This window comes from Bacillus cereus group sp. BfR-BA-01524 (genome assembly GCF_022662595.1).
In the GTDB taxonomy this organism is placed as follows: domain Bacteria; phylum Bacillota; class Bacilli; order Bacillales; family Bacillaceae_G; genus Bacillus_A; species Bacillus_A thuringiensis_S.
Genome location: NZ_JAKUDW010000024.1, coordinates 1 through 57,035, shown reverse-complemented (window position 1 = coordinate 57,035; position 57,035 = coordinate 1). Strand labels below are relative to the sequence as shown.

The window sequence follows — 57,035 nt, the reverse complement described above, 5'->3', positions numbered from 1 at the left end:
CTACGATAAATGGATTTAAACCATCTGCAAATTTATTTGCACCAATTGCTAATATACCAAATACTAAAACGAATGTTCCAATCATTTCACTTAAAAGGTTTGCAAATGTGTTCGGAATTGCTGGACCTGTTGCAAATACGCCTAACTTTGTTCCTGGATCTTCTGTTTCTTTCCAGTGTGGTAAGTAATGTAAATATACGATAACTGCCCCAATAATTGCCCCAATCATTTGTGCTACGATATAACCTGGTACGTCACTCCATGGGAACGCTCCCTTAAATGCTAGTCCTATCGTTAAAGCTGGATTCAAATGTGCCCCACTAATTGATCCAACCGCATACGCTGCAACCGCTACTGCTAAGCCCCAGCCCATTGTAATAACAATCCAACCTGAATCTTTCGCAAACGATTTCTTTAAACTTACACCAGCACAAACGCCGCCACCAAGTACAATTAACAACGCAGTCCCTATTAACTCTCCTAAAAATGCTGACATAGTATCCCTCCACAATCAATTTAAACGCTTCCAAATGTGATAGAGGTAAAATGAATGGCCATTCGTTTTTGTCAAAAGAAAAAGACCCACAGCTTTGCACGCTTCTATATAAATTTATATAGAAACAATGAAATGTGGATCTCTTCTTTTCTCCGTCACGTTTATTAACTTGTCTATAATGTTAACCTCTTATGAAAGCGGTGTCAACAGAATTTTTTCACATTTTCGTCACTTTTTTTGGTAATGTTTCCATAGTTCGCGTTTTGACGTCGTAATCGCTGTCGCACCAGCGTTTAAAGCTCTTTCCACATCTTCTACAGTACGAATAAAACCACCTGCTAAAATCGGTACACCAGTACGCTCTTTCACTTCAGCGATAATATCCGTCATTGCTCCTGGAAGCACCTCAATATAATCCGGTTTCGTCTTATCTAAAAGATTGCAACTCTTCTCCATCGCACTCGAATCGATTAAAAAGATGCGTTGTATTGCCACAACACCTTTTTGCTTCGCCTTCATAATTACGCCGGCCTTTGTCGAAAGTAACCCGTACGGTCTAAACTCCTGACATAAATATTCCGTCGCATGCCCATCACTCTGCAAGCCATGAATTAAATCCACATGTAAAAACACCTTTTTACAATATTGCTTCGCAAGTGATATAACACTCTTCAATTGGCCGACATGAATATCTAAAATAACGATATATTCATACGAACTATGTAATAGCTTTTCCAAATCTTTAATTTGCCTCACTGCCGGCAAAATTTTCTGTTCATGAAATTCCATTCTAAATGTCCCCTTCTTTATGTCATCCTATCCTTTATAGTACACAATTTAAGTGAAAAGAACAGCCAGTGTTGGGGATTTCTTTCAAATCTTTCCTCTATTTATATATTTTCTTCAACTTATCGGAACCTATACCACCTATAATCATGAATACAAGGGGCAAAAGATTCATTACATATGGCGCATCTGCTACAATTGTAATACTTGCTCCAGCAAACTTATTTAGCATCCATACAACGATTTTTGCAATAAACAAAAATACTCCTATCATAAATAGACTATCAAAAAACACCTTCCATTTTGGATACGCCAATTGCTTACTATCTTCAATTATTTTCTGCGTCAATTCTTCATCACTCCTTAGCAGTTCATCAATTGTAATACCGAACAGATCACTTAAATGAATAATAATTTCAATGCTCAGATAGTTCTTTCCCGTCTCCCATTTCGAAACAGATTGCCTGCTCACATGAAGTTTTTCAGCCAAATCATTTTGCGACCAATTTCTTTTTTCCCTTTCTTCTTTTAAACGCTCACTAAAAATCATACTGTGTTTATCACCTCTCTATGCCCATTATGTTCAAATAAATGATGAAGAGTAAAGCGAGTTATTGTTGCATTTCCTGCACAACTTATACGTTACAGCTTATAATGGCGCTCTTTTATATGTATCTTCCCTATACTATGCTCCAATAATAATTTCCCGAACAATAATACAAGGGACGGATACTAATAAAGTGAAACTTTAATCAGCCCTCACTAATCGGGCTTTTACGGACAGCCCGCGCCCCACCTAACTTCTTTGATTCCGCTGAATTTTGAGGTGGGTCTTACTGCCCGGCAAATAGCGGGATAAAGACTAGATTAGGCATAAAAAATACGCCATCCCTTCTTATCAGTCTCCAGAAAGAATAACGCAAATTTTCATTTTTACTCATCATTTTTCGGACTATATGAAAAACCCGGATATTTCACAACAGGCCACTTTTCCTTACGCAGGGAATCCATTACTTGCGGGCCAACATGTATATTACTTTCCACTATTTCTTTAGGAGTCAGTGCCATCCATTGATTTAACGATACGTCTTCAAAACGATTGCTTCTGAACATCTCTAAAAACCATAATGTTTCGGTACCTATATTTTGAATATAATGCCCCGTCGCAAACGGTACATATCCGACATCACCAGCTCTATAATCAAATGTACGAGCGGTACCATTTCCAAGAAACACAGTCATTCTCGCTTCTCCTGTCAAATAATATTGCCATTCATCATTATTCGGGTGCCAATGAAGTTCTCTCATTCCACCAGGCTCAACCTCAACGAGCGCTGCTGCAATCGTTTTTGAAATAGGGAAATTTGTAGAATCTACAATTCGAACGCTACCACCAGGAGTCTTAATTGGCTTTTGTTTTAACAGTTCATGTTTAAATGTTAAAGGAACTTCCCCTTTCGGTGATTGAACTTCCTGACTCTCAAGCGAACCTGGCACCTCTCCTTGATAAATATAAACTTGACCTGAAGGGATAGAATGAAAAGCACTCTCAGGTACTCCAAAATTAGCCGACAACACTTCTTTTGGCGTATGCGCAAACCAATCAGAAATAGCTAAAGTAGATAAATCAGAAAAATGTCCATCATCGAAAACAAGTAGAAATTCACAATGTTCCAATCCTTGAATGGAATGGGGAATACCAGGCGGAAAATACCAAAGATCACCTGGTCCAACATCAGCAATAAAATTCCGTCCATTTTGATCAACAGCCGTTATGCGTGCCCGTCCTAAAAGCATATACGCCCATTCCGCTTCTTTATGCCAATGAAGTTCTCGTATTCCACCGGCCGTTAAGCTCATATTTACCCCAGCAATCGTCGTCGAAACTGGTAGTTCCCGAGCAGTAATCTCCCGAGACCACCCGCCGTGTTTCAAAATCATAGAAGTGTCCGAGAATGAAAACTTCAAGTTAGGAACTAACCCTGCATCCGTTATAGGCGGAACAAGCATATTCGGATTTTGAATATCTCGCATAACATTACGAGGTCCAGAATCAATCGCACCTGCTCCGTCGCTGCGGATTGGTTGTGGCACATTCCCTCCCGCTTCATTAACAGTACGTTTCTTCATAATTACACTCCTTTTTCATCCGGTTATGAAGTAAAAAGCCTCCATCATAGTGTATGAGTTGGGCTTTGGATGGTTACAGTTACTATGGAGTTACATCATATGCCTATCATTATCGTTTTGTTCATTTCTCATCTTATAATAGTATGAACAGCGTCTGGAAAGATAATGAAGAAATTAAAACTATTAAAAAAACCTGTAAAATTTAGTGCAAACAAGTTAATATACTTAATTAGTAAATTTCCCTCGAATAATTTATTAAAATCTACTATCCATAGATTTCCTATATATTCATAATCTTTCCATATATATAATTTTACAAATAATTACATATTTGCTCAAAGGAATTTATTTAGCCCTTAAAAGGAAATTTACTAAAAGAAAAGAAAATTTTAATCACAAAGAAAAGAAGCTAACAATAAATTGTTAACTTCTCAACCAAAAGTAAGATACTATCTTTCCTTATCTTCTAATATCTAGGTTGTGATTGAATATTTGTAAGATGAACATCATACATATCAATGATTTCAAGAAATCTATCAGCTTCACGGAAAACATGGTCTGCTAATAATGGATGAATGATACTCTTTATTTTACATTGCTCAATTAAATCACGTGCTGTTTTCTTAAAATCCCGAAGAGATGCAACCGACACGCGATTTTGATCTAAAAATTGATCTAAAAGAGGCGCTGTTTGGGATTGTGGTTTCATAGATTCTAAGTCAATTGCTTGATACATCAATTCATCAAAATCATTGCTAAAATTCCGCGCTGTATCTACAAGCTTTCTTTCCGATGGATCAAGAAGATGGCCAATAAATTTAGCATGGTCTGCCATTATCCTTAAAAAGAAAACATTTTCTTTAATAATAGCATCAGGAAGAGCATCTAATTTACCTTCATTTAATTGTATTAAACGTTTTCTAAAATAATCCGCTTCCCTACTTGTATGGTCAACTAAAAGTGGAAAGTTATTTTGTCCTGGCAATTTACATGTGAGAATTAATCCTAAAATTTTTCGTTTAAATCCCCAAATATTAGTCGCGGCTTGTTGTACTTCTGTATTAAATCTTTTTATTTGCTCAGGATCTGTTTCATTTGTATAGGAATGCGCTATTTGTTCAATATGTTCAAACAATCGATAAAATTGATTAGCCTCTTCAATTAGTTGAGTATCCTCGCATCTAAATCCCAATCGAAGAAAAAAAGAATGCTCTTTCATGATTCTAGACCAAAAACGAATTTCATTTAATGAACGCTCAACAAACATTACAGACGTAACCCCTGTATCAGGATGTAATGAAGTTTCATCCCTATACATTGTTAATCCCCCCCAGTAAAATCCCCGCTAGTTCCATTCTTATGAGGAAAAATATATATAAATGCCATCAATAAAAGTTTATGATGACTCTCTTATACATGTAAAATTAAACTAATATAACCTTAGCTTGATGAACATATACTGCTCCCCCAGAAGAAAAAAGGCTACCACCTAGATGTAAAATCCTACTAGGTGGTAGCCTTTCAAAATTTCTATTAAAGCAATACCGAATCTTTATCACTATCCTGATTACGTTTCTCGCGCTCTTCTTCTAAGCGCTTCATATACACTTCGCCTTCTTTTTCGATAAACTCATTATCCATATCTTGCTCTTTTTTCGAAGTATATAAAACCATGTAGCCACTTAGTACAATCCCGACAATCACAAGATACACCCACCATGGTAAAGTTTCCAAATCACTTCATTCCTTTCCTTAGACAAGCCTTATTAGTTCCACTTTATGAGGAAAGAAGTGGATTTATGCTTAAAATTTTTATTGTGGATGCTTCGCGAAAAATGCTTGTACATATTCCATAAACTCAATTGGTTCCTGACGAAACGGTGCGTGGTATCCTTTTTCAATAATATGAAACGTACTATTCGCAAATAGCCCATGATACAGTTCACCATTTTTCCAAGAAACACTCTTATCATGTCGTCCCCATATAATTAAAATCGGTACCTTAATTTTATCTGCTTCCATCGCAATGCGGCGCGCTCTCATTTTCGTAAGCTGATCATAATGCTCTTTATCATCACGACTATTTTTCACTTCATTTTTATTATACTTCGCAATTTCAGTTACAGTTTGTAAGTCCGTCGATAGCGCTGGTACTTCATAACTTTCTTTTTGCTGGAAAGACTCTATCCCTGTAGAATCCGCCAAAACGAGATGCGTCACTGCATCCGGATATAAATACGCTAAATTGAGGGACATCTCTCCGCCCATTGAATGGCCGAGCACCGCAAACTGATCGTATCCGAGCTTCTTCATTAACTTATAATATAAATTCACTTGCGCAGGAAACGAATACTGAAAATCAACTGGCTTAGAAGAACGCCCAAACCCTAAAATATCAACCGCAATAATCGTATGATCTCTCGCAAGTTCCGGATAAATATCACTAAATCCATCAGAAGAACCACCAAACCCGTGCAGCATAAGTAACGGAGGTTTTCCCTCACCAATTTGTTTAAAATAAATCGTCTGCCCATCAATTTGCGCCATACTTTCTTTCGTATTCAGCTTCATCATAACAGTATCTTTCACTTCTCCAACCTTCGCAATCGGCTTATCAACGAAGTTACAAACAATTAACAAAACGAGTACAATACCGCTAATCATATAAAACTTAAACCGTTTCAAAGTTCCCGTCTCCTTTCTCTTGTTGCTATTTAAAGTTTTTACATTTTTTGGTTATTTTATGTTCTCTTTTTAATTGTAACTAGAACAGTTACAATTATACTAAAAAAATATAACTCATTTCTATTACTAATGGTTATTCTGTAACTATTATAGTTACATATTTAAAGTAAGTCAATTCTTTTCTCTACATGACCTGAAAATCGAAAAAGGGACTTCATGTTGAAGTCCCTTTCTTTGTTATTATAGTTGGCTTACTCCGCCGTCGCCTCTATTATCTGCTGGTGCTCCACCTGTGTCGCCAATGTTAACGTAGTCTGGTCTTGCTGGTGCTCCGCCACCATCACCTCTATTTAAAGCATGTTGTTCAGACTCTGTAAAAGCAGTAAGCCCTAATGAAAGTAGTATTACTAAACCTGCTATCAATACATTAATTTTTTTCATTTATTTTAGCGCTCCTTCTTTTAAAAGTTTTTTTCGAGCTTGGCTACTAATATAAAAGTATTTACTAGCCTTTTCATGTTTTTCTTCTTGATAAAATTTATAAGCTAATATTTCTGCGTATTCCTTAACACAATCTAAAAGGGAGTGTTCTTCAAAATACGAAATACTTTCCACAGTTACTTTCTCTAACTCATTAGCACTCGAATTAATATTTAATTCCTTCAATATCATAAAGCGATGTTGAAATTCTTTATTTTGCAACTCATTACAAATTTTCAGCCCTAGTTCTATTAAGTTATTAGCAATTTCTATTTTGCCCAGTTTATAATTTTCCTCTGCTTCAGTAAAAATCGCTTTAAAATGCTTAGGCATTTTCTTAGTCACTTCACTTAAATGTCTAATTGCCAAATCTGATAAATTCTGACTACTATATAACCACCCTAAGTTACTTCTAACCATTAAAATATGTTTTTCTTCTTTATCATGTTGTTGAAGTAAATGGATTGCGGTATTAAAACTTTCCTCCGCTAACTCAAACTGTTTAAAATCAATACAACATAATCCTATGAAGTTATGACACAACGCCACGTTTCCTTCGTAACCTTTATGTTCACAAAATATTTCTTTCGCCTTTTTGATATAATCTAAAGCTAACATTTGCTGATATACTTGATAGTAAAAATATCCCATCCGATAATTAAACTCCGCATGTTCTATCGGATCGGCAATATATTTCAATAACTTCTCAGCTTGTTCGTACTGTTCTTTCGCTTCGTTATAATTTGAAATTAATGTGCAATGAAACCCTTTAAAGAAGTGATAATAATAAGCTAAAAAACCTTCTGCCGGGATTTCAAAAGATTCCACTTTATCAAAACTATCTTCTCTAACCCCAATCCAATCAACTAATGCATCATATCTAAAATTCAACAACGCATGATAAAGCAATACATCCTGATTCACATCCAACCCACTAATCTTACTTTCAATCTCCTCTTTCATTTCCGTAGCTTTCTCTATGTTTTGCTGCAACATTACACGATACCAATCATCTAAAGAATGTTTCATTTGCTCCCGCGTTACTACATCTGCTCCCATACACTCGCATCCCCTTTTCTCCAAAATTACAAAATTAGGATTTTTATACAATTATCAAAATTGTATATTACCACTCCTTTTCTATGTATTGAAAAATAATTATCAGAAAATTTAATATTTTAATTATACCAAAGTTTTCCTTTTTAATAACTTGAGAAAAAATTGTCAGAAAATTAACTGGAATAAATAAAAAAACAAGTAGTTCCAGCACTCCGCTAAAACTACTTGCTCTCCTACTTATTATCTCTATTTTTACTCTTTAATAAATCCCTTCGTACTTCTCACTGTATCAATTGGACGAACTAATTTTTCAATTTCTTCACGTTTTGGCTCTAGGAATGGAGGTAAAGATAATTTTTCGCCAAGCGTTTCGTATGGCTCATCTCCCATAAATCCTGGGCCATCTGTTGCGAATTCAAATAGAATTTGTGGTGCAACTCTTGCATATAATGATTCGAAGAAGTGACGGTTTACATATCCAGATGAAGGAAGTCCTACGCTACTGATTCTCTCAATCCATTCTTCTAATACTGCGCGATCTTCTACGCGGAATGCCGCATGGTGCACTGTACCAAAACCTTGTTGTGCTTCAGGAAGAACTGTATTATGTTCTACAATAACAGATGCACCGTTTCCGCCTTTGTTCACTTCAAATAAATAGAATTCCCCTTCTTGCGCAACCTCTTTAAATAATAGAACTTTTTCTAACACTTCTTTGAAGAAGCTAAAGTTTGCAATGCGGATAAATACAGGTCCTAAACCAGTGATTGCATATTCTAATGGTACTGGCCCGTTTTGCCACGGTGTACCTGATTCGATTCCTTTATCAAGTTCATCTGAGATTAATTGATATTGTTGGTCATCAAAGTCAACGAAGGAAAGAGTTTTCTTACCAAATTGCTCTTTAATTCCTGTATGTTCTACTTCAAGACGGTCAAAGCGTTTCACCCAATACTCTAATGCTGCATCAGTCGGAACACGGAATGAAGTTTTTGAAATTTCATTTGTACCGTGTACTCCTTTCGGAACACCTGGGAAATCAAAGAATGTCATATCTGTTCCTGCACTACCTTTATCATCTGCAAAGAATAAATGATACGTTTGAATGTCATCTTGGTTTACTGTTTTCTTAACTAAACGCATTCCTAAAACGCGAGTGAAAAACTCATAGTTCTTTTCTGCACTACTTGTAATCGCTGTAACGTGGTGAATTCCTTTTAATTGGTTCATTTTATATTCCTCCGATAGTTTTTAATTTATATTTTCTCTCCTATTACTTCTCTTCAATAGGTGCTAAATTCGCTTCAATCTCTGCACGCTGGTCTTCTAAGAACGGTGGTAAATCAAGTTTTTCTCCTAAATGTTCCACATCTCCATCAACTGTAAATCCTGGTCCATCTGTCGCAATTTCAAAAAGGATTCCGTTTGATTCACGGAAATATAAGCTTTTAAAGTAGAAACGGTCGATGATTCCTGAAGACTGGAAGCCTCTTTGTTTCACCTGTTCTTCCCAATAGGCAAGCTCTGCATCGTTTTTCACGCGAATTGCTAAATGGTGAATGCTGCCTCGGCCCGGCTTTTCAGAAGGACCATCTAAATATTTCACAACGATTTCTCCAAAAGCCTCTCCTTTAATGGACTGGAAAATTGCTTCCTCTTCGCTACGGCTAACCTCTGTATAACCAAACATCTCTGTAAGTGTACTCGACATTTTATCAAGTCTACGAACTGTCATTTCCACAGAACCCATTCCTTGAATTTGATGCTCTGCAGGAACTTCTGATTTCTCCCAAGTTTCCCAGTGCTCCACTTTTTCTCCGTTTGAAACGAGTAGTACTAAGCGAAGACCTTCAGTATCCTCAAATTGCAAAGCAGGACGATTTGCATATGTTGTCATTTCACTATGTTTCACATCAAATTTTTCAAAGCGTTCTTTCCAGTAATGCAAGCTATCCTCTGAAGGAACGAGTAATCCAATTCGAGTAATCGCATTCGTACCGCGATATGTTCTTCCTACTAATGGAATTTCAAAAAATGATAATTCCGTACCTGGACTTCCTGTTTTATCTCCATAAAATAAGTGGTACATTGACGGATCATCTTGGTTTACTGTCATTTTCACACGACGCAAGCCAAGCACGTTTTTATAAAAGTGATTATTTTCATTTGCATTTTTCGTAACCATTGAAATGTGATGATGTCCTTTAATTTCATACATTGTTTATTCCTCCGTTTCGTTTTACTAGTCAAGTGATAACTAAAAAAATAACATTTCCCACAACTAATATGGTTTTTAGCTTTTCAATTTATTCTTAATTATGTTTTTGTAAATTCATCTTAGTTTTTACTGTATAAGTTACTTTGTTTTTTAATCGAAAACAACTGAGTGTATGTTTTTCATATGACTCAATCGCTTTCGTTACTATCACTTTACACCTCAAGTGATTGAAAAGCAAGTGAAAAATCTCGAATTCAAGATTTTTTTGTTAAATAACATTTAGGGTGTAAAATCATTAATTTCTGGATAGCGTCACATCACTATCAAGCTAAAGACTCAAAGCTCTCCATGCCCATCAAGCTTAACAAGAATACACTACCCCAAAACGATAAAAATGAACTTCGTTTCTATAAAAGACAACTTTTTTGTTCCGAGGGAATTATAGAATTTTATATCTTTACAATTATTTATGGGGAGTTAATTCATTTTTTTCAAGAATAAGTAATTTCTTAAATAGAAGTTCACGTACCTCTTCCTTATGATAATTAATTTTTGTTGATTGATAAGAAATTTAATGAATGATTATTCGAATATGCTTTCGTAAATGTTAAATGTAGTTTTTGGATAATGTTTGATCAAGTTGATACTAATCCCCTCGATAAACGAAAGAAAATTAAGAGTGTTCCGGGAAAAAGTAATTAAAAAACGCTCTTAATTTATTTAATTGAGTTATCCTTTTATACAAAAATCTGATTATTTATGTAATTGGCATTCTATTAAAACGCTCATTTACAGAAGAACATTATTCAAGTGAAGCCCTCTATAATTCAATTACAACTCCTTGAAAGTTTATGATACTATCCTGATCACACTTTTTATATTTAATGTTTTAAGGAAAAAAGCTATACTATAAGCGAAACTAAAAATCAGAAAGGAAATACCATAACATGGAAAATTATATGCTATTTATCCTTACAGCACTCCTTATTATAATGATGCCTGGTCCCGGTTTTGCTTTAGTTACAAAAAACACTATCTCTCATGGTAGAAATGGTGGTATAAAGACCGTCTTAGGAACGGTATCTGGAATGATGATTCATACAATAATGGCTACACTAGGACTCTCTGCTATCTTAATGAAATTTGCTATGCTATTTACATTAATAAAATATGCTGGGGCATTTTATTTAATTTATTTAGCTTTAAAGTCAATTAAAAGTGCCTTTTCTAAAAAAGAAGATATGTCAGGTTCAGTGGAAATAAACTCTAAGGATATTGGAACGGTTAAAAGTTTTAGACAAGGATTTACCACGGCAATCTTAAACCCAAAAACGGCTGTATTTTTCCTTAGTTTTCTACCCCAATTTATTGTGAGTAATCAAAGTCATTTCTTCCAATTTCTTTTGTTGGGATTCACATTTACGACTTTGACAGCAATATGGTATTTACTTTATATCTCTCTAATACGTCAATTAAGAACTTTTTTAAGAAAAGAAAAGGTGAACCGTACAATAGAGGGTATTACTGGCACAGTATTATTAGTATTTGGAGTTAGGCTATTTTTCCAAAAATAAATATGTAATAGAGAGAGTTTAAAACTTTCGGTTTTTCCAATAAATGAATCAATATAAAAAGTATGGCTTTCAAACAGTAAAAAAGTGAACAAACGGGTGTGTTTGTGGAATAAGCTTCAATAAAATAACCAAACTTTTTATAAAGAAGTGAATCGATTATATTAAAATTGATATAAAGGCGTTATCCTTTCCTATGATTTCTCAGAAAGAATAACGCCTTGCTCTTTTTAGAGGGTATTTTGTCTAGTTAGCTTGATAGCGATGTGGTTCTATCCCTTATAAAGTGAAACTTTAATCAGTGGGGGTTTTGTTCATCCCCCACTGATTATTAGTTGAACCAATCGGGCTTTTACGGACAGTTGATCCCCCACCTAACTTCTTTGCTTCCGCTGAATTTTGAGGTCGGGGTCTTACTGCCCGTTAATGCGGGATAAATGTTACAAAAACATTTATAATAGCTCTAACTTGCACAATGCTTCCCGTTAATATAATACGCTGATTCTGTGAAAACCGTAAATACGACCTCTACTTCTGGAAGTCCAAAATCCATTACATATGTAGTAATGGCCTTGGCAAATCGATCACGAATTTCCTGTCCACGCTCGAACCATTTCACTTCAATAAGAGGAAACGCTTCTATTTCTTCTCCATTGAATACAAACGTAGAACTTGGTAGTTCCAACGTAAAATTATCCGTACCACACTCACAAATCTCTGCGAGCTCTTCTACTAATGGCTTGCTTATGTGTTTTAATTGTTCAGTAGTAATTCCACGAAACACAATATGCGGCATGTAAATCCCTCCTTTAGATAGTTTTATATTTGCCCACATCATAGCACAATTCTCCCACCTTTTAACAAAAATAGATGCTAAACAAGTTTCAACTCTTATTTTTAGGCCTGTTATACAGGCTGAAGCGATTCTAAGTATCTGCCATATTAAAGTTGATATGCTCCCATTCTAGTGGTGAGATATGTTTTAATCGTTCTTCGTTAACCCCATGCGTACTTCTTAACTATTTCATTTAATTTTTAATAAAGAAAACAGCCTCACTAAGCTTTTAAAACTTAATGAGGCCACTTTATTCACACTATTAATTATGGAACGTCGGTTTATAGAACGAACGATTATCAAGTGCGAAGACACGCTCTGTGTATTCGCCTGGTTTTGTGCGTCCTAATGCGCGGTCCATCATGTTCATTTTTGCATCTAAGTTATCGATGTAGTGCAGAATTTCTGCTTCTTTTACTAATGGTGGTTTTGGGCTACCCCATTCTGCTTTTCCGTGGTGCGAAAGGACGATGTGTTGAAGAATTAATACTTCTTCTGCATCGATTTGCAATTCGTCTGCTGCTTTACCGATTTCGTTCACCATGATAGAAATGTGGCCTAGTAAGTTTCCTTCTAACGTATACGTTGTAGAAATTGGGCCAGATAGTTCAATTACTTTACCAAGGTCATGTAAAATAACGCCTGCATATAGTAAGTCTTTATCTAATGATGGGTATAGATTTGAAATAGCTTTCGCTAAATCTAGCATCGATACGACGTGATAAGCTAGTCCAGATACGAACTCATGATGATTCTTTGTCGCTGCTGGATATTCTAAAAATTCATCTTGATGCTTATTTAATAAATGTCTTGTTAGACGCTGTATGTTCGGGTTTCTCATTTCAAATATGTATTGCGTAATTTTCTCAACCATATCTTCTTTTTTCACTGGTGCTTTTTCAACGAAATCCGAGATGTCTGTTACTTCATTTTCATTCGCAACACGGATTTGTTTCACACGTAATTGAATACGGCCTTTGTAATTTAAAATATCACCAGCTACTTTAACGATTGTTTCTGCTACATATTGTTTCTCAACTTCTGGTGATACGTCCCATAGCTTCGCTTCAATATCTCCACTTGGATCTTGTAAGATTACTGTTAAAAATGGCTTTCCATTACTTGCTAGACCTTTTGTCGCTGTTTTAATTAACAAGAAAACATCGACTTGTTCACCAACTTCATACTCTGCAATTTTCTTTTTCATTCGAATTCCTCCACCAAATCAGTTACTTTTAGTATAGCACACTACAACTCATTTTCTTTACGCATATGTGTTAATTTTATAATCTGTTTTTCTGTAAAATACGCAAGTAAATGCGCATGACATGTAAAGAATATGACTTGTCTATCCTTTGCAATTTCCTTTATTAGTTCAATCGTTCGATTCGTCCTTACCGCATCAAAGTGCACGAAACTATCATCAATAATAAATGGATAATCGTGTTCAAATGTTTTCGCAAGTGCAAATCTCAACGATAAATATAACTGCTCCGCTGTCGCTTGGCTTAGTTCATGACTGTAAAAACGCATACCGTCGTTACGCTCAACTATGAACGGCTCTGACTCTGACGGTGAAAAGATTTTACTATAGCGTCCGCCCGTTAAATACACAAAGTACTCTTCTGATTTTTGTAAAATACGTGGCAGATGCACTTCATGATAATATTGCTTCGTTTTCGTTAACACCGTTTTTGCGGCCGCATAAGCAGCCCACTTCTTCACTTGTTCACGCACTTGCGCTTTTTTCATTTCCCATTCATGCATTAAATCGCCATACGTACTACCTTCTTCTAAATTCGCAATTTCCATACGATGTTTCGCAATACGCTCTGTCAGTTCTTTCTCTTGCGCCAGGCAGTTTTGCACGACTGTCATTTCTCTCTTTAATTTCTCTTCATAACCGTCAGCTTCATAATGTTCAGCTAGTGACAAGCTCGTTAAACGCTGTTCCAACAGATCAATTTGCGGTAATAAACGCACTACTTGTTTCTCAGCATCTTCACGTTTTTCCGCCAGTTTACCTTCTTCTAAAAACATCTCTTCATCTGTAGCCTCTGCAATATTCCATAATGCATTTCGTTCTACTAGCAGTTGTTTCAATTGCTCTTGCATGAACTCATATTCTTCTTGCCATTCAGCTAGCTTCTCTTTCAGCTGCTTACAAGTTTGTCTCTTCTCTTTCTCATCTTGCATAAGGCTTTGCGCCTCATACAACTTACTATACTCCGCACTACCGATAACAGTTTCTAGTTTCTGTTCAAAATGCGAAATCATTTCATATAATGAAAATTTTCGCGTACCTTGCTTATCTAATTCACGATATAATTGCTGCATTTTTTCAATACGCTCAAACGCTGGCAATATGTGTGTATACGTATAAAATTCAGGAAACATATAGCGCGTTTTATATGCATCTACTTGTTCTCCCGCCTGGAACGTTTCTCTCTCCCATTCCTCATACGATGAAACGACTTTATCATAAGCTCGCTCCATTTGCTGCAATTTATAAGACTCACGCTCAAATAGCTTCCGAATCTCTTCATCTTTTTCTAACTGATAGCGCACAGACAGCGCTTCTTCACTTTGTCTCCCGCCAGCACTTTGCTGAAGAGTAAGAAGCTCTTCTTGTAATCCACTTGACGGATCTTTATATAAAACAAGGGCAAGAACAATCCCTACAAAAACAATAACACTAATAAATAAGAGCGGGCGGTTATCAATAAATAAACTCGTGAATAAAACAAGCGTGTTAATAAGAAGTAACAGAAGACAAACTCTTTGCCACTGCTTTTTCTTTTGCATAGCTGCTCCTGCTTTTTCCTCATACTTGCGCTTCATTCTCTCTGCGCCCATACCGATAAACGCCGCATCTTGGAACGATTTCTCTTTCTCAACTAACGTATTTCGCTCTTCATCCACTAACATTTGTTTCTGAATCTGTCTTATATTTTCTTCTTGTTCTTCTAATTGCTCTTGCGCTACTTTAAAACGATCATCAAGCTGTGCTTTTTTCGTTTCTAATTCACGCGCTTTTTGTACGGTTTGCGTAATTAATTCTTTCGTTGCCAAACTCATATCAAACGAAAGGACTGTTTCTTTTTCAAAAGTAGCACCAATTTGTTGCTCTAGCTCTGCGATTTCTTCTTTTATATTCGCAACATTCCCGCTCATATCACGCATTTCTTGGCGTGCATTTTCATACGACAAATGCTGCATACGAAGTTCTTCTACATAACTTTCTTTTTGTAAAAACTCTTCATCTATTTGAATCGAGTCAATTTCCGATTGCACCGTCTCTATTTTTTTGTGGAGCGAATCAACTTGTAACCTAAGCGGCTCCATCTTCGCCTTAATTGCTTCATAGCGCGCCGTTCCGTTTACAGGAAACTGCCCTTTTTCATTTTCTAACACTTTCTCATGCGCACGCTTTTCAATAACGAGTGGCTCAAGCGCTGCTAATATTTCATAATCTTGCTTTCGTTTTTCCGCACTCTCTTTCTCCCCGCGAACAGAAGCGAGCTTCTCTTCGCATTCTTTTAACTGCTGCACCTGTTTTTCATACGTGCCGATTTTCCCTTGCCACTCTTTCATCTTCTCTTCAAGTTTCTTCATCTCTTGCAGTGACACGTTAATTTCCGGTTTACGCCCACTCGGTTTAAAGCGTTGATCCATTTCTTTTTCTAGCTTTTTATCTAACTGTAATAGCGCATCGCTTCCGACTGCACTTGCTGAAAATAAATAATTGCCAATATCCGCTTCGCCGAGCTGATGAATATTTTGAAGACCATGCATATCAAATGAAAAGACCGATTCAAATAAACTTTCATTCACCCCGCTTAATATATCGTTTAAAATCTCCTCGCCGCCCGTTTTCCCGTCTTCAAAATAAACGGTCACCTCGCCAGCTGCCGTCTTTGGCAATCGTTCAATTTTCAAACGGCCGTACTGCTCTGTTTGCACAGTCAGCGCACCGCCATACTTCCCGCCTTCTTTCGGCTCATAACGGCGCTGTCCTCTCGTCGGAAAACCGAACAGAATGCTTTTCATAAACGAGCGAATTGTCGATTTCCCCGCTTCGTTTTCACCATATAGTACCGTCAGCAATGAAAGATCCATTTCCACATTTTCTAATTTTCCGTACCCATAAATATGGAGTTTTTCAATTCTCATTTTTTATCCCTCTCTTGCTGGAATAATTGCTCTAAAATAATATTTTCTGCTTCCTTTTGAATCTCTTTCTTCTCGTCTTCTGTAAAAGATTCAATACTATTACGCGCTACAGGAGATGTCCAAATCGTGCGCAACACGCCGTCCATATTTGTGAATGCTTCTAGCTCCTTTAGCACACTACCGACGAAATGATTTTCCGCTTTCAAACGTTCGATTTCCGCAAAAGAAACCGTCTCATTTTTCCACTTCATCGCATATACGAAATCTTTTCGCTCTTCGCCAGATGCTAAAATGTGAAAAATCTCTTCCACACGCTTTTCGTCACGCAAATAAGGAGAAAGTGGGCCCTGCCCTGTGAATACGACAGTTAAAAGCGTCCCTTCCTCTTCTCTTCGGCAATCATTCATCGTAGTTGACATGCTCGTCATAAGTTCATCAACAGTTTCAAGTCCATCAATACAAACTTCGATCTCATCCCATACAACATCTGCCGTATGGAAAAATAAACACTGCGTTCCTTGTTTCGTAAGTTCAATAAGGTACGCACCCTTCTCCCCTGTTTCCTTACGATGACGACCTTGTATGTTCCCTGGATAAATAATGTATGGCTCTTCTGATAAAATTTCACGTTTATGTATATGGCCAAGAGCCCAATAATCAAACTGTTTTTCTTTCAACTCACGAATTTGAAACGGTGCATAGCGATTATGCTCTGCATCTCCTTCCACACTTCCGTGAAGCATGCCAATATGAAAAGGCGCATCACTGATTTTCGTATACTGCGCTGTCATATTATCCGTTACCGCTTGCTGCAAATAACTAAACCCATAAATAGAAGCTAACAACTCACCATTTTTATAAAATGATTTCTCTTCTACATAAGGATCGGTAAACACATGAACATTTTCCGGAAACTCAATTGCTGCCCAGCTTCCCCCTAAATGATCATGGTTACCGTGAATAATAAAAACAGGGATATCGTACTGCGAAAGTCTCTTCATTTGCTCACGCACAAACACTTGCGCCCTCAAACTTCTCGTCTCCGCATCATACAAATCCCCAGCTAGTAATACGAAATCAACGCGCTCTTGAATCGCTTTATCAACAATACGTTCAAATGATTCGAACGTACTTTGCTTCATTCTCTCCCAAACAGACTGCGATACATTCATCTCCATCCCTTTAAACGGACTATCCAAATGCAAATCAGCCGCATGTATAAACTTTACTTGTTTCACAAATAACGATCCTTTCTATCTTTCAAAAGTTTCATTTTATTAAAATTAACATCGCTGAAAACTAATAATCATCGAGAATAAAAATATTCTCAGTGATTAAAGTTTCATTCTATTTTACCACGCAATGTCATATATTTCTTTGCATATTGTAGCGTTTTATGTCAAAATAATTATAAGATTCTGATTTTAATTATTGGAGGGAATTTTCATGGGAGTATACGTTCTAACAGTCTTTGAAAAAGATGGTTCAAAAGCATTAGACGAATCATTCGAGGCGGCAACTGAAAAAGAAGCGAAAGCAAAAGGTGAATCTATTTTACAAGAAAAAGGATTGCACGAAAAAACACATCGCTGTACATCTTCTGCAGGTAAGCTCGTTTTATTCCAGCGCTAAAAAAAAGAAGCGTCATCCGCTTCTTTTTCACTCTACTATATCTTCGTCACACCACGTAAACACCACATCTAGAATGCGATTACCGATACGTACGCGTTTATTCCATTTACCTGTTTGGATCTGATGCTGCAATTCAGCTTTCATCTTTTCCGTCCAGTCGTGAATCGTTTCACTACCGTCGTACGGATATACGCCTGGAAACTCTTCCTGCAGTAGATGCAAGCTCTCTGCATCAAAATGAAAATGGAAGAAGTAGTTTGCTGTAAGCGATGGTTCTTGCAATCGTAAAAAATGATCATCAATTTGCTTTCTATTTCTATAGAAAGTAAAGATATTCACTTTACCACTCGTAATTTGGTCAATTTGAATTTCGTGCTTCTCTATAATCACGTCTTGTCCACCTCGTTGTATACTATCTTTAGTATATATGTCTTTTGCAACAAAGTTAACCATTTTCGCGCGAAATTCATTTCCTTCATTATAATTCCTGTACCTCCAAGTATAATCAGAACAAATAAAAACAAAGTTGAAGGGGAGCGATCACATGTATTTCGGAAGCAAAGGTTGGTATGTAAAAGAACTTAAAAAATTAGGTATCCGTACTTATGAAGGTAAAAAACTAGAATCGTATCGTACGCATGTGTTATCTAGTTTACTTGAGAGAATGAAGAAGGCTTCGGCTTAATAGAAAAACACCTCCCGAATTCGCATACTAAGTATGCAAATTCAATGGAGGTGTTTTTATCAGTTTTCATAAAAGATTTTTTGCTTCCGCTGGAACGGATACGTTTTAATCTCAGCTGTATCTAAATCTTCATTGAATAAATGAATGGCTATAATTTGTCTACAATCGTAAGTATGGTAATAATATGTTCCAGACTCCATACACATTGCACTTGTATAGATCGTATTATCTAATATACCGTCTTCTGTTATTACTGCTCCCTTAGGAACCTCACAATTTGATAAGATATGAAAAATAGCCGATATCCCCTCTTCTTCGTTCTCTATACTTTGAATGTTTTGTTTGCCATATGCTGCCCGTACAAATCTTGATGGCGGGGTGAAATCTCCAGGAAGTCCCATCGTTCCTGAACCTTGGCCAAAAGCACTTAATGGTACATCTCCCCACTCAGTTGGCGCAAATGGCTGCGATTTAAGTCCAATATATTGTCTTAAATTTTGTAAATGCCAATTAAACTCCGGACTATTAGTCATTACTCCTAGTGGATTGTCATACACTTTTATTCCATCAGCTGTCGGCTCAAGTACAATACACGCTCCCGATTTATCTGCTAAAATCCAATGTAGCGGCGGAGTAATCCCTAAAACTGGTAATGGCACATCTATAAAGGCAATGCTATCAATAGATTTTCTTAACTCTTCAACAGAATTGAACTGTGTGAGGCTCCAAGTCACAAAATCAAATGGCGCTACATTCGTTTTATGGTTATCTATACTGTTACTATAAGTAGCGAATCCTGGGAAATAGAGAGTTGCACATGTCATACCAGCTTCATTTACTCCGTCCGCCATCATGACCCTTCCTCCAAAATTAATTCCCATTCCGACAACAGCCTTTTTCGCTCGGATCGTTTCACCAGTTATATTGTTCCACTGATAACGCCGAGGAATGATTATTACTTCTTGATTCATATCTAATGTGAAATCCATTGTTCTCCCAAAAAGATGCTGGAAGTTTTTTGTTTGCAATGTCAAACTAGTACACATGAAGAAATCCCCCCATTCTATAGTTCTATACACATTTTATAAAATTCTGACAAATACGTAAATTAAAAACTCTATTTATCACTAACAAAATAACCCCCAAAACCAAAAATGCTATAATAAACCCAATCAAACTAAGGGGGCAAATTACTTTGCTTGGAACATGCATTCAATTTCATAAGTTTGGCAATCCAAAAGACGTATTACAAGTTGAATATAAAAATATAGAACCACTTAAAGATAATGAAGTTTTCATTCGTATGCTAGTTAGACCGATTAATCCATCTGACTTAATTCCCATCACTGGAGCATACGCACATAGAATCCCTTTGCCTAACATACCTGGTTATGAAGGTGTTGGTATTGTAGAAGATGTAGGCGCTTTTGTTTCTAGAGACCTTATCGGTAAACGTGTGTTACCGTTACGCGGGGAAGGTACTTGGCAAGAATATGTGAAGACATTAGCTGATTTTGTAGTCCCTATTCCTGATTCCATTGATGATTTCACAGCGGCACAAATGTATATTAATCCCCTTACAGCTTGGGTTACATGTACAGAATCGTTAAACTTACAACGTAATGGTGTTTTATTAGTGAATGCTTGCGGATCCGCTATTGGCCATCTATTTGCACAGTTATCACAAATTTTAAACTTCCGATTAATTGCGGTGACAAGAAATAATAAACATACAGAGGAATTACTTCAGCTTGGCGCTCATCATGTAATAGATACTTCCACTGCCCCGCTTTATAAAACAGTTATGGAATTAACAAACGGCAGAGGTGCAGACGCTGCGATTGATTCTATCGGGGGACCGGATGGAAATGAATTAGCTTTCTCCTTAAGGCCAAACGGACACTTTTTGACGATTGGTCTTCTATCGGGCGTACAAGTAAACTGGGCAGAGATTGTCACGAAAGCAAAAGTGCACGCGAACATATTTCATTTACGACATTGGAATAAAGAAGTACCGCCATATAAATGGCAGGAGACGTTTCGTCACTTAATTCGTTTAGTAGAAAATAAGCAATTACGTTTTATGACCGTACATTCTACATATGACTTAGCAGATGTGAAAGCGGCGGTTGATGTTGTGCAGTCTGCTGAGAAAACGAAAGGGAAAGTGTTTTTGACGAGTTATTAACTACAATTAAAATGGGCTTTTTGATTGACCTTTTAAATAGATTAGATAATACATTTAGGAACGAAAATTTGTAAGTATCTGGTATAATCCTATTAAAAGGTGAAAGGAGATTTTCACATGTGGTTAATTTCGGCTATTTGGCCTGTTATACTAGTCGGGGGGATTGTAGTATTTGTAATAAAAAGATTGGAACATAAATATAAGCATGGCAAATTGGGTAAGAAAAAATCAAAAGAGGCTCAACTGTTATTAGATAGTTTAATACCCATAGGAATGCTTTTGGGCTGTATAATCGGTTTGATTTTCGGCATGTTTTCCCCAGATTTCTCACTGCTTTCAATTAGTTTAGGATCCGGAACAGGCTATTTATTTGGATTTTTTGCTTATGAAATTTATAGCAAGGTAGGAAACAATTATTCATAATCGAGAAACAGACACGATTGTAGAATAAGCGAGGACATTGCATATGAATCATATAAAATATGTAATGTCCTTTCATCTATTTATTTTTTTATTAACGTTATCACCTTACCTTTCACCATTTCCACATTCTATACACCTTTTTTATTGATTTTTCTCTCCTCTTTCTTTCGCATATCCGCTTTTTTGTTCTTCTCGGCTCTATACCCAAAGTAAAGCAGCGCACATGTAGTAATAGAACCTACAATGTATCCTAAAAAGCCCCCTAACCAAAACATAAATTGCCCCCAATCCATTATAAATTTTATGTAACAGACATCTGTAAAACGTTCTCGGTACCTCCGTTTTTTATTACAGATTGAAAAATTCCCTTAACCATTCCATCCATGAACATTCTGTCTTCTCTATTTTGATTATTATCTATAAAGTTATTTATACCACTAATTCTTCCATTATCTCAAATAACAACTTTATTATTTATCATAAAGTTTGCACTTACATTACATATATGTAGCATCACTGTTTCTTTTTCATTTCGCCCTTGCAACTGGAGTTTACTTCTACAACTTAAAAACAAAAAACCCCCTCAAAGCATGAACTTCAAGGGGTGAGCCTGTTTTTTATTTACTTATATACGTACAGCTGTACCACTTACAGCAACCATTAACATTCCATCACGTACAACCTCGTAATCTACGTCAATACCAACGATAGCGTTCGCACCTTTTTGTTTTGCAAGTTCTTTCATTTCATCCATTGCGATATCACGAGCTTCTTTTAGCTTGCTTTCATAAGAACCAGCACGACCACCGACAACATCACGAACTGAAGCGAATAAATCGCGGACAATATTTGCACCCATAATAGCTTCACCATTTACAATATCAATATACTCAATAATTTCTTTACCTTGAATTCCAGACGTTGTTGTTACAATCATGACTGACACTCTCCTAATAAGTTGTAGTTTTGATAAGCTTTCTTATGTCTTTATTATGACATGGAAAAAGTATCTAATCCATTGAATTACCTTACAGGAATGTGACAGTTTTGTAATAATAAAGCGCGCATTATGTTTAATTTTAATAAAGCGCTTTAACATTGGGATACATAAACGATTCTCTATTTTCTTTCCAATCCTTTTCTACTTCTTTAAAGGTTGGTCGCCCTAATTCTTCATTGTTTTCATGTTTACTAAACCACTTCTTCACATACTTCTCTCCATTTTTACTTTGAACTGTACAAAGGAAACTATTACTGCTATCCTTTAATATTTTTACAATCACGAAAAGGCACCTCTTCCCTTTTAAATAACATGATAGAACTTGATCTTTTACTATAAGCCCTTCCTCTCTTATAGTCATACGACTCCTCGGCCGCGCCAAAGTTGTAAGATCAAAAAAAAAACGATATTCACTTTGTTTACATTTTTCATCATTTTATTTAAAGAAATCAGAGTTATAGGCATTATGCTTATCAAATATTTTATAGATTTCTAACTTATCGTCTAATTTTGCATCTACTAAAATTAATATATTGCCATCGTAAATATATTCTTCATACTTTTTAGCATGTTCTTCTGGAATTCCTAACCCTATAAATGCTCCTATTAAACTTCCAGCTCCTCCGCCAATACCGGCTCCTCCAATAGCTGCTGCGATCGGTCCTGCTGCTACGATTGGACCCATTCCAGAAACGGCAAGTATACCAAGACCTGTTAATAAACCACCGAGTCCGCCTGCTACACCTCCTGCTACAAGCCCTGTCGCTGAAAAGATATCCGCTTTATGTGCAGTTTCATGATTTACTTTTTCACCCGATTTTTCTTCAAGGTGTTCAATTTCCTTTTGATCTTTCGCAATAGCTGAAATGTTATCTGCTGAGTATCCTTTATCATTTAATTCATTAATAACGAGTGCCGCATCATCAATTGTTCTAAAAACACCTACTATTTTTCTATCTAAATCCATAACTATTAACCTCCTAAAATTTTATATAATGTTTCTTTATTTTTCTTCATTTCTGTATACACTAATCTTCTTATTAACATAACCATTTACGAAAAAAGCGAATAGTAAAAGCACTACAAGCGAACTACTTAACAAGTAAATTAAATCAAATGTAATATCAATCATCATTTCATTCATGTATACCAGGCTCCTTTTTATTTAAAGTAAAAGTATATTTTGATGGACTAATCTACTAAACATAGACATCTTACAATTCATCTTCAGTCAATCTCTTTGTAGTATATGTATACCCTTCCTAACCTTTTCTAAACGTAAAAAACTATACTTATATTTTTTCTTATTTATATGTTTAACATTTTTTAAAACGGGTATGTTTATATTGTTATGCTTACTATATGGAAAGGAATATTACGATGAACGCCATTCACTCTACTACTATTTCTTATAATGAAACACCTACAATAACTCAGATTCATCATTTTTATGCTTTAATGACAACATTTCAAGCTAATTTGTTTATAAGTAAACATGGAACAATGACATCAATCAAAAATTTAAGCACTCTAGTATCCTTTTTCCTTACTGTAAAAAAGAAAGATCTTATATTATTTATTTTTGAAGGAATAGATGCAAAAAGAGCTTTAAGAACACTCTTCCCTTCTTAGAATGTTTGTTACCCTCTATTCCCTCGTTTACTACCTTTCATATATGTTTTTATATTTCAAAATGATTTCCTCTATTAAAAAAGAACCCCCTAATACAATAGGGGGATTTCTAGTTTGGCCTTATGAAAACTGATATAATATATATTACGTTTTTCATTCTTTAAAATAGAAAAGTTTTAATAACCTTGAAGGTAGGAATTTTTAATGAACTCGAAAGCAAAATTTAGTATTCGTTACAAAATTATGGCTGGTTATTTAGTTATCATTTTGTTCTTACTTGTTTCTTTCATTATGTTAAACAATGAGATTTCCAACTTACAAAAATCTCGTAATTTTATTATTGATCACGATTTTAAAGTTCTCAATTTAACGAATCAAGTGGAGAAAGAGTTACTAACAATTGAAAATAAAGCGAAAGGGTTTATCATTTCTAATAACCCTAATTACGTGCAATCCCTTAACTCTGCGGAAAAGGATTACGAAAAACATTATCAAGATCTTTTTTCTTTATTAGAGGATAACCCCTCTCAGCAAGAAAAATTAAAACAGATTAACGAAAACATTACTAGTTGGATTAATAAAGAGATTCACCCACTCATTACAAATAATAATAGTAATAATGTACAAACAATTGACACGACTCAAATTCAGTCATTACAGTCGCAGCTAACTAACTTCCGGAGCACTGAGGAGCAACTAACGAAAAAAAGAGCTGCACAATTAGATATTGAAAATAATAAATTAGAGATTTGGTTATACAGTTTATTGTTCTTACTTTCTTTTATTTCCATTATTGTTTCACTCTATATTTCGAATTCCATTACAAAAACGATTAAAAATGTAATTCAAGCTATTAAATCAATTTCTTCTAAAGAAAAAATTACGGAAAGAATTCATGTAAATACACATGATGAAATAAAAGATCTTGCTCATACAACGAACCACTTACTAGACGAAATATCGAAAAGAGAGTGGTTACAAACTGAGCTTGCAGAATTAATTTTAATGTATCAAGGTGTATCTTCTATTGAGATGTTAGGTAAAAAAATTCTTAGTGGAATTATACAAAAAACGCAAACTTCTTGCGGTGCATTTTATGTACGTGAAGAATATGAAGAAACTGTCTACTATGTGAAAAAAGCTTCTTTCGCCGATCAAGGTGCTGATATTGGAAAACAATCCATTAAAATGGGTGAAGGTTTCATTGGACAGTCTGCCTTAGAAAAGAAAAGTTTTATTCTCAGGGATATACCCGAAGAGTTTCGTTATGTCACTAGCGGAGTATTAGAAATACGTCCTAAAAATCTACTAGTCATCCCTATCTTATTTGAGGATGAGGTGATTGCAGTAATGGAGTTAGTAAGTGTAACTGAGATTTCAGACTTACATCAAGATTTAATTCAACAAACTATTGATAATCTAGGTTTAACAATCCATAGCATTATAGGACGTATGCGAATTCAAACTCTTTTACATGAATCACAAGCAATGACCGAAGAGTTACAAGTTCAATCAGAAGAATTACAAACGCAAGCTGAAGAACTACAAATGCAGGCTGAAGAATTACGAACAACGAATGAACAATTAGAGTCTAGAACTGAAGAAGCTGAACAAAAGACAGCTGACTTACAAATTACCAAATCAGAATTAGAAGAAAAAGCAAGCGAGTTGTTACGCAGCTCAAAATACAAATCTGAGTTCCTAGCAAATATGTCACATGAATTACGCACACCGTTAAATAGTATTTTATTATTATCTGAAATGTTACGAGAAAATCATGATAATCATTTATCGGATGATGAAATTGAACTAGCAACTGTCATTCATTCATCAGGGAAAGACTTACTTACTTTAATTAATGACATACTAGATTTATCTAAAGTAGAAGCAGGCAAACTAGACATCATTTTTGAAGCAACGAACATAAGTGACATGGCAGCCAATATGCATCAAAACTTTTTACATATAGCTGCACAAAAAAATGTTGAATTTACTATTGAAGACAGTGATACGATTCCTGATCTGTTTTATACAGATGCAAAACGGATTGAGCAAATTATTAAAAACTTATTATCCAATGCATTTAAATTCACGGAAAAAGGATCCGTTTCTTTACATTTCGATTCAATAGAAACAACCAATTTAAGTCATGATATGCAGTCTATAAGTAAAGATTGGATTACAATTTCAGTAAAAGATACTGGTATTGGTATCGCTAAAGAACAGCATCAACTTATTTTCGAAGCCTTTCAACAGGCAGATGGAGCAACGATTCGAAAGTATGGTGGTACAGGATTAGGTTTATCTATTTGTAAAGAGTTTGCTAGATTGTTAGGTGGTTGGATTACGTTAGAGAGTAATGTAGGAGAAGGTAGTACTTTCACGGTATATATTCCTAACCTTCCAAATGGATTACATGATATACAGTTCTCCAATTTAGAAGTCGCAGCAACGATAGAAGATGTTATTCCTGCTGAAGTTGTTGAAGAAACTATCGTTACTACCGAAACAAATAACGTCTTCCAAGAGAAAACAATTTTAATTGTCGATGATGATCATCGAAATATATTTGCGTTACAAAATGCATTAAAAAAACAAAACGCCAACATTATTACTGCCCAAAACGGCATAGAGTGTTTAGAAATACTAAAAAGCAATACAAATATTGACCTTATTTTAATGGATATTATGATGCCTAATATGGACGGTTATGAAACGATGGAAAATATCCGAATGAACTTAGGGTTACATGAAATACCTATTATCGCATTAACTGCTAAAGCAATGCCAAATGATAAGGAAAAATGTTTATCTGCTGGCGCTTCAGATTATATAAGTAAACCATTAAACCTACATCAACTCTATTCGGTAATGAGTGTATGGTTAATAAAATAAGTGAGGTTTAGTTGGAGTGGAAAATAAGTATTATAATTTTGATCCATCAGTAGATACGGATGAGCGCACGAACTTAGAAATTGAATTACTATTGGAAGCGGTATTTAAACTATCAGGATTTGATTTTCGCCAATATGCTCGCACATCTATTTATAGAAGGATTTGTAATCGAATGCAGCTCTCTAATATCCCAACCATTTCAAAATTAATTGAAAAAGTAATTCACGAGGAAGGGGTTTTAGAACAGTTATTAAATGATTTCTCGATTAATGTAACTGAGATGTTCCGTAACCCTGCCTTTTTTAAAGCGCTAAGAGAGCATGTTATTCCTGAATTGAAAAAGCAACCTGAAATTAGAATTTGGCATGCTGGATGCGCAACTGGTGAAGAAGTATTATCGATGTCCATCTTACTTCACGAAGAAGGATTAAGTGAAAAGTCGGTTATTTACGCAACAGATATGAATACAAATGTGTTAGAAAAAGCAAAACAAGCTATCCTCCCGTTAAATAAAATGCAAACTTATACGAAAAACTATTTACAAGCTGGCGGTACACAAGCATTTTCTAACTATTATTCAACAGATAATCGTTTCGCTTATTTTAATCCATCACTGTTACAAAACATTATTTTTGCACAGCATAATTTAGTAACCGATCAATCTTTTAACGAGTTTCATATTATACTTTGTCGTAACGTTTTAATTTACTTTACAAGTAAACTTCAAAATCAAGTGCAGCAACTATTTTATGAAAGCTTAAGTCACAATGGATTTCTATGTTTAGGAAATAAAGAAACTCTTCGTTTTTCAAATATAATGCCGCATTATACCCAATTTAATCCTAGTGAACAAATTTATCAAAAAATACAATAAAGTGAAACTTTAATCAGTGGGGGGTATCCCCCACTGATTATTAGTTGAACCAATCGGGCGTTTACGGGCAGTTGATCTCCCACCTACCTTCTTTGCTTCAGACTAAATTTTTTGGTGGGAGTCTTACTGCCCGTTAATACGGGATAAAAAGCGTATGAAATCCTCTGTTTGGATTTCATACGCTTTTTATTTCGCATTCGTTTGTATCATAATTAGACACATATCATCTGATTGCGCTTTCTTTTGTTCTTCCTTGTAAAACCCTTCTATCTCGCCTTCTAAATCTCCCCATTTTCTTTCTGTAAAAGTACGTAATTTCTCTTCAGACTCAAATTCATCATTTGCAATTGCTTCAAGAACACCATCTGTAAACAATAATATTTGAGCGTTCTTCTCAAAAGGTATAACTGTCTTTTTAACTTTTATTTCATCAAAAAATCCTACGGCACAACTCCCGCGATCTAGTTCAACTACATTTGTTTCATCAACTAAAACATATCCAGAAGGATGCCCTGCATTTACATATTCAACTGTTCTATCTTCTGTATTAACAACTAAGTATATCGCCGTAAAATAATAAGGAATATTATCATTTTCATTATGTAAAAGGGTCATATATTTATTTAATTCTTTAATAACGAGTTCTGGATCAATTAAACATTTAATTGTTTCACGTAATACAGACGAAATAAACATACAAACTAATGAAGCAGATACACCATGTCCCATCACATCTAATAATATAATACCGTAGCGATTTTCATCGATTTTATACCAATAATACATATCTCCAGCTAGTTTAAATGAAGGCAAGTAACTTGCTTCAATTTTTATATGATCTTCTCTTAATGGGCTACTTAATAAGTTTCTTTGTACTTGCGTAGCTAAATCTAGTTCATTCCGAAGATTTTCTTCTTGTTCTTTATGCCAATTTAATTCTGATTTCAAGCGTAACGCTACACGCATACGTGCTAATAATTCAACTTTATTTATAGGTTTCGTAATATAATCCATTGCCCCCATATCAAGAGCTTCGGCCAATTTATTTGCATCCTCTAAAGCTGTAACAAAAATAATAGGGATATCTTTAAACTTCTCCTCTTTTTGTAATCGCCTACAAACTTCAAGTCCATCAATTTCAGGCATCATAATATCTAATAGTATTAAATCAATTTCATTATGCCTGGAAGAATCTTTTCCAAACTGTATGTATTCGAAGAGCTCTTGTGCAGAATTGAGCGATACAAGATCATGATATCCGGCTTGTTTTAAAATCTTCTCAATTACAAATATGTTAACCGGATTATCATCGACAATTAAAATGGACACAAGTTATTTCCCCTTTTCTTATTTAAAATGTAAATCTATTATCATTTTCTATTTTTCTAGTATTACATACTCAGTTACAAAATGAAAATTTCTTACTCAAACATATTTATACAACAAAAGAACAAACCCCTAGAAATAGGAATTTGTTCTTTCACTCTATAAATTTCTACTTTTAATTTAAAACCATTGCTTTATCAGTTAAAAGACGATCTAATTCTTCCATATGATTTGTTTCATCTGCAATCATATCTTCTAACTTTACAACTAACTCTGTCATATTTAATTTCGCTGCCTGTTCTTTTCTCGTTTCATAACGCTTAATTGTCTCATATTCTGATTGTCTAGCTGATTCTAACATTTCTCTAACATCTTCTACTTGTTTCACCGGTAAAGGGATCGTAGTAGGTGTACCACCTAGCGTCTTAATTTTCTCCGCTAAATATAGGGCATGTCCTTGTTCATCACTAATTTCAGATTCAAAGAAAGGTTTTAACACTTGTCTATATATACCAGAAACTGTAGCTGCATTATGGTTATACATAATAATTGCTGAGTATTCTCCTGCTAAATCTTCATTCAATCCTTCGATTAGTTCGTTCACATCGTGTGACATTTTCATATCTCCTCCTATACTTAATAAGTACCCCTTTTCTCATGTTTTAAACATAATTATTTTAAATTTTTATGTATCTAAAAATGCTGCTTGCTTCAATTTACTTATCGCTTGTCTTTTAATACGAGAAACGTGCATTTGTGAAATACCTAACCGTTCCCCTGTATCTTTTTGATTTAAATTTTCTCCAAATATATAATGAATAACGCTCTTTTCCGTATCATTTAATACGTTAAAAATATCCTCTAAAACGAGACGTCTTTCTGTCTGTTCATACCCTTGCTCTACTTCACCTACAGATTCAATTCTCGCTACCGAACTTCCATCAGATGAATTTTCAACTACATCATCTAAGGAAGATACTCGATAATTATTTTTAGCATCCATAATCTCTAGAACTTCCTCTTCCGATAGTCCTAAATGATTTGCAATTTCTATTATCTTCGGTGAACGTTGCAGGTGATCTGTTAACTCCTCTATCGCATGTTTAATTTTCCCACCCAAATCTTTAATTCGCCTTGGAACGTGAATACCCCAAGTTTTATCACGTAAATACTTCTTTATTTCTCCTACTATTGTAGGTATTGCAAAAGGCTCAAAAGCATTCCCTATCGAATAATCATACCTTCTTATTGCGCCTAAGAGCCCTAACATCCCTACTTGTATAATATCCTCATGCATCGGCCCGCCTTTTGAATAGCGATATGCAATGGAATATACGAGATTTTTATAATGATCAACTAACCTTTCCTGCGCTTCATTACATTGGTTTTGTTGGAATTCTGCAATTAGCTTAATAACGTCTTCTTTAGTAAGAGTTGTAGGTTGAGATTGGATTTCCATCATTCTCCACCTGCTCTCTTTGTATATATTTTGTCATTAAAACTGTCATGCCCTCATCATGCATAATCTGTATATCATCCATTAACGTATTGATTAAATATAAACCTAAACCATTTTCCGGCAAATGTTCTACTGGTTTACTAATATCATACGGACCAACTTTCCTTTTTAAGCTGCTAAAATCAAAGCTAACCCCATTATCCGCAACCATAATTTCTAATCGATCTTCATATAAGCCAAAGACAATTGTAATTTCTCCGACGTCTTCTTTGTATGCATGTTGTACAATGTTTGTACATGCTTCACTAATAGCAATTTTCATATCTTCTATATCGTCATAAGCAAAGCCCATTCGATTCGCAACACCAGCCATTGTTAAACGAATAATAGCCACATATTCTGCCTTTGCAGGAATTTTCATTTCTATCTTTTCAAATCTCTCCATCATCCCTAGTCACCTTCTTTCTACTTTTTCAAAATCGGAATTCAAATTTAATATTTCTGTTAACCCTGTAATATCGAATAATCTTTTTAATCTTTTAGATACACCGATAAACTCTAGTTTTCCATCATTTTTCTTAACTGCTTTTAATAGCGCTATAAAAACACCTAAACCAGTACTATCCATATAATCTACGTTATGAAAATCTACTACAATATGAACCTCTTTTTCGCTTGTAATAGGCATTACCTTATTTTTTAAATCTGATGCCGTATACGCATCAATCTCACCATTAAGTTGTACCGTATAACCTACATCATTTTGCAAAATATTTATTTCCAAATTCATCATTTCCGCCCCCTTATCTCAAACTTTTACTATTTAATTACCCATAAAAATTAGTTTTAAACATATTTTTTTATTTTCATTATAAATAAATTTTCTACACCTTTCTCGGCTTAACACTTAAAAAATACTACCGAATGTTTAAACCTTATAAATTTGTGTATGTATAATGTATAAACATTATTTTTAGGGGGATCTATCTATGGAAGAGCACAACTTTAAAAAGGGAGATTTTGTTCAATTTTCTTATCGACACGATCATGCTACAACGTTAGTTGGTTCCATTATTAACATACTAACAAATACAATTGTAGTTGATATAGGTAATAGCGAGGACTTATCTCATATAGAACCGAGGCAGGTCGTAAGAATAAATAATTGTGAAAAAGTAACGATGGTTTAATACATAATAGAAAGTGTAATTTCAATGAGCGGGGGGCCTTCATCCCCCGCTCATTCCTATGCAGATTACATAAAAAAAGCATCCAAATTAATTTAATTGGATGCTTTTTTATGTATATTTATCAGTTCATTCACTTTATAGTTATATATAATAAACTTAAGATTACTATTCATGATCATACTTACGCTTTCCGCAGCATTCTAGAGAAGAATGTTACGATTAAAATAAAGACGATTGCACCTAATAACGCTGGAAGAACAAAAATACCTCCCCATTCAGGACCCCAATGACCAAATAACGCACTACCTACCCAAGATCCAATTAAACCAGCAATTACATTACCAACTATACCTAAAGGAAAGTCTTTTCCCGTAATCATTCCAGCTAACGCACCAATAAGTCCACCTACAATACACGTAATAATAAATCCCACAATTAAACCTCCTATATTGTTTTTATATTTGATTTATCAAGCTTTGGTATGTAACCAAAGCTTGATAAACATGTATTATTCTTTATTATCCAATCCATCACTTATCTTTTGTTTCACTTTTCCGACTTTTTCCTTTATCGTTCCCTTCGTCTTGTCCCACTTCCCTTCATTTTTCAACTTTCTATCTTCTGTAACTTCACCAATTCCTTCTTTTACTTGTCCCTTTGTCTTTTCCACTTTACCAGTAATTTGTTCTTTTAGTCCGCTCTCACTCATATTTCCCATCTCCTTTTCGTAATAGATTTATAGATTTACAGGATACAAATTTAAATAGAATACATGCATCTTCTTTCTTGTAACCATTCACCGACTCTCTCTAAATCCTTAACGAATAACAAGATTTTTCCTTCATCCAGCTTTTCTTCATAAAAGTTAGCTTCTTCCTCATTAAGCCCTAACTCTTGCATCTTATTTCTTAACTGATCTCCCGTTTTTTGAAAGACATTAATAATGCTTGTCCCAAGTCCTTCCTCTTTTATTCCAATCGTGTTCACGTCTGCATTATCTGCGATTCTATCTGTCCTCTCTTTCTCGTGTGTTAATACGTAAATATCTTTTTGGTCTATCCCTTTCTTCACGAGATCATTCGCCGCATTCATGACCTCTTTCTCCGTAATAAATTCATATACAAAAGGTTTACTATACTTCGTTTCCATCTTTAACTTCCTCCTTTAAAATGAATTATTTGTTATATTATATGTAGTACACCTATTTTCGAAATGTTAAACATAAAATTCAAAAAAAGTTATGTAAATTTTGATTTTAATAGAAAATAAACAACATCATTTACTACTTTAAAACATCTTCTACTTACAATAACTACCTAAATTAAAAGAAAATTGTTATAATTAAATTTAAGGAGGGATACTATGAAAAAAATCATATCTATATGCGCTCTAACCGCTCTATCTTTCACTTTAATAGGCTGTACAAGCACCTCGGCTACAGATAAAACTTCGCAGGCTAAGCAAGAACATACACAAAATACCTTTCAATTAAATTCCGCTAATATTTTAGACATTGAAATACTAAAAACAACAAATCATACTACTTCCAAATCTCAAACAGATAACGAAGAAATGATAAAATCTATCGTTTCAGCAGTTCAAAATGGAACACCTAAAACTATCACTTTAGATCAAAAAAAGAGAGAATCTGCACATTCTACTATTACCGTTACATATAAAGATGACTCAAAAGAAGAATTTCTTGTTTGGATTGATAATAAGGAACAAATTACAATTGCTAAAGATGAGAAGAAAGATAAGGTAGAAAGTGTGATCGTGAATATTAAAGATGCTAAAATGATGAAGGATTTCTTTTAAAATTCTAGTTAACGTAAAAAAAGAGTAGGATTACATCCTACTCTTTTTTACTCATGCCCAATAAATAGACTTTTATAAAAGCTATTTAAGGTCTAATTTTGCTAAATCATGTTGTAAAACATTATTTCCTTCTTGTGGGTTAAATACGATTGCACTAAGACCAAAAACATTCGTAACAACATCTCTATCTTTCGGACGAATGATTCTTACTTCATAAGCAAAAAGTCTTGGAGGAAGAGCTGCTGAACGGAAAGTAACATATCGATTAGGTGGCAATGTTTGCGTTGAAGGGTCTATTAATGGTAACAATACCGGAGAACCAGATGACCAATCAAACATTTCAACAGTTACTCTACGAGTATCGTCAGGATCAACATTCATAGCATCCACAGTAAGAAATAACGTAGCGGAATGTCTACGTAATATACCCGTTGATAAAGTTTCATTATGATGTTCACAGCATTTTTTTGGAGGGTGACCATAGCCATAACTCATACCAATTCCCCCCTTTCATTTACAATTAAGGACAAGTATTCCTTATAATATATAATGCTAGTATTCTTTTATTGAAAGGTATAAAAGCGGATTTCCATCTATATTTTTAGATATTTTGTTTTTTATTTATTCGCTCTTAAAGAATAAAGTGAAACTTTAAATCAGCCCTCACCAATCGAGGTCTTACTCCCCGGCAAATAGCGGCATAAATCTATTTTGAAAAGGACCTGCTCCATTCATTCATAAAAGCATAAAGTAAATGGAATCCGTTAAAACACATGAGTGACCCCTTGGTTTTCCCTTCCTATTAAAAGGAGGAACTGTTATGGGCTTTGGTGGTAGTTGTGGCGGCTGTGGCTTCGCTGGAGGATTTGCTTTATTAGTTGTATTGTTCATTTTATTAATCATCGTTGGAGCTGCTTGCTTCTGCTAAAAAACTATCGGAAAAGACACTTTTATATGAGTGTCTTTTCTTCATAAAAAATACGCAATGTGCAGTTCAAGTGTAACTAATACTTTAAAGATGTAGTATTACATTCCCCCCTCCAAAATGAACTTCGATACTATAAATTTCGTTTAGGTGCAATCTTAAAATTTTAGTTTAATAGCAATATGGTGAAACCCTATTCCAGATAATATTGATATTGCAGTAAAGTAAAACAAACTGGACAACCTAGACTTCAAACTGTAAGATTAGATGTTGGTGAAATCGGGCAGCAAAGCATATATAGAAAATAGGTGTTAATTTTGAAAATCAATAAAAAATTCGAACCAATAATTTTTAATATCTTTATGATTTTAGGTATATCTAGTATTATCTCTTTCGTCATGGTTTCAATGAATGTTGGATATACAGCTTTATTTCTCAAATCATGGATGAAAACATGGGGAATTGCTTTCGTACTTGCATTTTTAGCTTCTAAATTATTACCCTTTGTAGTTAAAAAGATAATGAAAATCTTCACTTTTGTTGAGAATGATGCTTAAGAATAAAGTGATGTACTACTCTGGTTCATTCCAGTTAAAAGAATTTATTATAGCAAAAACTTAACCTAGTAAAATGTTTTAAATCGAAGGAAGACATCTTACAGATTGTCTTTTCTTTATAAGTAAAAAAAGCCCGCCTATTTCCGTAGGCGGGCTTTATCTTTATTACACAATACGAAAGTATACTCTCTTTTTCACTGAAATTTTATGTAATTATACATATTCATGAAAATAGCAGAATTAAAATATACATTGTGGGCATGTTCCATGCCTATCAAGCTAAAATTTTAAAATATGCCATAACAAAAACGCTACCTTTTTAAAAGATAGCGTTTTTGTTTTACCCTTGCTTATTCTTCGCCTTCATTTGCTCTTCATAAACAAACTTCGCGGTCATAAAGTCGTTAGAAAAATCTTTCAATGCATTCTTCATTACATTTAATTCTTCTTGTGATTTAATTTCAATACTGTTTAAGAAATCAAATGCTTTTGATTGTTCCTCCGCAACAAAGTTTTGTGTCATATAGTCATCTTGGAAGTCTTGCTTCGCCTTTTCTTTTACTTTATTCATTGCCTCTGTTTTGTTTATGCTTTTCATAGGGTTTTCGAATGCTCCAGTAGGTTGTTCCGGTTTTGGCTCTTCTTTCTTTTCCGGCTGTTGCGCTGGTGCTGGTTGTTGTGGTTCTTGCTTTGGTTGTTCTTGTTGAACCGGCTGCTGCGCTACTTGTTGCTCTTTTTTCGCTAACTCATCTTTTAACTTCTTCACTTGCCCATCAAGAGATTTTTTTTCAGTTTCTAACACACTCATATCACTTTTCAACTTTTGCGTTTCTTCAAAATGTTCATCTACTAATTTATTATATTCTTTCTCAGAGTACATTTTTTCACTGGTTGATGTCGTTTTCTCTTTCGTAACAACTACATTAATAATTACAAATAAGGCTACAATTCCTATTAATGCAGCGAAAATCTTCTTTTTATTCATGATTAATCCTCCAAAATGTAAAATTTCAAAAATTATCATAACAGACCAATTCGCTTTCACCTGTCATATTTTGTCGAATCAATATAATAAAAAAAAGCATCTGAAACAGATGCTTTTTCTCATTCTTAATACGTAAACGTAATTGTCACTAAAGAATACCCTTCTTTCGCATTGTAAGGCTCCGCTTTATAAGAAACTCGATTTGCCCCTTGCGGATAATCGATTTCGCCAATTGCCTTTTTCACATCTTGCAGTGCACCATTCATTGATTGCTTGTACAGCACTTCAATTTTCTCTGGTTTCGCACTATAACGCTGCTGCATTTTATTTTTTAATTCAGTATAGTTATTTGCGATATATTCATTTCCTAAATAGTTTAACTTTGTATCTTTTAATATTTGCTGATATGCAGGCGTTTTCGTACTACCTGCCGCAATTTTGTTTGTCAGTGTACTATAATAATTTGTTGTAGCTTGCGGATAGTCTCCGCGATTCCACTCATGATTTCTTGCGATTTGTTCATCTGATAAATTGAAATACGAATACGTTACGCGGCCCTGTTCATCTGGAACCGGATCATCAAACGTTGTATCCAGGTGATACCATTTGTTTTCGATTTTCACTAAATTCCAAGCATGAGGTTGTCCGTCCCCAGTTCCTGTCACGAAATGATTTTCAATTCCTGCTTCTTTTAATAATTGATAAGTTAATAGTGCGTAACCTTGGCAAACCGCAGAACGATTTACAAGTGCTTCATATGCTGTGTAAGCTTTATAAGACGTATCATAAGAAACATGTTTTACTACGTAATCATGAATCGCCTTCACTTTTTCGTGATCATCCATTCCAACTTGAGTAATAGAAGAAACGATTGCTTTCGCTTGTTTCATGACATATTCCGTCTGTTCTTTCGTTTCACGATATGTAATCTTTAGCGTAAATGTATAATTTCCAGGTGATCCAGAAAGTCCATATGAAACATTCGATCTATTATAATTTGTATACTCATTTTTACTTGCAATTTCTTTATATGCGTTAAAAAGTGTATTCATCACTTCGTCTGTATTATTATTTTTCGTTTTATATGGAAGTGTAATAGTCGTTTCATACGTATTAATACGCTTTTGTACTTCCTCTTTAAAAGCTGTTAATAATGCCGCATCTCCGGTGTCTTTCACATCAGCATTTTTATACTTCAAAGTTTTATATAAAAACTGCGCATACTGTTCACGTGTTACTGTGCCATACGGTTCAAAATTCCCGTTCCCTGTGCCATCTGCGATTCCATTTGACTGCACCGCACTAATTGCGTTTTCTGCCCAAAATGGATTTGGAACATCCTTAAAGGTATGTTTTTGTTTTGCCGCAAGATGGAAAGCATTTGTAAGAATTTGTGCCATTTCCGCACGACTCACAGAAGCTTTCGGTCTAAATTGACCATTTTCATCACCTTTAAAAACTCCTAAATTCGTTAAAGTTAATACCTCTTCTGGGAACATTGTAGAACTTTGATTAATATCACCGTAAGGATTTTTAAACGTAGATCCATCCTTTAATACGTAACGAGTTCCATCATTACTAAACGAACCGCCTTGTTTATTCGGTACTAACACTCGATAAATTAAAGCCGCAACTTGCTCCCTTGTCGCAACATCTCCAAAACCAAATATCCCATTTCCATAACCGGAAATAATATTCTTACTCGCTAAATCTTTAATCGCAGGATATGACCAATGTGATGTCGGTACATCAGAAAAAACACCCACTTCAGCAGCTTTCACATCGCTGCCATTTGTATATAACAACGCACCACCAATAAGTGATAATGATGTAATTGATTTTAATAGTTTTGTATACATAATGTCTTCTCCCAATACATTCTCTATTTTTGTTGGTTTATGTCGAAAAATCTAAAAATATGACAAAATATATTATACAATTAAAAGTTTTTGATGGATATATTGAATTTTAAAATATGCAAAAATTCATATTGTTATAAGGATTCATAGTGATATTATGTTATTTTACTTGCGAATATATAAATTAAAAAAACGCTCATTTGAGCGTTTCATCTATATACCTAATAATTACTTTTTCTTCACTTAGAACTCTTCTTCGGTAATAATCCTTTGATATAACAACTCTTTATACTTCAATATTTCATCAGCCCCACGGCTCTCCATGCGTATATTGTATAACACTTGTTGTATTGACCTCTGATTGGTCCGTTGAAACATTTACTCCATTTAATAGTATGACCGTAATTATTAATCCAATTGAACTGCTGATGATCCTTTTCATTTTAAAGCCCCTTTCTGAAAACCTTTTTCTTTATATCCTAAATAGAAGTATTCACTAGATTTTATTGAATTTCCTTCTTCATGATATTTAACCGCTAATTTTTCAGCATATTCCTGGACATATTGCCATAAACCTACTTCATTAAAGAAAGAAATTCCTTTAGAAATGGCTAACTCTAATTCTTCAGCAGAAACATTCTCATTCATTTCTTTTAGAATTGTAAAATGATGTTCATATTCTTTTTGTTCCAGTTCATTACAAATTATTAATCCTTTTTCAATTAAGGACGCTGCAAGCTTTGTCTTTCCTAACTTTAAATTCTCTCTAGCTTCCAAAAAAATCGCTCTAAAGTGATTCGGAATTTTTTGTGATACTTCTGATAAGTAACGAAGTGCTAAATCAGATAGGTTTTGCTCTGCATACATAACCCCTAAACTATGTCGAACTCGTAACATTAGCTCCTCTTCATTCTGCTTTTTCAAAATATCCAGAGACGACATGAAATAAACTTCTGCTTGTTCAAATTCATTTAGCTTTACACATGCTAAACCCAGAACATTGTCACATGCTGCCACCTTCCTGCTATACCCGTACAGCCCTTCAAATGTATTCCTTGCTCTAGTTGCATATTGAATTACTAAAATAGGCTGGCAAACGTGATAATAATAGCTTGATAGCTTAAAGTTAAATTCTGCTTTTTCGATTGGATCCTGAATATTTCCCAACAAAGATTCTGCTATTCCATAATGCTTTTCAGCCACTTTAAAATCACCGTTTACTGTATAGCATGAGAAGCCTTAAAGAAATGGTAATAATATAATAAAGATTCATCTGATGGAGCTTCATCTAACTTCATTTTTCTTAGATCATTCTTAGATATGTCAGATTGATGGGGATAAAACTCTGCACTTAACACTTTAAATCTAAAATCTACAAGTGAATAAAACTCTGTATTCTTTCGATCTTCTTCCATACTATTAACTTTTGCATCAATACTTTGTTTTAATTCCTTTGCCTTAGAGAAATTCTGTGAACGAATTTCTCTATACCACTCATGTAAAAGTAAATTGATTTCTTCCTTTTTTATTACATGTACACTCATATAGCCCCTTCTCCTTTGTCTATAGATTACTAACATAATAACAAAAATCTTCCAGTAAAACTTTTAATTTTCTGAATATTATTGTTTCAAAAAAATTTCTCAATACAATCCCACCATTTTACCCCTTTAAACTATAACTTGTTCTGTTCCTTATTCGTTTCTATGTAAAAATAACACATCATTATTAATAGTGATGACACATGAAAGTCTATCCTTTCATAAGAAAGCCTCTTTTCTTTTATACATTATATCCATTAGGGCTCATTTATTTTTTACAAAACCCACCCTTTTGCTTACAACGGCGACGAGGAGTGGGGTTTTTGTTATCTTTTTCTAAAATTTGTTTCCTAAAAACATACGCAGAAACTTTACGTACAATGGTTTTCACAAATACTTTTAGAAGTTCAAACAAAACTCCATTAGAGATAGTTTTATTAAATTTTTCACTACTAGCCGTAAAAATATCTTATAATCTCTATATAACAAATTAATGTATTAGGGGTAGATAAAATGCCAGTTACACTCGAACTTATTCTTTTCATTCTTATAGCAATTAGTGCTGTTGGCTATTTAATAAAAGAATTTCAAAAAACTAGGAAACGAACATTTGGAATTTCACTAGAATTTTTAGTTCTTTTCTGGTCAATATGGAGAATATCAACTATCATAATCTAATTTATAAAACATGAATTCCTTCGAATGAAGTGAAACACTAATCAGTGGGGGTTTTACGGGATAAATTTACCAGTATTTTCACCACAACATTCATGTTAAAATCCCTTGTGAGTACGACATAACTCGACCTTATGAAGCTCCGCAGCTTTTATCGCGGAGCTTTTTTTATTTAAATTAACTCTTTTGTTCACTTTTTTGATACATTTACGAAACATTCATATGTTACGTTATATAAGTCCTTTTTTAAATCTTATTCATTCTAGCAAAAGTCCTAGTCCCCCTAGGGCTTTTTTGCATTCAAACAATGAGTTGTATTTTTTCTCAATAACCGAAACTACTTAACATGGTAAAATAATAATCGGACTGGCATTCAATACCATATTACAATGGATTAAATCGCAAAAAGGCACCTTAGGGTGTCTTTTTTCTAGAGAATCAGTTTAAAAACTAAAAATAAAAGAACCTCAATAAATGAGGTTCAAAAAATCTACTATTTTAAATTACCTTCGTAAAAAGCAACTCCATTTTGAACATGTTTTAAGTACCACGTAATCGTCCCGCCACAAACATTTTCATTAAAACTATTAGCATATACTCCATTTGAGTAATAAAGAGTTCTTTTGAATTTACCATTAGAATACTCATAAGGAATTGAGCATGTTGCTTGCTTCGGAGAGCTCACAGCTTTTTGCGTATCAGCTGAAGCTGCCCCAATTCCTCCTGTTAATGCAATACCTGTTGCCAATAGCCCTACTACTAATTTCTTGAACATAATAAATCCCCCTTTAATAGTTTTTATAGCTCACAACTTAAATGTATCATTTTGTAATTTATGTATATATCTTGAACATGTAGAAATATTTATTTAATTATTGGTAATATTAGGATTTTGTTTTATCAAATATAAAATAGAGGGATTAGAGAAGCATGTGAAAATACAGATAGGTTTATATTAAATGAACGTGGTCCAAGTCGGCGAAAGGCACCTTTTGGTGTCTTTTTTGTACATAAAAAAATCTCACCATCTTATAGAAACGATAAGCCCTTTAAAACAATAATTGCAACTATATTAATTTTACATTAAGGTTAGAGAATGTTCTTATATTAATAAAGTGCTAAATAGTAGGTGGAAAAATGGAATTTAACGATTTGGGTATTACCATTAAAGAACTTAGAATTAAAAAAAATATATCACAATCCGAATTATGTCATGGAATATGTTCACAAAGTCAAATTAGCAAGATTGAAAAAGGTATGATTTATCCATCTAGTATAATGTTATATCAATTATCAGAAAGACTTGGTATTGATCCGAATAACATATTTGCACTAACTCAAAATAAAAGATTAAAATATGTAGAAAATGTAAAATACGTAATAAAAGATTGCTTAAAGCAAAAACAATATAAAGAACTTTATGAAATAGTGAAAAAAGAGAAAAACTTAAATAATTTTCAAACAAAAGAAGAGAAACAATTTCTAATATGGCATGAAGCAATTGCTATATTTATGGTGGATAAATCATTAAAAACTGCTTTAGATTTTTTAAATAATGCATTAAAACTGACTTTAACTAATTCTGATTTTTTATCAGAAAGAGAAATAGATATTATGCAAACAATGGCTATATTTTATGCGGAAAATAAAGAATATGAAAAAAGTATTAATATATTAAAAAGATGTTTAAGTAATTTTAATAAGTTAGATTTTCCTAGAGATAAAGAAATTAAGTTGAAAATCATGTTAAATTTAGCAAAATCTTTGGACTTCACATATCAACATGAAGAGGCAATAAAATACATTGATAAGGGCATCAAATTAGCAATTAATCTAAATACGTTATACCTATTAGGTGAACTATTCTATTTAAAAGGTCAGTTATTATTAAAAATTAAACAACATAATGTAGAAGATGTTATTTATAACTGGAAAAAAGCATTATTTATATTTGAACTAACAGAAAAAGAATATTATACAAAAATGCTACCAGATGAACTTATTGAATTACAAAATAAAAAACACTCTTAATTTCGTAAAAACTACTTACAAATCCCACAGAAAAAATCCCTATAGCTTTTAAACTTAAAACGATAATATTAAAATAATTTAAGTTGGCAGAAGGCACCTTTTGGTGTCTTTTCTTTATTTTTACAAGGACCTGCTCAATTAATTCTTAAAAACATAATAGGAAACATTGTTTTATTTATCCCATCTTCATTCATGCTATATATAAAATTCGTTAATAAATCCACCTCAAACATACCTATATGCATAGGAGTATGTTTGAGGTGGAACTCCTTCAAATACTAGTTCCTTTTATAAGCCGTTTTTTTGATGTAGATGACATTATTCTCAATACAATAGAATGAATTATTGGAACATATTTAGCAATATATATCAAAAAACAATATTAAGAAACCCCCTCCACCTTAAGGTAGAAGGGATCTTTTAATTTCTATTTCAAACTACTCGCAATCTCCGTAAAGATAACCCCAAGCGTATGTGCACCTGCATCTGGATATCCTAAACTTCTTTCACCAACTACCGCTCCTCTGCCGAATGATCTTTCAACGATAGATTATATGCCTTGAAGTGCTACTTGCAACATTTCAATTCAGATATACGACAGTAAAGAATACATCATCACGGTGTCAGCAAGCAAAAGTGTATTCTGCATTTCTGAAAACAGTAGATGACAGATTATGACCTACTGAATCTGCTAAGAAAGAATATACAAGAACATCCTTAACATCCTCTTTATTTCCACTAATGATGACATCAAGAAAATCTTCTATTTGGAATTCTGGAGTAAACAACACAATCTTAGTTGTTCTGTTTGGTTCTAAAGAAACAAAAGTACGAGAGATTTCAACTAATTCATTTTGAGTTGGAAAAAAAGTGTTTCGACTTCTCTTAACAGTTACCGTTACATTACTAGTATGGCAACGTGAATCATTGTTTAGCATAATGTTGAGAGCAGTTGGAATAATCCCATTTTCAGAAACTGGAACTCGAAACACTCCAGTAGATTTATGGGCCATATAATCACATCCTTTCAAAATAAAATCTATTTACAATATATTAGATGCAAAAAACGTTCATTTTGATATGGACAAATTACATGATTAATATATCTATAATAATCCTCGGTATTACTAAGCCAATGTTTTAAAAGATTAACAAATATCGCGAGAACCAATCGAATGTATATTAAAAGTAAAAAGAATAAGATGTCTAAAAGATTCCCTATTTTGAGCCAATAATGAGACATTATGTTAATCTTATATGTATAGTTGTACAAAATTGAGAAACTTAAGGAGACAGATAAATTTTATGAGAAAATTATCTATATTACTTACTTTCATTCTAGTATTAGTCAGTGTTACGACTGCTTGCACACAAGATAAAACAGATAGTGCCGTTGAAAATGGTCCAATAGAAGAACCAACCGAAAAAAATGAAAATGAAGAATTAATAAATTTTGAAGAAAAAGAAGAGATGAGCCGCTTGGAACAAGGTATTTTATTAGTTGGCGAGAGTGTTAAGGGAGGCTATTACTTGGCCGCTGTTCAAAGTGCATATTTAAATGCTAGCAACGATTCCGCCATTGTTAATGTCTCTGTAAAAAATGTACGAGGGCAAACGATTGGACTATCAGAATTAAAATATAACTTAAAAGATGAAAAAGACGGAAAGATCTATAAAGGAAAGGTACTTGATCAAAACCCTTCTGATATACAAGTTAAACCAAATGAAACGGTAGAATTGAAAATAGCTTTTGAAGTACCACGTACCGCAGATGAATATATGTTTTATATTGAAAGCTCTTTAGACCCTCTACAAACATACTGGAAAATTGATAAGCTGCAATCACAAACAAACTAAGTCTAAAATAAGCAAAAAGCAATGAAAAATTTGATATAGATACAAATGAATACTATATAAACGTAAGACCATCGATTTAATGAATCGTTGGTCTTTTTCAAAAAATGCCCCATTAAAAACTAAGAGATAAAAAAGAACTAATCTCTAGAAGAGATTAGCTCAATATATCCAAAGCTATTATGGTACATAGTTTTATGAGCAAACGTTATATAATGTTGTATGGGATACATAACCTGTCATCCCTTTATATGTAACTTTTAACCACTGTTTAGAATTACTGTAATGACCTTGAACATATTCACCAGTTACCCATGTTCCAGTAATTTTCGTACCATCATTAAATGTATGTAAGACAGGTGAATCGACAGTATAACCACTGCGCATCTTTGCACCATATACACCTACCGTACCTCCCTTTGCACAAGCTGCTACTACATTTTCATTTTCAGTAGCATTCGTAGCCGCGAAAGCAGAGCCGTTAAATGTAAATAAAGTAAATATAAAAGCTGTTAGTACTGTACAAATAGATAAACGACGTAACAAAATAAATTCCCCCTTTTTTTATAATATATTTCTTCATAAATGATTATCTTAAATATTCTAACTATTTTCAATATATTAATGTTGAGAAATATTAGTTGTAGTTTTGAAATAAGATTTTATCAAAAATAGTAACAAACTCATATTTTACAGGGAGAGCATCTAAAGAAGTCTTCTACATATAATCAACTATATAAAAGTCCCTCCACCTTAAAGCAGAGGGACTTTCTAATTACTATTTCAAACTACCCGCAATCTCCGTAAAGATAACTCCAAGCGCATGTGCACCTGCATCTGGATATCCTAGACTTCTTTCGCCAACTGTACCAGCGCGGCCCATGCGAGCTACGATTTCTTTCGTGTACTCTGCTCCTTTAACTGCTGCTTCTGCACCTTTTTCAAAGGCAGTTTTCATGTCTTCTTCGTTTGAAGCGCTAGCTAACCAAGAGTCTACACATGGAGCAAGTGCGTCAACTAATGTTTTGTCACCAACTACCGCTCCTCTGCCGAATGATCTTTCACCGATAGATTGTATGCCGTGAAGTGCTGCTTGTAACATTTCAGCGAACTCTTTCACTGTTAGCTCACGTTTTTCGCCTGCTGCTTTACTAGCTGAGCGGAATGCTCCGCCCCAAATTGGACCAGAAGCGCCGCCGCAATGTTCCATAATAATCATCGAACAACCGTCAAGGAATGATCCAATCGTTACATTCTCTTGTTCTACAATAGAATGCCACTCACGTTTTAATTGCTTAAATCCTTTTGCAACACTCATTCCGAAGTCACCGTCACCTGCATGCGTATCTAACTCACAGAACGGTACTTCATTTTTAATAATAATATCGCTCATTTTATCAACGAGATAAATCATGTTGTTTAATGTAATGACATTATTTTTAATAACAGCGTGCTCTTCCGCTGTTTCTATTTCAAATGAAACTTCCTTCTCTTCTGTCTCTTCAAGTACATTCACATACTCTACACTTTCAACTGGTCCATCTACTTTAAACGCTGGTGTATTACATTCTTTAGATAGTAATGTTTTTAGCTCATCATCTAACTTCATTACCGTTAAAGACATACCAGCCATATCAATACTTGTCATATAATTACCAACGAATACTCTATTAATTTTAATGTTTCTAGCTGCTAGTTCTCTCGTAACTGCGTTGTTAAATAAGTAAAGTTCTTGCAGTGGTGTTCCGCCAAAACCGTTAACTAGAAGTGCGATTTCCTCGCCATCTTTTACTCCTAAATCTTTTATAAGATCACTTGTCATACGGTTAGCTAGTTCATCTGCTGACAGCATTTTTTCACGCTTAATTCCTGGTTCGCCGTGAATACCTACGCCGTATTCCATTTCATCTTCCGCAAGTGTGAAAGTAGGTGATCCGCTCGCTGGAACTGTGCAAGACGTTAACGCTAAACCGATTGTGCGCACGTTAGCCGCTGCTTTTTCTGCTACAGCTTTCACCGCTCCTAAATCCATACCTGCTTCCGCTGCTGCGCCGGCAATTTTATGAACTAAAATAACTCCCGCAACGCCGCGGCGTCCTACTGTATATAGGCTATCTTCTACCGCAATATCATCGTCCACTTTTACGTAGTCGACTTCAATTCCATCTTCCGTCGCTAAATGCGCACCGTTTTTGAAATTCATAATATCGCCGCTATAATTTTTAATAATTAATAACGTACCTTTTTTACTAGCTGTTTCTTTAATTGCTTGATAAACCTGAATTTGTGAAGGTGACGCAAACACATCTCCGCACACTGCCGCATCTAACATTCCTTTTCCGACTAATCCTGCATGTGCCGGCTCATGACCACTACCGCCGCCGCTAATTAACGTTACTTTATTTTCGTTCATTTCTTTCTTCTTAATTACTTTATATTTTTTCAAAAGCTCCAGCTCTGGATGAGCCATAACCATTCCGTTGCACATTTCCATTACTAATGTTTCTGGTTTGTTTATAATCTTTTTCATTGTAGTTCTCCCTCAATTCCTTTAATATATTGTGATATATTTGAAATCTTCTTCTTACTACTCATGTTAAAATGAAAGCGTTTTATAGTAAACGGACAAAATGGACAATCTGTCTAAAGACACCGCTCTCATTTATAGATAGGATTTTTATATTAATAACATTCTAGGGATGATTCAGATGACCTCTTCTATAATTTCTAAAAAGATAATCGCGAACTCATTGAAGTATTTAATGGAAACAGAGTCGTTTCATAAAATATCAGTGAGCGATATTATGTTACACTGTCAAATGCGTAGGCAAACTTTTTATTATCATTTTAAAGATAAATTTGAACTATTAAGCTGGATTTATAGAGAAGAAACGAAGGAAAACATTATCGATTTTCTTGACTATGAAACATGGGAAAACATTTTCGATTTATTATTTGATTACTTTTATGAAAATCAAAAATTTTACCGAAATGCTTTTAAAGTTATTGAGCAAAACTCGTTTAATCACTATTTATTTGAGCATACGAAAAACTTATATATGAAGATTATTGATGAATTATCTGTGAGCTGTGGATTCAGCCTTTCTGATGAGACCAAAAATACGATTGCCTCCTTTTATAGTCACGGCTTCGTTGGAACGATAAAAGATTGGATTGAAAGTAAGTGCGAAGTAGATCCTTCCATTATGTCTTCTCTTATGAAAAATATGATAAACAATCAATTACTACTATTACTTGAGCAATCAGCAAAGTAATTAAAGGGTGGCAAAAGCAATGAAAAAGATTATGAATGATGTACAAAATATCGTTCAAGATATGCTGCATGGCTTTTATTTTGAATATAACGACAAAGTAAATTACGATGAAACAAATAACATCATTTATGTAAAAGATATCGAAAAACTAAAGCAAGACGTCGCTATTATAAGCGGCGGTGGTAGCGGACATGAACCTGCTGATATTGGTTATGTAGGAAAAGGTATGCTTACAGCGGCAGTAAACGGAAGCATCTTCACTCCTCCAACAGCGGAACAAATTGTAGCAGCAACTCGCCTCATACCAAAAGATAAAAGTATACTATTCATCATTAAAAACTTTAAAGATGACGTTGAGAACTTTCTAACGGCAAAGCAAATTGCTAAAGAAGAAGGAAGAAAAATTGACCACATCATCGTAAATGACGACGTTTCAATTGAAGATGATGCTTCTTTTAATAAAAGAAGACGCGGCGTAGCTGGCACTGTTTTCGTCCAAAAAATATTAGGTGCGGCCGCTGAGAGTGGACATTCTTTAGAAGAACTAACAACAATCGGGCAAGCTGTCATCAAAAACTTACACACATTAGGAGTTGCCCTTTCCCCTGCCAACGATCCAGTAAAAGGAAAAGCTTCATTCACATTAAACGACGATGAAGTGTTTTATGGCGTCGGCATCCATGGCGAAAAAGGTTACCGTAAAGAAGCGCTATCCTCTTCTGAAATATTAGCGATCGAACTGATGAACAAACTAAAAAGCATTTATCGCTGGAGAAAAGGTAACAACTTCGCAATCCTCATTAATGGACTCGGCGCAACTCCATTAATGGAACAATACATTTTCACAAACGACATTCGCCGTTTGTGTGAGCTGGAAGGATTGCAAGTGACATTCGTAAAGGTTGGTACGCTGTTGACTTCTCTAGATATGAAGGGTGTTTCGCTCAGTTTGCTTAAGGTAGAGGATTTGGATTGGGTGAAGTGGTTGAAAGCGGATGTTAGAGTGGGTAATTGGTAAGTAAAAATTATGATGATAAAAGCCTTTAACTATAACAAGTTAAAGGCTTTTTACAAATTGAAATATCGTACGAGCGTTCAAAAGAAATTCGTAATCACCTCACTGAATGATGACAGGTCTTCCAAATAAAGCTGGATAATAAATTAACATCGCTCCTACAAATGAACACACTAAACAAAAAACAGCCTCGTATTTTATAACTAGAGAAGAGTTGGTATCAAGCTTTTTCCCCTCTCTTCTTAATATCATTTTAAAAGCTCTATATAATAAATATCCAATAATCGCCCCGAGAGTGTTCGTAAATAAATCATCAATATCTGTAATTCTATTATTTAGTAATTGATTTAACTCAATTGCCAATGAAAAAAGAAATCCTGCACATACGGTGTTTTTCATTTTTCTAAAGTGCGGCCAAATCATCGATAATAAAAAACCTAACGGCATAAACAGTACAATGTTCAAAAGATACGTAGTACTACCTGCCGTATCAAATAGAGTCAAATTGATTTGACTTACACGAATCCACGTTTCATATCTACTTATATCCCATACAGTCGCGATTTGCGTCACCTTATACACTAACGAAAGATAGAACAGAAAAACATACACCCACAAAAAATGCCGAATAGATATAGTTCTTTTCGCTTTAAAATAAACTCCAATTTGAAACACAATACAAAACATAATAGTAAAGAAATAAGTATACAAATAACTAATCAAAACTCCTGTATCCATGTAGAATCCCCTAACTTTACATTTTCATCTATGACTTTGTCTTTTTTAGTCTCCTTCATGATGTAACTCATTTATAGGATAGGAAAAACTTTTAAAATAAAGAGTGGGGTAAACATAAAATTTTTCTTAAATCTTCAGTTGGATTTTATTATTACTCTTCTTAAGAATCCGCCATTGATAGCTAGGCAACAACATGCTTAAACCTAACAATACTATCATTTTTGCACGTAATCCTCGTAGTACTTTAACCGATAAAGCATATATAAAATCATGTGACTCGTTTGTTCAGTTAAAACATGAAATTAAGAAATATATGACGTACTATAATCACTCTTGCTATCAATAGAATTAAAAAAGATGACTTCTGTTTGCATACAGAAATCATCTTTTTTAGGTTGCCTAACTTTTTTAAAAATGGCCTTTACAAAGGGTACAGATCAAGAGCACCTTATTCCTATTCGAGGGGATCAACTATACCTTCTTCCCTTAAAATCACACAAACCCATTTACAAATCTATAAAAGTAGATATAATATCCTTATGGAACCTTCATTAATTTATAAAGCATTGTCAAATGAAACAAGATGTCAAATTTTATCATGGTTAAAAAATCCAGAAAATCATTTCGACGAAAAACCTTATTTAGAACAAGGGATTAATTTTCAGATTGGAGTGTGTGTAGGAGATATTCAGCTTAAAACTGGCTTAGCCCAATCGGTTATTTCTAGTTATTTATTAACTATGAAAAAGGCAGGATTACTAGACTCTGACCGAATTGGAAAATGGACATATTATCGTCGAAATGAAAAAACAATACAAGCGTTTTCTGAATACGTTCAAAATGAATTATAAAGTAAAAGCAAATAATCAACCTACCAATTGATTATTTGCTTTCACACATTCTGCTTTTATATAGCTGCCCAATACATTCTTTTTAAAACTTCGCTACCTATAAAAGAAAGAAACATAGAAAGGAGCATCTTTTTTAACATATCACATCTAGTTATTTAGATATCTGTTTTTGTGTTTAACATTACATAATTCTAATACTATTGACATCCAATCATGCTCATTTCTTTGTTAATAAATCGATTTCACTTTCAAAATAATAATAAGAATGGAGAGTTTTACAAATGAAAAAAGTAAGTCCTTTACTTATTCTTACACTAACAATAGGGGTGTTTGGGATTATTACTACCGAGATGGGTATTGTCGGTGTATTACCACAAATCACTCAGAAATTTGGCATTTCAACTGCACAAGCAGGATTTTTAGTAAGTATATTCGCACTAGTCGTTGCTATTTCTGGTCCGTTTTTAATTCTGCTCGTCTCTAGTATTAATCGTAAAATAATTTTATTAATAGCAATCTTTGTTTTTGTTATTTCAAATATAATCTACGCTTATACAACACAATTTGAAATCATGCTTATTTTTCGTATTTTACCTGCAGCACTTCACCCACTCTTCTTTTCAATCGCTCTTGTAACTGCTGCTAAACTTGTCCCTCCTGAAAAGAGTGGTCAAGCGGTTACAAAAGTTTTCATGGGAATTACGGTTGGCTTTGCACTAGGTGTACCATTAACCTCTTACCTTGCAGATCAATTTTCATTAGAAATTGCTTTCTTATTCGGAGCGCTTATTAACGCCCTTGCATTCATTGGAATACTAATCTCACTTCCTTCTATGCCCGTTAAAGAAAAAATGTCTTTCGGCAAACAAATTCGTATACTCGGTAAACCAGGATTATGGTTAAATATTTTAACTGTCACATTCCTTTTTGCAGCCATGTTTTCTGTATACAGCTACTTCGCCGAATACCTTGCAAAAGTAACTTCCATGAATGGATCGCTCATCAGTATCATGCTATTCATATTTGGTATAGTTATGATTTTAGGCAATCATTTATTTGGTAGTCTCTTGCAAAGAAGCATAGTAAATACAGTAATATCGTTCCCTATTTTATATTCTATTGTTTACATATTGGTTTATTCTTTAGGTTCTTATCTTGTTCCAATGATTTTCATGGTATTCATTTGGGGAATCGTGCATGCTGGTGGATTAATTGTTGGTCAAACATGGTTAATAAGTGAAGCAAGAGAAGCACCCGAATTTGGTAATAGCCTATTCGTTTCATTCTCAAATCTCGGAATTACTCTAGGAACAACTATTGGAGGCTGGTTCATTTCAAACTTAGGTATTCACCAACTTATTTGGAGTGGATTTATATTTACACTACTTTCATTTCTATTAATTATAATAAAACTAAAATTTTTCACTTCTAATAACCTAGCTTCATTATCAAGCTAGTACATTTTCAGTTCCAAATTGGATAAAAAACATTATAAAGTGAAACTTTAATCAGCTCTCACCAATCGGGCGTTTATGGGCAGCCCGGCAAATAGCGGGATAAATTCTATATAAAATACTGGTTATTCTTCTTATAAGATTTTATAAACTATAAAGTATGACACTCAGAGCCTTTAGCTATAAATACAAGTTAAAGGCTTTTTATATAAAAACAAATTTAAAAGGTTCTAATCTTATAGAACATCATCAAAATGAAATACTAAAAAAAGGCTCCATTGCTGGAGCACTCAAAAAAAAATATAAATAAACGAATTAAAACAAGGAACAGACAATTAAAATATACAAATAAAACATAAATAAATCTATATATATGTAATATTACATATAAAAATCCTATTTATCGCTGCTATAATAAACTTACTCGATGATTGTTATATTATTCATAGGTTATACCTTCTTAACACCAATTTTACAAAGAAAAAAGACATCTTAATTGATGTCTTTTTTTCTTATATGATATCGACGCAATACAATTAAGATGATTCCAATCGGAAGAAGGCACCTTAGGGTGTCTTTTTTATTTTCCAAAGGACCTGCTCAATTATTGCGTAAAAAACATAAAGTAATTTGAATCCGTTAAAATACATGAGTGCACCCTTGTTTTCCCCTCTTATTAAAAGGAGGAACTATTATGGGTTTTGGTGGTAGTTGCGGCGAAGGCTGCGGTTTTGCTGGAGGATTTGCTTTATTAGTTGTACTGTTTATTTTATTAATCATCGTTGGAGCTTCTTGCTTCTGCTAAAAAACTATCAGAAAAGACACTCTTATATGGGTGTCTTTTCTTTATAATAAAGTGAAACTTTATTCCTCCGCATCCCTCATACTGTAATACCCCAAATTAATAATAACCAAGAAATACCCACCCATAATTCCGGCAGCGAATGTCCACATGAATTCATGGTGTTCAATTTCATACATAATAATCGCACCTAGTATTGCGGCTGCAAACCGATTTATCATTCCGAGCATCGGTGCTTTTTCTTTTTTTACAATGCTATCTCCGAACTTTTCAATACGCCTTCCTAAAATCCAGGCGCAGTACATACTCACCAAAAGGCCAATACTTATCCCGACAAACTGGGCTGAAAAAGGTGTCAGCAACCATCCCAATAACATTACGCCTAGCAAACAATACATTTGTATATTGAACGATCTTAATGCCATACGAATCATGTTATTCTCCTTTATCTTTCTCGTTGTAATTCCGTATCATCAATCCAACCTTCCAGGCTTCAAGCTTTCAGCTATGTCTTTTTTAAAATGAGGGAATTTGATTTTGCTCACCATTAAATAAGCGAGTACGCATGTACCAAACGCCACGGAAACTGGATTATTTAAAAAACATAAAATGAGGAGACACATTGCCGCAAATGGAATCGGCATACCGATAAAGGTCGGGAGTTTGCTTTGCTGCGTGTTAAATCTCGCAAGCCGAAGCATTCCGCAAATACTGTAAGCAAGCGCACATATCATCCCGATAGACTGCAAATCTTTTAACGCGACACTATATGCAAGAATAGACGGTGCCACACCAAAAGTAACTAAATCCGCAAATGAGTCCAACTCTCCACCAATTTCTGAAACAGAATCAAGTTTCCGAGCAACCATGCCATCAAAAAAATCAAACAACATACCCGTAATAATAAAAACTGCTCCCAAATAAATATCGTGAACGAAAACAGCGTAAATAGCTAAAAGCCCACATATAAAATTTGCTATCGTAATCATATTTGGTATGAAACTCATAACACGCTTCTCCTCCTTTCTACTAATTGCTTCATCTACGTTCTTACTCATTACAATTAAGATCCTTCTGCTTTTCTTCCAATATCACTTTATTTATTTTCGTTAACGTCTCGGTCATTTGCTCTAGGGCATTTATATCGATTTTAGAAAAATATTTCTCAATTAATACATCATCTAACTCAGACAACCGCTCTATATACTTACTACCGTTTGGACCAAGTGTAAGAAAATACTCCCGTTTATTATTAGGGTTTACTTGTTTTGAAATCATCTTCTGTTTCTCCAATTTCGATAAAACTTGGCTAACGGCACTTTTTGATATATTAAAAGTAGTCGCAATGTGATTTGCCGTCGTGTTTTCATTTAAATTAATATGAAATAGCATGCTCTCTTGCTGTCCTGTAAGACCGAACTCATCTTTTAACTCCTGAAATAGTAAAATGTAAAATTCATTATAAGCTCGGTTCATTTCATTAATTACTTCTTTATACGTTCTAGTCATAGCGTTATTCCTCCATGCTTTTATTTCATTTAATAGTTAAGTTAACTTAACTATAGTATACCGTTATGTTCGTGTAAAGTGAAATATAACTCTACACTTTATCAGCTGTGCTTTTAATGTATGTAAAACTTTCTTTCTCTCTTCATAATCTTCTACATCAGCTTCTTTCCAAAGCTCAAGATTAGCCCCCTCCCCTTTCTCCAGTTATATTGCTGCAAGACCAATGTATAAGACATAGCATCTAAATCTTCATCTATATCAAGCTCATCTAAACACTCTTCTAAAACAAGTTAAGTCACTGCTTCCTTCATCCAAATACCCAATTAACCGTTCTGAATAATCAAAAAGAAAAACAATTAAATTCCATATAGACCCATTACTGGTTAAAATGTTATAATGAAATCACCCTACATAGTTACTCATAGCCAGACTGAGGAACTAGCGTCTTATTAAGTAATGCGCATAACTAAAATAAAAAAGACACTTTACGGTGTCTTTTTTATTTATATTCCTAGGAATTATCTCTTTTATAAACACACTCTATCAAACAGTAAAGGAGACAAACAGATGGAACATCCTGTTGCAAGAGAATTACGTTTTATACGGGTATGTCTTATCATTTTGATTATTGTCATTGCATTCTGGGACCGGGAGAAAACTGTGGAAATTACTGATCACGGTAGCTATCCTATCTTAAATACCAGCAATATGACCCAAGTTGGTGAGAATACATTTGCATACAAAGATGAATCGAATCAAATTAAAATATTTAAGTTTAATCCAGATACAAATGAAATAAAATTAATAAAAGAGTTTTATGCTAACGAATATTAATTACATGAATTAAATAATTCAAATCTGTAGAAGGCACTTTAAAGTGCCTTTTCTTTATAAACTACAAAGTATGAGAACCCAAGCCATTAGCCGCAATTACGACTAAGGCTTTTACTATATAAAACATAGTAAAAATAGAATACTCACTTAAATTGTTTCTCACTTCACAAACTACACCCAAAAAGTTGGATAACTTCTTTTACTACTCATATTATTAATGAATAAAGCAATAACTACAATAACAACGGAGCCAATTAAAACTGGTGTTACTAAATAACTCCAACTGTTTGCCCCTAAAATAACGATAATCGGATCGGCGCCTGCCGGAGGGTGCGTCGTTCTCGTTAACATCATAACGGCTATTGCCATCCCCACCGCTAAAGCAATTGTCCAATATTCATTCCCAAACAAATGATATATTGATAGACCAATGAAAGTTGAAATCAAATGTCCTCCAATAATATTACGCGGTTGAGATAATGGCGCATTCCAAACTCCAAACGCTAATACACAACTCGCCCCAAATGGAGCCATTAATAATTCTGTAGAGGTTATGCTCGTTAAATATGTTAAGGTAAGAATTGTTAAAAATCCCCCTAGTAGTCCTGTTAAAGAGTCCTTTATATTTACTTGTAATGGACTTCTTCCTTTCCCTTTCATTTTTGTAAAATATCGTACACTTATTGGCTGAGGATCTTTCTGCTTAGTTGCTGTTATATTATCCATCGTTCTCCTCCTTTATTTACCAACAATTATAACTCGGCATAACTAACCTGTAAATATTAATTTAAGGGGTTAGTTAAAGAATACAAAAAAAGAATCAACTGTTATAAGTTGATTCTCTAAACTTCTTCAAATTTTCGATCCTGAAATTTTGCTACCTTTTTCCGGTTCCCACATATTTTCATAGAACACCATTTTCGTTTTCCACTCTTATCTATAAATAATAAAACACAGTCAGGATTTGAACACCTTTTAAGGGAAATAAGCTTATTTTCTGCTATTAACGTTAAAGCGTCAAATGCAATTAACGATGCGAGTACATCCTCGATTTCTCCAACTGGGATAGATACTAGCTGCTGTTCAATGATTTTATATGTAAATGGTGCCTTCTCAATTTGTTTTTCTAAATACGTAATAAAATCATTAGAAATTTCTTGCTGATCAGCAATTGCCTCAAACTGTTTTCTCAGTACTTCTCTTACCTCTAATATGCTAGATGTAACTTGATCCATTCGCTTCTGAATTCCTATAAGTGTTTTTTCATTCCAAAAAGGAAGATTAACCTTTATTACATGTAGCCATTCTAATACATCTTCATTTGTTATTAATAAATCATAACGTTGTCCACGCCTAACTAGCTCTGTATTTACTAAATCTAATGAGGGATTTCCAGATATAAGCGGGAATTGTTTTGTTTCCTGCATGTACTCATCACCTTCTCTTTAAACAATCATATTCCAGATTAATACAGAAGTGCAACTTTTTTATAAACTACAAAGTATGAAGATTAAAGCCTTTAGCCATAATTACGACTAAAGGCTTTTGTATGTAAGTAAATGAAAAAGGAGCTACTTTTATGGAACATAATAAAAATGGAATGCTTGCTTTAATTGTTTTATTTTTAGGATTAGTGTTTTTTGTTAGTGGAATGGTTTATCATTTATGGGGCTCATTTTAATTTCAACTTTTAGACAAATAAATAATTCGAATCGGAAAAACGCACAACACTTTCCCTTTTCCTTCCAAAATCAATGTAATAAGATATAAAATGTAATACATATAAAGACAAATATATATAGCACTCATTAAAGTGCTTCTATTTTGGAAGGAAGAAACAAACGATGAACAAAAAGTTATTAGCATCATTATTATGTAGCACATTCTTGTTTGGAGTATCAGCTTGCAGTTCACATGATGCGCCTGAGAAAAATGAGCAGGCGACTTCTAAAAAAACAGAGAATGACAAACTTAGCAGCAAGGATCAGCAAAAAGAACTTCCTACCAATGTAGATTCCTCTGATGTATACATGTCAATGGGATCTGCCGAGTCATTAGATGTTCTAGGGACTGGAGAATTGAAAGCACAAGGTGTCTTTAAAGTATTAGACATCGCCGTTTATAATCGTAAAGAAGAACCCATTACACTAGATATTAACAACTTTAAATTAATTGATGGATTTGGAAGAGAATATCACATTTCCAATGAATATCAGTCAGTACTTAAAGCTGCAAATATCTCCACATTCAAATTTAATATTGTTAATCCTAATGAAAGTTCGGAAGGAAACATTGTATTTGATGTACCGAAAAACACGCAAGGATTAACTTTAATAATTAATAATGATAAGTTAGATAAAGAACTCCAATTAAAAGTGGAATAGGCCAATAAATACGTCTCCCTTAACATTCTCTACTGACATAAAAAAGTACAGTCTTTTCTACAGCAGACTGTACTTTTTATTTATCATTTCACATAACATTCCCTAATTTTTTTGACTAGATGCTCTCCAATCACGAAAAGATGTTGGGCGTCCAGAAAAAGCTCTTTGCTTTGTAACAGATGGTTTTTCTT

General features: G+C 34.1%; 66 protein-coding genes and 3 pseudogenes (1 of these 69 running past the window's edge). 22 read left to right on the top strand and 47 right to left on the bottom strand.

The window, feature by feature from the left end:
* The 11 genes from glpF to MR170_RS11070 form a co-directional block, all read right to left on the bottom strand.
* Positions 1-496 carry the 5' portion of a glycerol uptake facilitator protein GlpF gene (glpF, locus tag MR170_RS11120; RefSeq protein WP_242308264.1) on the bottom strand. Its footprint begins 326 nt before the window's first position, so the window shows 496 of its 822 coding nt (coding positions 1-496); the start codon lies at positions 494-496; the stop codon falls past the left edge of the window.
* A gap of 228 nt (positions 497-724) precedes the next feature.
* On the bottom strand, positions 725-1,285 hold the full coding sequence (gene glpP, locus MR170_RS11115; protein WP_016082605.1) for a glycerol uptake operon antiterminator GlpP: 561 nt from the start codon (positions 1,283-1,285) through the stop codon (positions 725-727).
* 97 nt (positions 1,286-1,382) lie between these two features.
* Positions 1,383-1,832 carry a helix-turn-helix domain-containing protein gene (locus MR170_RS11110; RefSeq protein WP_242308263.1) on the bottom strand — a complete coding sequence of 150 codons (450 nt, stop codon included), beginning with the start codon at positions 1,830-1,832 and terminating at the stop codon, positions 1,383-1,385.
* A 383-nt stretch (positions 1,833-2,215) separates the two neighbouring features.
* On the bottom strand, positions 2,216-3,412 hold the full coding sequence (locus MR170_RS11105; protein ID WP_242308262.1) for an oxalate decarboxylase family bicupin: 1,197 nt from the start codon (positions 3,410-3,412) through the stop codon (positions 2,216-2,218).
* 466 nt (positions 3,413-3,878) lie between these two features.
* Positions 3,879-4,730: a DUF2935 domain-containing protein gene (locus MR170_RS11100; RefSeq protein ID WP_242308261.1), complete on the bottom strand. Its 852-nt coding sequence runs from the start codon at positions 4,728-4,730 to the stop codon at positions 3,879-3,881.
* Positions 4,731-4,945: 215 nt separating this feature from the next.
* Positions 4,946-5,146 carry a sporulation YhaL family protein gene (locus tag MR170_RS11095; RefSeq protein ID WP_000449223.1) on the bottom strand — a complete coding sequence of 67 codons (201 nt, stop codon included), beginning with the start codon at positions 5,144-5,146 and terminating at the stop codon, positions 4,946-4,948.
* Between the two features lie 78 nt (positions 5,147-5,224).
* Positions 5,225-6,097, bottom strand: a complete 873-nt coding sequence (locus MR170_RS11090; RefSeq protein WP_242308260.1) for an alpha/beta fold hydrolase — start codon at positions 6,095-6,097, stop codon at positions 5,225-5,227.
* Positions 6,098-6,337: 240 nt separating this feature from the next.
* A complete protein-coding gene (locus MR170_RS11085; protein WP_025966969.1) occupies positions 6,338-6,538 on the bottom strand; it encodes a hypothetical protein in 201 nt (66 codons plus the stop codon).
* Positions 6,539-7,636 (bottom strand): response regulator aspartate phosphatase, encoded by a 1,098-nt coding sequence (locus MR170_RS11080; protein WP_242308259.1) that lies wholly within the window; start codon positions 7,634-7,636, stop codon positions 6,539-6,541.
* A 252-nt stretch (positions 7,637-7,888) separates the two neighbouring features.
* Positions 7,889-8,866 carry a ring-cleaving dioxygenase gene (locus MR170_RS11075; RefSeq protein WP_242308258.1) on the bottom strand — a complete coding sequence of 326 codons (978 nt, stop codon included), beginning with the start codon at positions 8,864-8,866 and terminating at the stop codon, positions 7,889-7,891.
* Between the two features lie 43 nt (positions 8,867-8,909).
* Positions 8,910-9,854, bottom strand: a complete 945-nt coding sequence (locus MR170_RS11070) for a ring-cleaving dioxygenase (RefSeq protein WP_029442058.1) — start codon at positions 9,852-9,854, stop codon at positions 8,910-8,912.
* A 947-nt stretch (positions 9,855-10,801) separates the two neighbouring features.
* Here MR170_RS11070 and MR170_RS11065 point away from each other — a divergent pair.
* Positions 10,802-11,428 (top strand): LysE family translocator, encoded by a 627-nt coding sequence (locus tag MR170_RS11065; protein WP_242308257.1) that lies wholly within the window; start codon positions 10,802-10,804, stop codon positions 11,426-11,428.
* A gap of 460 nt (positions 11,429-11,888) precedes the next feature.
* On the opposite strand, the gene MR170_RS11060 is transcribed toward MR170_RS11065, so the two are convergent.
* From MR170_RS11060 to MR170_RS11045, 4 genes are all read right to left on the bottom strand, one after another.
* Positions 11,889-12,221, bottom strand: a complete 333-nt coding sequence (locus MR170_RS11060) for a DUF1904 family protein (protein WP_029442057.1) — start codon at positions 12,219-12,221, stop codon at positions 11,889-11,891.
* A gap of 301 nt (positions 12,222-12,522) precedes the next feature.
* Positions 12,523-13,467: a 3'-5' exoribonuclease YhaM gene (gene yhaM, locus MR170_RS11055; protein WP_242308256.1), complete on the bottom strand. Its 945-nt coding sequence runs from the start codon at positions 13,465-13,467 to the stop codon at positions 12,523-12,525.
* Positions 13,468-13,508: 41 nt separating this feature from the next.
* Entirely contained in the window at positions 13,509-16,433 is a 2,925-nt protein-coding gene (locus MR170_RS11050; protein ID WP_242308255.1) for an ATP-binding protein, read from the bottom strand.
* Positions 16,430-17,671: a metallophosphoesterase family protein gene (locus MR170_RS11045; protein ID WP_242308254.1), complete on the bottom strand. Its 1,242-nt coding sequence runs from the start codon at positions 17,669-17,671 to the stop codon at positions 16,430-16,432. The genes MR170_RS11050 and MR170_RS11045 overlap by 4 nt, the downstream gene beginning before the upstream one ends.
* 208 nt (positions 17,672-17,879) lie before the next feature.
* Here MR170_RS11045 and MR170_RS11040 point away from each other — a divergent pair, with 208 nt between their 5' ends.
* Positions 17,880-18,065, top strand: a complete 186-nt coding sequence (locus tag MR170_RS11040; RefSeq protein WP_000539550.1) for a YhzD family protein — start codon at positions 17,880-17,882, stop codon at positions 18,063-18,065.
* Between the two features lie 27 nt (positions 18,066-18,092).
* On the opposite strand, the gene MR170_RS11035 is transcribed toward MR170_RS11040, so the two are convergent.
* Complete coding sequence (locus MR170_RS11035) at positions 18,093-18,455, bottom strand: hypothetical protein (protein WP_000582776.1); 363 nt, start codon at positions 18,453-18,455, stop codon at positions 18,093-18,095.
* 154 nt (positions 18,456-18,609) lie between these two features.
* Between MR170_RS11035 and MR170_RS11030 the strand changes: the two genes are divergently transcribed.
* Positions 18,610-18,750 (top strand): YflJ family protein, encoded by a 141-nt coding sequence (locus MR170_RS11030; protein WP_000273536.1) that lies wholly within the window; start codon positions 18,610-18,612, stop codon positions 18,748-18,750.
* A 59-nt stretch (positions 18,751-18,809) separates the two neighbouring features.
* On the opposite strand, the gene bsh is transcribed toward MR170_RS11030, so the two are convergent.
* Positions 18,810-19,796: a choloylglycine hydrolase gene (gene bsh, locus MR170_RS11025; protein ID WP_242308253.1), complete on the bottom strand. Its 987-nt coding sequence runs from the start codon at positions 19,794-19,796 to the stop codon at positions 18,810-18,812.
* Between the two features lie 149 nt (positions 19,797-19,945).
* On the opposite strand from bsh, the gene MR170_RS11020 reads away from it, so the two are divergent.
* Complete coding sequence (locus tag MR170_RS11020) at positions 19,946-20,938, top strand: zinc-dependent alcohol dehydrogenase family protein (protein ID WP_242308252.1); 993 nt, start codon at positions 19,946-19,948, stop codon at positions 20,936-20,938.
* 117 nt (positions 20,939-21,055) lie between these two features.
* Positions 21,056-21,361, top strand: a complete 306-nt coding sequence (locus tag MR170_RS11015; RefSeq protein WP_048565193.1) for a hypothetical protein — start codon at positions 21,056-21,058, stop codon at positions 21,359-21,361.
* Positions 21,362-21,489: 128 nt separating this feature from the next.
* On the opposite strand, the gene MR170_RS11010 is transcribed toward MR170_RS11015, so the two are convergent.
* The 5 genes from MR170_RS11010 to MR170_RS10990 form a co-directional block, all read right to left on the bottom strand.
* Complete coding sequence (locus tag MR170_RS11010; RefSeq protein WP_016082623.1) at positions 21,490-21,636, bottom strand: hypothetical protein; 147 nt, start codon at positions 21,634-21,636, stop codon at positions 21,490-21,492.
* 350 nt (positions 21,637-21,986) lie between these two features.
* The gene (locus MR170_RS11005) at positions 21,987-22,298 is read right to left on the bottom strand and encodes a YbjQ family protein (RefSeq protein ID WP_000637510.1); all 312 of its coding nucleotides are present in this window, start codon (positions 22,296-22,298) and stop codon (positions 21,987-21,989) included.
* A gap of 142 nt (positions 22,299-22,440) precedes the next feature.
* On the bottom strand, positions 22,441-22,644 hold the full coding sequence (locus MR170_RS11000; RefSeq protein WP_140163941.1) for a DUF4028 family protein: 204 nt from the start codon (positions 22,642-22,644) through the stop codon (positions 22,441-22,443).
* A 153-nt stretch (positions 22,645-22,797) separates the two neighbouring features.
* Positions 22,798-23,328, bottom strand: coding sequence for a general stress protein (locus tag MR170_RS10995; RefSeq protein ID WP_029442050.1), 531 nt, complete (start codon positions 23,326-23,328; stop codon positions 22,798-22,800).
* Positions 23,329-23,364: 36 nt separating this feature from the next.
* Positions 23,365-23,505 (bottom strand): hypothetical protein, encoded by a 141-nt coding sequence (locus MR170_RS10990; RefSeq protein WP_001004567.1) that lies wholly within the window; start codon positions 23,503-23,505, stop codon positions 23,365-23,367.
* A gap of 236 nt (positions 23,506-23,741) precedes the next feature.
* Here MR170_RS10990 and MR170_RS10985 point away from each other — a divergent pair, with 236 nt between their 5' ends.
* The 3 genes from MR170_RS10985 (at position 23,742) to MR170_RS10975 (ending at position 27,762) form a co-directional block, all read left to right on the top strand.
* Positions 23,742-23,993 (top strand): hypothetical protein, encoded by a 252-nt coding sequence (locus tag MR170_RS10985; RefSeq protein ID WP_000991350.1) that lies wholly within the window; start codon positions 23,742-23,744, stop codon positions 23,991-23,993.
* A gap of 204 nt (positions 23,994-24,197) precedes the next feature.
* A complete protein-coding gene (locus tag MR170_RS10980; protein WP_242308251.1) occupies positions 24,198-26,888 on the top strand; it encodes an ATP-binding protein in 2,691 nt (896 codons plus the stop codon).
* Positions 26,889-26,904: 16 nt separating this feature from the next.
* A complete protein-coding gene (locus tag MR170_RS10975) occupies positions 26,905-27,762 on the top strand; it encodes a CheR family methyltransferase (RefSeq protein WP_000429043.1) in 858 nt (285 codons plus the stop codon).
* A 186-nt stretch (positions 27,763-27,948) separates the two neighbouring features.
* On the opposite strand, the gene MR170_RS10970 is transcribed toward MR170_RS10975, so the two are convergent.
* From MR170_RS10970 to rsbV, 5 genes are all read right to left on the bottom strand, one after another.
* Complete coding sequence (locus MR170_RS10970; RefSeq protein ID WP_029442048.1) at positions 27,949-29,091, bottom strand: fused response regulator/phosphatase; 1,143 nt, start codon at positions 29,089-29,091, stop codon at positions 27,949-27,951.
* A 172-nt stretch (positions 29,092-29,263) separates the two neighbouring features.
* Positions 29,264-29,704, bottom strand: coding sequence for a ferritin-like domain-containing protein (locus MR170_RS10965; RefSeq protein ID WP_242308249.1), 441 nt, complete (start codon positions 29,702-29,704; stop codon positions 29,264-29,266).
* Between the two features lie 69 nt (positions 29,705-29,773).
* Positions 29,774-30,550, bottom strand: a complete 777-nt coding sequence (gene sigB / locus MR170_RS10960) for an RNA polymerase sigma factor SigB (protein WP_242308247.1) — start codon at positions 30,548-30,550, stop codon at positions 29,774-29,776.
* Positions 30,513-30,995, bottom strand: coding sequence for an anti-sigma B factor RsbW (gene rsbW / locus MR170_RS10955; RefSeq protein WP_002059299.1), 483 nt, complete (start codon positions 30,993-30,995; stop codon positions 30,513-30,515). Before rsbW ends, sigB begins: the two co-directional genes overlap by 38 nt.
* Positions 30,996-31,001: 6 nt before the next feature.
* Positions 31,002-31,340, bottom strand: coding sequence for an anti sigma b factor antagonist RsbV (gene rsbV / locus MR170_RS10950; RefSeq protein ID WP_002106052.1), 339 nt, complete (start codon positions 31,338-31,340; stop codon positions 31,002-31,004).
* Positions 31,341-31,536: 196 nt separating this feature from the next.
* Between rsbV and MR170_RS10945 the strand changes: the two genes are divergently transcribed.
* Positions 31,537-31,737, top strand: a complete 201-nt coding sequence (locus tag MR170_RS10945; protein ID WP_029442044.1) for a hypothetical protein — start codon at positions 31,537-31,539, stop codon at positions 31,735-31,737.
* A gap of 181 nt (positions 31,738-31,918) precedes the next feature.
* Here the strand turns inward: MR170_RS10945 and MR170_RS10940 are convergent, their stop codons facing one another.
* From MR170_RS10940 to MR170_RS10930, 3 genes are all read right to left on the bottom strand, one after another.
* Positions 31,919-32,170 (bottom strand): GlsB/YeaQ/YmgE family stress response membrane protein, encoded by a 252-nt coding sequence (locus tag MR170_RS10940; RefSeq protein ID WP_242308245.1) that lies wholly within the window; start codon positions 32,168-32,170, stop codon positions 31,919-31,921.
* A 75-nt stretch (positions 32,171-32,245) separates the two neighbouring features.
* Complete coding sequence (locus MR170_RS10935) at positions 32,246-32,446, bottom strand: CsbD family protein (protein WP_000004269.1); 201 nt, start codon at positions 32,444-32,446, stop codon at positions 32,246-32,248.
* A gap of 50 nt (positions 32,447-32,496) precedes the next feature.
* Complete coding sequence (locus tag MR170_RS10930) at positions 32,497-32,886, bottom strand: YflT domain-containing protein (RefSeq protein ID WP_000448808.1); 390 nt, start codon at positions 32,884-32,886, stop codon at positions 32,497-32,499.
* A gap of 213 nt (positions 32,887-33,099) precedes the next feature.
* Between MR170_RS10930 and MR170_RS10925 the strand changes: the two genes are divergently transcribed.
* The gene (locus MR170_RS10925) at positions 33,100-33,555 is read left to right on the top strand and encodes a hypothetical protein (protein WP_242308244.1); all 456 of its coding nucleotides are present in this window, start codon (positions 33,100-33,102) and stop codon (positions 33,553-33,555) included.
* Positions 33,556-33,636: 81 nt separating this feature from the next.
* Here MR170_RS10925 and MR170_RS10920 read toward each other — a convergent pair whose 3' ends face one another.
* Entirely contained in the window at positions 33,637-34,050 is a 414-nt protein-coding gene (locus tag MR170_RS10920) for a hypothetical protein (RefSeq protein WP_016082627.1), read from the bottom strand.
* A 325-nt stretch (positions 34,051-34,375) separates the two neighbouring features.
* Here MR170_RS10920 and MR170_RS10915 point away from each other — a divergent pair, with 325 nt between their 5' ends.
* Together MR170_RS10915 and MR170_RS10910 are read left to right on the top strand one after the other, a co-directional pair.
* Complete coding sequence (locus MR170_RS10915) at positions 34,376-34,483, top strand: YjcZ family sporulation protein (RefSeq protein ID WP_000505670.1); 108 nt, start codon at positions 34,376-34,378, stop codon at positions 34,481-34,483.
* 314 nt (positions 34,484-34,797) lie between these two features.
* The gene (locus tag MR170_RS10910; RefSeq protein ID WP_000700210.1) at positions 34,798-35,037 is read left to right on the top strand and encodes a DUF2798 domain-containing protein; all 240 of its coding nucleotides are present in this window, start codon (positions 34,798-34,800) and stop codon (positions 35,035-35,037) included.
* 340 nt (positions 35,038-35,377) lie between these two features.
* Here MR170_RS10910 and MR170_RS10905 read toward each other — a convergent pair whose 3' ends face one another.
* From MR170_RS10905 to MR170_RS10880, 5 genes and pseudogenes are all read right to left on the bottom strand, one after another.
* A complete protein-coding gene (locus MR170_RS10905) occupies positions 35,378-36,022 on the bottom strand; it encodes a hypothetical protein (RefSeq protein WP_016082630.1) in 645 nt (214 codons plus the stop codon).
* Between the two features lie 125 nt (positions 36,023-36,147).
* Positions 36,148-37,881, bottom strand: coding sequence for an S-layer homology domain-containing protein (locus tag MR170_RS10900; RefSeq protein ID WP_242308242.1), 1,734 nt, complete (start codon positions 37,879-37,881; stop codon positions 36,148-36,150).
* A gap of 304 nt (positions 37,882-38,185) precedes the next feature.
* On the bottom strand, positions 38,186-38,323 hold the full coding sequence (locus MR170_RS10895) for a Phr family secreted Rap phosphatase inhibitor (protein ID WP_000821342.1): 138 nt from the start codon (positions 38,321-38,323) through the stop codon (positions 38,186-38,188).
* Positions 38,320-39,425, bottom strand: a pseudogene (locus MR170_RS10890) (response regulator aspartate phosphatase). The gene MR170_RS10895 and the pseudogene MR170_RS10890 overlap by 4 nt, the downstream one beginning before the upstream one ends.
* Before the next feature lie 1,165 nt (positions 39,426-40,590).
* Entirely contained in the window at positions 40,591-40,872 is a 282-nt protein-coding gene (locus MR170_RS10880) for an LCI fold-containing protein (protein ID WP_000473837.1), read from the bottom strand.
* Positions 40,873-41,234: 362 nt separating this feature from the next.
* Between MR170_RS10880 and MR170_RS10875 the strand changes: the two genes are divergently transcribed.
* The gene (locus tag MR170_RS10875; protein WP_242308238.1) at positions 41,235-42,128 is read left to right on the top strand and encodes a helix-turn-helix domain-containing protein; all 894 of its coding nucleotides are present in this window, start codon (positions 41,235-41,237) and stop codon (positions 42,126-42,128) included.
* A 427-nt stretch (positions 42,129-42,555) separates the two neighbouring features.
* On the opposite strand, the gene MR170_RS10870 is transcribed toward MR170_RS10875, so the two are convergent.
* The gene (locus MR170_RS10870) at positions 42,556-42,675 is read right to left on the bottom strand and encodes a dihydroxyacetone kinase, ATP-dependent (RefSeq protein ID WP_242308267.1); all 120 of its coding nucleotides are present in this window, start codon (positions 42,673-42,675) and stop codon (positions 42,556-42,558) included.
* 76 nt (positions 42,676-42,751) lie between these two features.
* Positions 42,752-43,141, bottom strand: a complete 390-nt coding sequence (locus MR170_RS10865) for a hypothetical protein (protein ID WP_016082634.1) — start codon at positions 43,139-43,141, stop codon at positions 42,752-42,754.
* 292 nt (positions 43,142-43,433) lie between these two features.
* On the opposite strand from MR170_RS10865, the gene MR170_RS10860 reads away from it, so the two are divergent.
* Positions 43,434-43,985 (top strand): DUF4352 domain-containing protein, encoded by a 552-nt coding sequence (locus MR170_RS10860; RefSeq protein ID WP_242308237.1) that lies wholly within the window; start codon positions 43,434-43,436, stop codon positions 43,983-43,985.
* A 192-nt stretch (positions 43,986-44,177) separates the two neighbouring features.
* On the opposite strand, the gene MR170_RS10855 is transcribed toward MR170_RS10860, so the two are convergent.
* Both MR170_RS10855 and dhaK read right to left on the bottom strand, forming a co-directional pair.
* The gene (locus tag MR170_RS10855; protein WP_000946191.1) at positions 44,178-44,528 is read right to left on the bottom strand and encodes an SH3 domain-containing protein; all 351 of its coding nucleotides are present in this window, start codon (positions 44,526-44,528) and stop codon (positions 44,178-44,180) included.
* Positions 44,529-44,760: 232 nt separating this feature from the next.
* Complete coding sequence (gene dhaK / locus MR170_RS10850; RefSeq protein WP_080990738.1) at positions 44,761-46,512, bottom strand: dihydroxyacetone kinase subunit DhaK; 1,752 nt, start codon at positions 46,510-46,512, stop codon at positions 44,761-44,763.
* Positions 46,513-46,690: 178 nt separating this feature from the next.
* On the opposite strand from dhaK, the gene dhaS reads away from it, so the two are divergent.
* Together dhaS and dhaQ are read left to right on the top strand one after the other, a co-directional pair.
* Entirely contained in the window at positions 46,691-47,257 is a 567-nt protein-coding gene (gene dhaS / locus MR170_RS10845) for a dihydroxyacetone kinase transcriptional activator DhaS (RefSeq protein WP_000204220.1), read from the top strand.
* Between the two features lie 19 nt (positions 47,258-47,276).
* Positions 47,277-48,275: a DhaKLM operon coactivator DhaQ gene (gene dhaQ / locus MR170_RS10840; RefSeq protein WP_242308236.1), complete on the top strand. Its 999-nt coding sequence runs from the start codon at positions 47,277-47,279 to the stop codon at positions 48,273-48,275.
* A gap of 99 nt (positions 48,276-48,374) precedes the next feature.
* Here dhaQ and MR170_RS10835 read toward each other — a convergent pair whose 3' ends face one another.
* Positions 48,375-49,010, bottom strand: a complete 636-nt coding sequence (locus MR170_RS10835) for a VanZ family protein (protein WP_242308235.1) — start codon at positions 49,008-49,010, stop codon at positions 48,375-48,377.
* Positions 49,011-49,254: 244 nt separating this feature from the next.
* Here MR170_RS10835 and MR170_RS10830 point away from each other — a divergent pair.
* The 4 genes and pseudogenes from MR170_RS10830 to MR170_RS10815 form a co-directional block, all read left to right on the top strand.
* Positions 49,255-49,404 (top strand): annotated as a pseudogene (locus tag MR170_RS10830) (IS3 family transposase); the annotation flags it as partial.
* 145 nt (positions 49,405-49,549) lie between these two features.
* A complete protein-coding gene (locus tag MR170_RS10825) occupies positions 49,550-49,861 on the top strand; it encodes an ArsR/SmtB family transcription factor (protein WP_000433732.1) in 312 nt (103 codons plus the stop codon).
* 281 nt (positions 49,862-50,142) lie between these two features.
* Positions 50,143-51,318: an MFS transporter gene (locus MR170_RS10820; RefSeq protein ID WP_242308234.1), complete on the top strand. Its 1,176-nt coding sequence runs from the start codon at positions 50,143-50,145 to the stop codon at positions 51,316-51,318.
* A 691-nt stretch (positions 51,319-52,009) separates the two neighbouring features.
* Positions 52,010-52,120, top strand: coding sequence for a YjcZ family sporulation protein (locus tag MR170_RS10815; protein ID WP_000505669.1), 111 nt, complete (start codon positions 52,010-52,012; stop codon positions 52,118-52,120).
* Positions 52,121-52,179: 59 nt separating this feature from the next.
* Here the strand turns inward: MR170_RS10815 and MR170_RS10810 are convergent, their stop codons facing one another.
* From MR170_RS10810 to MR170_RS10795, 4 genes and pseudogenes are all read right to left on the bottom strand, one after another.
* On the bottom strand, positions 52,180-52,551 hold the full coding sequence (locus tag MR170_RS10810; RefSeq protein WP_029441767.1) for an ATP synthase subunit I: 372 nt from the start codon (positions 52,549-52,551) through the stop codon (positions 52,180-52,182).
* A 39-nt stretch (positions 52,552-52,590) separates the two neighbouring features.
* Positions 52,591-53,175 carry a CDP-diacylglycerol--serine O-phosphatidyltransferase gene (gene pssA, locus MR170_RS10805; protein WP_242308233.1) on the bottom strand — a complete coding sequence of 195 codons (585 nt, stop codon included), beginning with the start codon at positions 53,173-53,175 and terminating at the stop codon, positions 52,591-52,593.
* A complete protein-coding gene (locus MR170_RS10800) occupies positions 53,168-53,626 on the bottom strand; it encodes a MarR family winged helix-turn-helix transcriptional regulator (protein WP_029441765.1) in 459 nt (152 codons plus the stop codon). Before MR170_RS10800 ends, pssA begins: the two co-directional genes overlap by 8 nt.
* Positions 53,627-53,689: 63 nt before the next feature.
* A pseudogene (locus MR170_RS10795) lies at positions 53,690-53,995 on the bottom strand (MarR family transcriptional regulator).
* A gap of 198 nt (positions 53,996-54,193) precedes the next feature.
* Between MR170_RS10795 and MR170_RS10790 the strand changes: the two are divergent.
* Positions 54,194-54,460 carry a YmzC family protein gene (locus MR170_RS10790; protein ID WP_242308232.1) on the top strand — a complete coding sequence of 89 codons (267 nt, stop codon included), beginning with the start codon at positions 54,194-54,196 and terminating at the stop codon, positions 54,458-54,460.
* A 171-nt stretch (positions 54,461-54,631) separates the two neighbouring features.
* On the opposite strand, the gene MR170_RS10785 is transcribed toward MR170_RS10790, so the two are convergent.
* Both MR170_RS10785 and MR170_RS10780 read right to left on the bottom strand, forming a co-directional pair.
* Positions 54,632-55,186 (bottom strand): HPP family protein, encoded by a 555-nt coding sequence (locus MR170_RS10785; protein ID WP_242308230.1) that lies wholly within the window; start codon positions 55,184-55,186, stop codon positions 54,632-54,634.
* Positions 55,187-55,302: 116 nt separating this feature from the next.
* Positions 55,303-55,887 carry a CGNR zinc finger domain-containing protein gene (locus tag MR170_RS10780; protein ID WP_016082644.1) on the bottom strand — a complete coding sequence of 195 codons (585 nt, stop codon included), beginning with the start codon at positions 55,885-55,887 and terminating at the stop codon, positions 55,303-55,305.
* 417 nt (positions 55,888-56,304) lie between these two features.
* Between MR170_RS10780 and MR170_RS10775 the strand changes: the two genes are divergently transcribed.
* The gene (locus MR170_RS10775; protein WP_016082645.1) at positions 56,305-56,844 is read left to right on the top strand and encodes a DUF4352 domain-containing protein; all 540 of its coding nucleotides are present in this window, start codon (positions 56,305-56,307) and stop codon (positions 56,842-56,844) included.
* Positions 56,845-57,035 lie beyond the last annotated feature (191 nt).

Excerpts from the sequence above, each read along its gene's own strand:
- glpP (WP_016082605.1), bottom strand. The coding sequence starts at position 1,285 with ATGGAATTTCATGAACAGAAAATTTTGCCGGCAGTGAGGCAAATTAAA.
- MR170_RS11110 (WP_242308263.1), bottom strand. The coding sequence starts at position 1,832 with ATGATTTTTAGTGAGCGTTTAAAAGAAGAAAGGGAAAAAAGAAATTGG.
- MR170_RS11105 (WP_242308262.1), bottom strand. The coding sequence starts at position 3,412 with ATGAAGAAACGTACTGTTAATGAAGCGGGAGGGAATGTGCCACAACCA.
- MR170_RS11100 (WP_242308261.1), bottom strand. The coding sequence starts at position 4,730 with ATGTATAGGGATGAAACTTCATTACATCCTGATACAGGGGTTACGTCT.
- MR170_RS11085 (WP_025966969.1), bottom strand. The coding sequence starts at position 6,538 with ATGAAAAAAATTAATGTATTGATAGCAGGTTTAGTAATACTACTTTCA.
- MR170_RS11080 (WP_242308259.1), bottom strand. The coding sequence starts at position 7,636 with ATGGGAGCAGATGTAGTAACGCGGGAGCAAATGAAACATTCTTTAGAT.
- MR170_RS11075 (WP_242308258.1), bottom strand. The coding sequence starts at position 8,866 with ATGAACCAATTAAAAGGAATTCACCACGTTACAGCGATTACAAGTAGT.
- MR170_RS11070 (WP_029442058.1), bottom strand. The coding sequence starts at position 9,854 with ATGTATGAAATTAAAGGACATCATCACATTTCAATGGTTACGAAAAAT.
- MR170_RS11065 (WP_242308257.1), top strand. The coding sequence starts at position 10,802 with ATGGAAAATTATATGCTATTTATCCTTACAGCACTCCTTATTATAATG.
- MR170_RS11060 (WP_029442057.1), bottom strand. The coding sequence starts at position 12,221 with ATGCCGCATATTGTGTTTCGTGGAATTACTACTGAACAATTAAAACAC.
- yhaM (WP_242308256.1), bottom strand. The coding sequence starts at position 13,467 with ATGAAAAAGAAAATTGCAGAGTATGAAGTTGGTGAACAAGTCGATGTT.
- MR170_RS11050 (WP_242308255.1), bottom strand. The coding sequence starts at position 16,433 with ATGAGAATTGAAAAACTCCATATTTATGGGTACGGAAAATTAGAAAAT.
- MR170_RS11040 (WP_000539550.1), top strand. The coding sequence starts at position 17,880 with ATGGGAGTATACGTTCTAACAGTCTTTGAAAAAGATGGTTCAAAAGCA.
- MR170_RS11030 (WP_000273536.1), top strand. The coding sequence starts at position 18,610 with ATGTATTTCGGAAGCAAAGGTTGGTATGTAAAAGAACTTAAAAAATTA.
- bsh (WP_242308253.1), bottom strand. The coding sequence starts at position 19,796 with ATGTGTACTAGTTTGACATTGCAAACAAAAAACTTCCAGCATCTTTTT.
- MR170_RS11015 (WP_048565193.1), top strand. The coding sequence starts at position 21,056 with ATGTGGTTAATTTCGGCTATTTGGCCTGTTATACTAGTCGGGGGGATT.
- MR170_RS11010 (WP_016082623.1), bottom strand. The coding sequence starts at position 21,636 with ATGTTTTGGTTAGGGGGCTTTTTAGGATACATTGTAGGTTCTATTACT.
- MR170_RS11005 (WP_000637510.1), bottom strand. The coding sequence starts at position 22,298 with ATGATTGTAACAACAACGTCTGGAATTCAAGGTAAAGAAATTATTGAG.
- MR170_RS10995 (WP_029442050.1), bottom strand. The coding sequence starts at position 23,328 with ATGGATTTAGATAGAAAAATAGTAGGTGTTTTTAGAACAATTGATGAT.
- MR170_RS10990 (WP_001004567.1), bottom strand. The coding sequence starts at position 23,505 with ATGAATGAAATGATGATTGATATTACATTTGATTTAATTTACTTGTTA.
- MR170_RS10985 (WP_000991350.1), top strand. The coding sequence starts at position 23,742 with ATGAACGCCATTCACTCTACTACTATTTCTTATAATGAAACACCTACA.
- MR170_RS10980 (WP_242308251.1), top strand. The coding sequence starts at position 24,198 with ATGAACTCGAAAGCAAAATTTAGTATTCGTTACAAAATTATGGCTGGT.
- MR170_RS10965 (WP_242308249.1), bottom strand. The coding sequence starts at position 29,704 with ATGTCACACGATGTGAACGAACTAATCGAAGGATTGAATGAAGATTTA.
- sigB (WP_242308247.1), bottom strand. The coding sequence starts at position 30,550 with ATGATGGAAATCCAATCTCAACCTACAACTCTTACTAAAGAAGACGTT.
- rsbW (WP_002059299.1), bottom strand. The coding sequence starts at position 30,995 with ATGATGGAGAGATTTGAAAAGATAGAAATGAAAATTCCTGCAAAGGCA.
- rsbV (WP_002106052.1), bottom strand. The coding sequence starts at position 31,340 with ATGATGAATTTGGAAATAAATATTTTGCAAAATGATGTAGGTTATACG.
- MR170_RS10945 (WP_029442044.1), top strand. The coding sequence starts at position 31,537 with ATGGAAGAGCACAACTTTAAAAAGGGAGATTTTGTTCAATTTTCTTAT.
- MR170_RS10935 (WP_000004269.1), bottom strand. The coding sequence starts at position 32,446 with ATGAGTGAGAGCGGACTAAAAGAACAAATTACTGGTAAAGTGGAAAAG.
- MR170_RS10930 (WP_000448808.1), bottom strand. The coding sequence starts at position 32,886 with ATGGAAACGAAGTATAGTAAACCTTTTGTATATGAATTTATTACGGAG.
- MR170_RS10925 (WP_242308244.1), top strand. The coding sequence starts at position 33,100 with ATGAAAAAAATCATATCTATATGCGCTCTAACCGCTCTATCTTTCACT.
- MR170_RS10920 (WP_016082627.1), bottom strand. The coding sequence starts at position 34,050 with ATGAGTTATGGCTATGGTCACCCTCCAAAAAAATGCTGTGAACATCAT.
- MR170_RS10915 (WP_000505670.1), top strand. The coding sequence starts at position 34,376 with ATGGGCTTTGGTGGTAGTTGTGGCGGCTGTGGCTTCGCTGGAGGATTT.
- MR170_RS10905 (WP_016082630.1), bottom strand. The coding sequence starts at position 36,022 with ATGAATAAAAAGAAGATTTTCGCTGCATTAATAGGAATTGTAGCCTTA.
- MR170_RS10900 (WP_242308242.1), bottom strand. The coding sequence starts at position 37,881 with ATGTATACAAAACTATTAAAATCAATTACATCATTATCACTTATTGGT.
- MR170_RS10895 (WP_000821342.1), bottom strand. The coding sequence starts at position 38,323 with ATGAAAAGGATCATCAGCAGTTCAATTGGATTAATAATTACGGTCATA.
- MR170_RS10880 (WP_000473837.1), bottom strand. The coding sequence starts at position 40,872 with ATGTTCAAGAAATTAGTAGTAGGGCTATTGGCAACAGGTATTGCATTA.
- MR170_RS10875 (WP_242308238.1), top strand. The coding sequence starts at position 41,235 with ATGGAATTTAACGATTTGGGTATTACCATTAAAGAACTTAGAATTAAA.
- MR170_RS10865 (WP_016082634.1), bottom strand. The coding sequence starts at position 43,141 with ATGGCCCATAAATCTACTGGAGTGTTTCGAGTTCCAGTTTCTGAAAAT.
- MR170_RS10860 (WP_242308237.1), top strand. The coding sequence starts at position 43,434 with ATGAGAAAATTATCTATATTACTTACTTTCATTCTAGTATTAGTCAGT.
- dhaK (WP_080990738.1), bottom strand. The coding sequence starts at position 46,512 with ATGAAAAAGATTATAAACAAACCAGAAACATTAGTAATGGAAATGTGC.
- dhaS (WP_000204220.1), top strand. The coding sequence starts at position 46,691 with ATGACCTCTTCTATAATTTCTAAAAAGATAATCGCGAACTCATTGAAG.
- dhaQ (WP_242308236.1), top strand. The coding sequence starts at position 47,277 with ATGAAAAAGATTATGAATGATGTACAAAATATCGTTCAAGATATGCTG.
- MR170_RS10835 (WP_242308235.1), bottom strand. The coding sequence starts at position 49,010 with ATGGATACAGGAGTTTTGATTAGTTATTTGTATACTTATTTCTTTACT.
- MR170_RS10825 (WP_000433732.1), top strand. The coding sequence starts at position 49,550 with ATGGAACCTTCATTAATTTATAAAGCATTGTCAAATGAAACAAGATGT.
- MR170_RS10820 (WP_242308234.1), top strand. The coding sequence starts at position 50,143 with ATGAAAAAAGTAAGTCCTTTACTTATTCTTACACTAACAATAGGGGTG.
- MR170_RS10815 (WP_000505669.1), top strand. The coding sequence starts at position 52,010 with ATGGGTTTTGGTGGTAGTTGCGGCGAAGGCTGCGGTTTTGCTGGAGGA.
- MR170_RS10810 (WP_029441767.1), bottom strand. The coding sequence starts at position 52,551 with ATGATTCGTATGGCATTAAGATCGTTCAATATACAAATGTATTGTTTG.
- pssA (WP_242308233.1), bottom strand. The coding sequence starts at position 53,175 with ATGAGTAAGAACGTAGATGAAGCAATTAGTAGAAAGGAGGAGAAGCGT.
- MR170_RS10800 (WP_029441765.1), bottom strand. The coding sequence starts at position 53,626 with ATGACTAGAACGTATAAAGAAGTAATTAATGAAATGAACCGAGCTTAT.
- MR170_RS10790 (WP_242308232.1), top strand. The coding sequence starts at position 54,194 with ATGGAACATCCTGTTGCAAGAGAATTACGTTTTATACGGGTATGTCTT.
- MR170_RS10785 (WP_242308230.1), bottom strand. The coding sequence starts at position 55,186 with ATGGATAATATAACAGCAACTAAGCAGAAAGATCCTCAGCCAATAAGT.
- MR170_RS10780 (WP_016082644.1), bottom strand. The coding sequence starts at position 55,887 with ATGCAGGAAACAAAACAATTCCCGCTTATATCTGGAAATCCCTCATTA.
- MR170_RS10775 (WP_016082645.1), top strand. The coding sequence starts at position 56,305 with ATGAACAAAAAGTTATTAGCATCATTATTATGTAGCACATTCTTGTTT.